Below are 57,671 nucleotides of genomic sequence, written 5' to 3'. Positions count from 1 at the left end.
GTTGCCACAACGCGGGGAACCCGCGCAAGGCACTTCTCTTCTCTACGAGACGCTACGCGAACGTCTGGAATGTCTTTAATTTTGAATTTTGTTAGCGCAGCGTAAAGCCTGCGGCATGGCTTCTCTACGAGAGGCTGCGCCAACGCTTAGAGCGAGTCTTCTCCCTTGGCGTTAGCCTCTCCCTTTGGGAGAAGGGGAGACGCTAAGAGCGATAGCGCCGGCGGCAAGCGAGTCATCGAGCGTCAAGAGCGTCATTTTGAATTTTGAATTGTTAATTCTTCTCTCGGTGTCCTCTGCGCCTCTGTGGTAGCCTAAATCTATTTTTTCTCTACAACAATGACTAACTCAGCACCAAGTCGTTTGGGTGAACTCGCCAACCTATTTTTTAAACTGGGCGTTATCGGCTTTGGCGGCCCGGTTGCCCATATTGCCATGATTGAAGATGAAGTGGTTAAGCGCCGTCAGTGGTTGACAAGGGAGCATTTTCTAGATTTGCTGGGGGCAACTAACCTAATTCCTGGCCCAAATTCCACAGAAATGGCTATTCATATAGGATACATTTATGCAGGATGGCTGGGGCTGATTGTGTCAGGCGTTTGTTTTGTCTTACCTGCGGTTCTAATTACTGGCGGGTTTGCTTGGGTTTATGTTGCCTACGGCACTCTACCCCAAGTCGCCCCCTTACTTTATGGCATTAAACCAGCAGTTTTAGCAATCATCATCAATGCCCTCTGGGGCTTGGCAAAAAAGGCTGTGAAAACTCGCCAATTACTAGTAATTGCTTTGGCTGTAGCATTACTGACATTATTATTGAAATTAAATGAAGTAGTTGCCCTATTAATTGGGGGATTGCTGGGTATGATTTGGTTACATTCTGGCGATCAAAACGATAAACCAGGAGATAAAGCCAATTTTTTAATTGCTAGTCTTAGCACAGGTGCAACTTTGAAGGCATCAGCGGCTATTGCTGCATTAGTCGCTACTGCATCTACTGCAACCAACGTTTCTTTATGGCAGTTGGGTTGGTTTTTTCTAAAAGTTGGTAGTGTTTTGTTTGGTGGTGGCTACCTTTTGGTGGCTTTTCTCCAAGGGGGATTAGTTCAAGAATACGGTTGGCTGACACAACAACAGTTACTAGATGCGATCGCAATTGGTCAATTTACTCCTGGCCCAGTACTTTCCACTGCTACCTTTATCGGTTATGTCATTGCCGGCATACCTGGCGCTATTGTAGCCACAATCGGGATTTTTCTACCTTCTTTTGTTTTTGTTGCTGCTCTAAATCCCCTAATCCCACGCTTACGGGCTTCTTCTTGGACTAGAGCCTTTTTGGATGCTGTGAATGTTAGTGCTGTAGCGTTAATGGTTGTTACTACTCTTCAACTGGGGGCAGCAACTTTAAAATTACCACAAGCCCCATTTGTAGATTTTCTCGCCCTGGCGATCGCTATCGTCTCAGCCATTTTAGCCATTCGCTTTCGCATCAATGCTGCATGGCTTGTCTTTGGTAGCGCTTTCATTGGATGGGGTGCTTCACTCTTGGGCTACATTCGATGAAATTGCAAGTATTGTAGAGCAGCTATTAGCTTGATTTTAAACACTTATTCGTTTAAGTGTATTTTTTGACTTCAGCTTTGTATCCTCTCTCTGCCTCGAATTTATAGAGATTTTGCTGATTTTACTGGCTGAAACAAGTCAAAAAATAGATAAATTAAATCTTGCTTTCAAACTATTTTCATGTGATAATCACCATTAACTCCGGTAAATACGTAAACTTACCGGAGTTTTGTTAGAGTTGAATAACTCAGCTTTTGAAAAGCTGTAAATATACCATTCTATAACTCTAGGGCTACTATCTATAAAAGTTTGCTACTTTGCTTTGTAGCACACATCTGTGCATACTTTAAATTTAAATTTAAAACATGACAGATAAGTTTTTCATGCCAATTTTTATATCTATATTCAATCATTTAATCATGCCAACTTGGAGCCGGTTGAAATCTTCCCAGTCCCCAATCCCTAGTCCCCATTACCCCTTATCCCCAGTCCCTATTTCAATGCGAAGTCTTTCGGTAATGTTTGCACTAGGTTCCTTTTTGGGTTTAGCGATCGCTACTACTACCAGCAACTCCCAAAATGCGACAGCCGCCCGCCCCATCGCAGCCAACTTCTCAAATGTGACACTGCGAATAGGTAAGCAAAAAGGAGGATGGGATTTACAACTCAAATTAGCTGGGCAAGATAAATTTCCCTACAAAGTTGAGTATAAAGAATTTACAGGGGGAAACTTTATCTTGCAGGGAATTAACGCCGGCGCCCTCGACTTGGGTGGTGCTAGTGAGATCCCGCCCATTTTTGCCATTGAGTCGAAAGCTGCAATCAAAATCATTGCTAGCAGGACGGGGCCAACTGTTGGCCAAGTTGTACTCGTACCAAAAAACTCCACAGCTAAGAAGTTCGCCGACCTCAAAGGAAAGACCATCAGCTATGTCAGAGCCACTACAGCCCATTACTTCTTAATTAAGATGTTAGAGCAAGAGGGTTTGACACTCAAGGATGTTGATGCCAAACCATTGACCATCCCTGATGGACTCTCTGCCTTCAGGAGAGGCGACCTAAGTGCATGGGCTACCTACGGTTATGCCATCCATCAAGCCAGGAAAGATGGGGCAAAAGTATTCCGATCAGCAAAGAATATTCTGAGTGGTAACTTTGTGATTGCAGCTGCCCCCAGTGCGATCGCCGATCCCGACAAAAAAGCAGCGATCGCAGACTTCCTTTGTCGGGTGAAGAAGGCGCAAAATTGGCAAGAATCCAATAGACATCTCCGAAAAAGAATGTAAAGACGTAGCAGTGCTACGTCTCTACAAGGGTTCTGGGTAACGCATCTTTAATTTCTGGAGATGTCTAATATAGATAAATGGTCTAAAACTTATGCTCAAAGTATAGGAGTTGATGAAAAAATTGTCCTCGAAGATGCCAAAGAGGGAGTAAAACAGCGGCGATCGCAATTACTGCCGATTTCTCAAAAAGCGATCGCTTCCCAACAAGATGTAGCTGATACCTTTTATCGTGCAGGCGTTATTCCATCGAAGGTTGATGTAAAACCGCTATGGGATGGAAGCTTCACCAATGCAATTAATCAATGTAAATGATCGAATTTTAGATTGATTAATTCAAAATCCTAAATTGAGTGACGGTCTTAAGTTCAACCAAGGAGTAACTAATTTGTCTATGAAGTTCCAGCCATTTGATCTCATCCCAACTTGGAGTCGGTCGAAATCTTCCCAGTCCCCAATCCCTAGTTCCCAATCCACAGTCCCTATTTCAATGCGAAGTCTTTCGGCAATGTTTGCACTGGGTTCCTTTTTGAGTTTAGCGATCGCCACTACTACCAGCAACTCCCAAAATGCTACAGCCGCTTACCCGATTGCGGCCAACTTGTCAAACGTAACCCTACGTGCTTCTAAGTTCAAAGGCGGTTGGGATTTGCAACTCAAGTTATCTGGGCAAGATAAATTTCCCTACAAAACTGAGTTCACAGAATTTACTGGCGGAAACTTTATCGTACAAGCAATCAATGCCAATGCTATTGATATTGGTAGTGCTAGCGAGATCCCACCGATTTTTGCAATTCAATCCCAAGGGGCGGTAAAAATCATTGCTTCCATTAAGGGGCCGACAGTGGGTCAAGTCGTACTCATACCACAAAATTCCAAAGCGAAGAAGTTTAGTGACCTTAAAGGTAAGAAAGTCGGCTATGTGAAAGCGACTACAGCCCATTACTTCTTAATTAAGATGTTGGCACAAGAGGGATTGACGCTTAAAGATGTGAATGCCGTACCGCTAACTATTCCTGACGGACTCTCTGCCTTCAGGAGAGGCGACTTAGATGCCTGGGCTACTTACGGTTACGCAATCCAGCAAGCGCAGAAAGACGGAGCGAAGGTACTCAAATCAGCGAAAAACATTCTCAGCGGCAATTTTACCATTGTCGCCGCGCCGAGTGCGATCGCCGATCCTAATAAAAAAGCGGCGATCGCAGACTTCCTCTGCCGCATTCAAAAATCGCAAGATTGGCAAGCATCGAATATAGAGGTGTGGTCAAAGAACTATGCAAAAGCAATTGGAGTGGATGAAACTTTTGTCCTTAAAGATGCCAAAGAGGGGCTAAAACAAAGGCCATCGAAAGTGCTGCCAATTTCCCAACAAGCGATCGCTTCTCAGCAAGATGTCGCCGACACCTTTTATCGTGCCGGAGTCATCCCTACGAAGGTTGACGTGAAACCATTATGGGATGGAAGCTTTACCAATGCGATTAATAAATGCAAATAATGAAGAGTGCTGAGTGCTGAGTTAAAAGACTACGCCACTTGCGGGTGGAGTATCAACCTTCTCTTGCATAAGAAGATTCCGCTATCGGGCGGGGCTTGTACCAAATACATAAGTGATGAGTAGTTTTTTTACTTACTATAAGCCGAGGGACCGAGTGTGGTCAATCAACGGTTTGACTGACAATCAAAAAGTTAACTTCAATTAAGGTGAAATATGTCCATTCAAGACACAGTAACTAGCTGGGAACAACTGTTAGAAATTGCCCAAAAAAATACCCCTGCTCGACGGGTGCGTAGACCAGGGCAATCTCCTTCTACTGCTCCTATCCCTAGCAGTCTCCATAAACTGCCACCAGATACAGAACCGTCAGTATTGCTCTACCGCGATACTAACTCTTGGTGTCCATTTTGCGAACGAGTTTGGTTTGCTCTCGAAGAAAAGGAAATTCCCTTTGCAACAGAGTTTATCGACTTAACTAACAAGCCTAAATGGTATACAGACTTAGTTCCTACAACCCTTGTCCCGGCTGCAAAAATTGAGGGAAAGTTAGTTTATGAATCCAAAGACATTCTCTTAGCCTTAGAAGAACAATTTGGGCCAACCTTGCTCCCTGAAGACCCAGAGGAAAACGCAGTTGCTAGGCAATGGCTTGAGGATGCTGAAACCAATGGTGTGAGAGATATCGCTTACAAATTTCTCAGACAAGCTCCTGAAGATCCGAATGAATTAGCCAGCTTACAGGCAGCTTTTGAAGCAAAATTAGACGAACTCGAACAACTTCTTGGAAAGTATGCTGGCCCCTACTTTTTGTCAACATTTAGCGTGGTAGATATTACCTACAGCCCTCATTTAGACCGTTTGGCGGCTAACTTACCCGTTTATCGGGGATATCACCTCAAAGGAAATCCCCGATATCCGCGGATCAACGCTTGGTTTGAAGCACTTAAGCAGCGTCCTGCCTATCAGCGCGTCAAATCGGATGATACCACCAACAATTTACTCCTGCGTCGCCGATGGGGTGTAACGCCAATCGGCAATCCTTTGCCCCCCGATCCAGCAGCTAGCCAAGAAATCCAATTTCGGGCAGAAGCGGCTGAGAGGTTGACTGATAACCGAGAAGTTGCTTTAGGAGATATCCTCAAAAACTCTGGGGTGCAAGCATTGGCAGTCAATGGCGACACAACAGCCGTTAAAGAAGCAGTTGATTTTCACCTGAGATTGCTGGCTGACTATCTCATCAACGGCAATGGTGCAGCATTACCGTGGGGACGCGTGGGTGGCAAAGACAATGCCGATCCAACTGCGGCCGCAATTGGAGCCATCACACTTGCCTATGTGAGAAATCGCATCTGTGCGCCACGGGATATGAGCGCTGGTGCTGCAACTGCATTCCGGGCAGCAGCAGATAAAGTGTTGGCATCTCTCTATTAGGGAACTCCAAGAAATAAATTACCCAATATTGTGGCGTGGGCATCTTGCCTGCCCAGTTTGTATGGCGGGCGAGACGACCACCCCACAAGAGTTAATTGGATATTTTTTGATTTGTCAGTCCCTTAGCATTATTAGCGATCGCTACTGACAAGCTAAAATTCTATTTAGCACGGTGGTAGTCTGGATAATTTTTAACTACCACCGATGATGCGATCGGGTTCATTTTCTATCTGTACCTGCCATTTCTGCGATCGCCAACTGAGAACTCAGCCCGACAACCATTTTTCACCCAAATACGATCATTCCGATAGCCCCAATTTCCTCTACAAGTGGCATCAGACAACTGCCTAACAAGCCTCACTCTTCCTCTACTACGTATTGAACAAGTATTTCTCTGATTATTACGACTTGAACAAGTGATTATCTCCTGAGCGGAAGCGGGAGCTGCAACGCCCAAAAGTGTACCTATACTAATGCTGGCAACCATAAAGGTGGCAGCAACAATGGGAAGACGCATAACCATATTCAATGTTAAACCTATTCAAAAACTAAAAAACAAAAACTATAGTAATTATAGCAAATGGCATTAATAGCCAAATTTCCAATCAATTAAATGCAAAGAATACTTGCATCATTAATAGTATTAATAGTATTAAATACAACAGGTTCTATCAAGAATATAACTACTACTTAAGGAGTAAAGCCAGGAACGTAAAAAGTCTAAAACCTATATACAGCATGTTTATAGTAGGCTTTTTCCACCTTAAATTTCGTTTTATAACTGAATCTAAGATCAATACATTTGGGCATTGATTTGAGCAAATTTATGTAAATAAAAAAAGGAGAGTATTGCTACTCTCCTAAGGTAATATGAGTGAAAATTTATTTTCTTAGTGATTCAAGCGAGCTTGACGTTCACGCAATTCACGAACATGTCGCTCACGAGCTTGACGTTCACGCAATTCACGAGTGCGTCGTTCACGAGCTTGGCGTTCACGCAATTCACGAGCGTGTTGTTCACGGATTTGGCGTTCACGTTGAATTCGATTGTTGTTAAAAGCTACAGTATCATGATTAAAACGATCGCGCTCAGATTTAAATTCAGCAGCATTAGCATTTTGAGAAAGAGCAGCAATTGAGGTAGCTGCTAATAAGCCTCCAAGTAGAATAGATTTTAAGCGGTTCATATATTTCTTAATCTGACTTGCATTACTTGATTTGTACATTCTCAATGTAATCGGCATAATCAGATATACGCCTGTGACAAAAGTCATATTTAAATAGTTACTTTTGTCACTAATACTAGGATTTATATTTAATTTTTAAAATTGGATAACGGTCGAGATTTCACTTAATATATGTTATACTCTCAGTATTCTTAGTAAGATTTAAATCTAATTCCTATTAGCACACCACAAAAAGGGTATGGAATTTAACGAGTCAAGGGTTTGCCTCGTTCCCAGCCGGAGGCTGGAAACGAGGTTTTAAAGGAGTTGCGGAATGTCAAATTATTTCACTAAATCCTTCACCTTATTGATAATACTCACTGGATCAATGCCTTGGTGTAAAAATTGTTCCCATAAACCGCCGCAACCTTCTTTATGAGTACCAAGATAAGCATAGTTGGGAGTAAACCCACGCTCTAATAGCCAGCTACCAAAACGGCTGCCCAATCCAGTTCGACGGTTAAAGGATTCTACAACCAGTACAAAAGGAGCATTACCAATTTTCACCATCATCTCTTCGTCAATAACGTTTAGGGTTGGTTTATTGATCAAACCTACGTCTAGCCCTTCTTGCTGGAGACGCTCGACAGCATCGAGGGCACGATACAGAGCTTCACCAAAGCTGATGATGTAGCCTTGGGTTCCTTCTCGAATTACCTCATCTTTGCCAGGGACAAATTTATAATCACTACCAAAAAAGTCATGACCGTTTTTGTCAAGAATTAATGGTACTTTAGAACGGGTAGAAAAAATAAACCGCAGTCCCGGATCAAAGAATACAGCTTCTACACAAGCTTTCATTTGATTAGCATCAGATGGAAAGTAAAGACGTGTTTCATAGCCATCATCTAAACCATTGTCAGCGAACATATTGTTCAAACCGAAGTGGCAGGTATTATCTGCCATATCATCGATACCTGCATGAGAAAAGTGACAAAGTACATTAGAGTAGTTCAACCGCGCCATCGTAATCTCTGAGATACACATTTCCAAGAAGGCGCTAAAGGTTGCGAAAATACCTTGCTTTCCTGCCTCCATCCCAAATCCGGCAGCAGCAGAAAAGTTACCCCGTTCCATGATGCCAGAGGAGATAAAAATTTCCGGGTAGGCATCGTGAATCTTCTTCAGACCACAAGAGCCTTCAAGATCGCTATCGATGACTCTGACTTTTTGCTTGCGTTCTGCTTCACTGATGCGACTTAAGACAGAAACTACCGCATCACCAAACACATTGCGGTTAGCATCCCATTTATTACTAGAGCCAAGAAAAGTGTAAGTGTGCTTCGGTTTTTGAATGCTCTTAATGTATTCAACAGCAGTAGTTTGTTGGTGTGATTCGAGATATTGAATTGCTAACTCTACGGAAATCACATCATGACCGTGAGTCGAACCTTCTAACCCTTTAATACCAGGACACATGGGGCGTTTATTGATGATGGCAACTGGCCCAGGAGTTGCTACAGCTTCGCAAATCCGACGGTATAAATCGTCTAAGTCTTCTCCATCTCCTTCGAGTATCTTCAATCCATGCCCTTCTAAGGTTTTGGCGACTGTAAAACCGGGTAAATATTTTGAAGGATGTCCCGCGATTGTCACGTCATTATCATCAATGATTAGCTTCACATTAAGATATTGAGCAACAGCCAAGCGGGCAGCTTCCGCATCATTCCCTTCTTGCTGGGAACCATCAGAACCAAGACAGAAAACAATCTTACCTGGATTGGCGATCGCTACGCCGTTGACATAGGGCCATATATGTCCTAGTCGTCCAGAGCTAAATTTTACACCAGGAGTTAACCCTAATTCCGGGTGTCCTGGTAAGCCGGAGTGGGCTTCACGATAGTGTAGGAGTTGCTCACTTGGTAAGTCACCGTGCAAAGCTGCCATCAAATACTGAGTTGCAACTCGATGTCCAGCTTCATCAAAGAAAATTGGCACAAATTGATCCGATGCTGCCCGAAATAAGGCATCAAGTATGACCACCTCTGGTACTGTGTCATAAGGCCCTCCAGTGTGACCACCCACCCCTCTAGCAGCTCCGGTGGCTGTAAAAAAGACGATCGCATCACGGCAGAGTTGAATATTTGTTTTTAGGCTCTCTCGTTCCTCCACGGTAAGAGTTGTCTTGGCTGGGTTAAGAACTAAAGGCTTGTAAGCACTCAAATCAATGGGAAATTGAATCTTCGTAACAGTCACGTCGCTTCGCTCCGAATTCAAAAGTCAAAATTCAAAATTCAAAATTAATGATCCCCATAAATAAATAGTGTTGCTGAATCGAGGTGTGAACTTGGATGTAGAGACGTTGCAATGCAACGTCTCTACAAGGATTTTGAAATAACGCAAAATTATTTTTCATACAGCAATCAGCAACACCAAATAAATTTAGGGGCTTGTATCCTTTTCGTTTTCGGTCATTGAAAATGCAGCTAAGATTGTTAAATCCCGCTTGCGTGAATATGCTTGAATTTATTTAAAGACGATCAGAAATATGCAGAAACCTGCATGTCTATGAGTATAAACTCACAAACGTGCAATTTCAAGATCAAATATGCAACTTCAGGAAAATCAACTATGCTGACTGCGGAGCGCCGACAATTCATCTTGGAAATTCTGCGACGTGACAAGAAGGTACTATCGTCGGAACTCAGCGCTGTTCTAAAGGTTTCTGAGGATACGATTCGTCGGGATCTGCGAGAACTAGCTGAATCTGGTCTTTTGCAGCGCGTTCATGGGGGGGCACTTCTGGTTTCTCCAGCTGTTGCGAGTTATGCCGATCGCCAAAAGCAAGCACCGAAAGAAAAAGAAGCGATCGCTCGTGCAGCTGCCAAATTAGTTTGTACTGGACAGGTGGTGATTTTAGATGGAGGCACAACAACACTCCAAGTAGCCCGTCATTTGCCCTTGGATTTGCAAGCGACAATTGTCACCAATAGCCCTCCCATTGCGATCGCCTTGGCAGAACATCCCCATATTGAAGTTGTCATGTTGGGTGGACAACTCTACAAAAAAGCCTTGGTAAACGTTGGTGCTACAACAGTTGAGGCATTACGAATGATTCGTGCAGATTTGTGCATGTTGGGGGTGTGTAGTCTACATCCAGAATTTGGGATTAGTGTAGCGAACTTGGATGAAGCCCATGTCAAACGAGCGATGATTGCTGGAGCCGCGGAAGTAGTTGGATTAGCCACAGAGGAGAAGTTAGACACTGCTGCACCTTATGTTGTGCAGTCGATTCATGCACTAACTTATCTTGTAACTGCACCGACTGTATCCGATAGGCTGCTAACTTCTTACAAAGCTTTAGGTTTGACGATCATTCGTGATGAGTCGGCTTGAGAGGGCGGGGCAGGGAGCAGGAGGTAAAGCCGACCTACTTATTATCGTTAATTAAAGGGTTTAAGAACCTGCAATCTACATGTAGCATCCATTTCAGTCGGGGTTTGTCTTGAGAAATCGCTCCACTTGGGATGCATCCCAAGACCGCGTTTCTCGCTAAATCCCCGTCTGAAATTTCTTTAATTTTGAATTTTGTTAGCGCAGCGTAAAGCCTTCTCTACGAGACGCTGCGCGAACGGCATGGCTTCTCTACGAGACGCTGCGCGAACGCTTAGAGCGAGTCATCGAGCGTCATTTTGAATTTTGAATTGTTCAGGTGTCATTTTGTCCAGATACTTTGGTCGGTGATGGAACGCACTTCGATCTGTGCAGGCAAGATTTGGTCTTTGTAGGAACGATCAGCCACGGTTTGTAGTGCGCGGATATCGTCATCACTCACCGGGCGCAGTTCTCGTGCGGAGCGCTGGGTAATGGATTTTGAGGTGTTTAGTGGCAAGCGTGACAGTTTCGCGTAAACTTGAGCATAGCCATCTGGATTGGCGATCGCCCAGTCGCTAGCTTTGTTCAGCCGCTTTAAAAAATCTGCGATCGCCGCCCGCTTACCAGGATCGGCTAAAGCCTTGTCGCTTGCGGTAATTAACGATAATCCACTGTTGATACCCTGACCGTCGCGCAGCACCCGCCCACCATTTTGTTGCGCCACATAAAAGTAGGGATCGAAGGTCGCCCACACTTCGATACTCTTGGATGAGAAGGCCGCAGATGCATCAGTTGGTAGCACAAATTTGACCGTTACATCACTGCGTTTCAGACCAACCTCTTCAAGGGCACCATAAAGCTGGTACTGCGAAACACTCCCCCGCGCCGAGGATACTACTACAGTCTTACCCTTCAGGTCAGCCACGCCTTTGATGGGAGAATCGGCATGAACGATGATGCCAAGTCCTTCGCCCTTGCTAACTTTGGTTGCAAGGATCTTAAGCGGCGTTTTACCTACGGCTGCGGCCAGAACAGGAAGATCGCCGGCGGGCGCGGTATCCACTGCACCCACACGCAGCGCTTCAAATAAAGGTGCTGCACCCTGGAAGCTTGCCCATTTGTATTTATACGGCACACCTTCAAGTGCATTGGCGGCTTCCACAAGCGCCCGCGTACCACCAACTTGATCGCCTAGCACGACGGTAACTTGTGACAGATCAACATTTGTTGCTTTTTGCGGACTGGCTAGCTCCCCACATCCATAGAGTCCTAGCAAGGGGAGAAATGCAACCGACAGGATGAGTACCTTATTGATATGGTTGAATCGCATCATGTGTAAGTGGGGAGTGAGGAAAAGATCAATTTCATGCTTGGCGGTGTACAAAGTTCATCGGGACTACTGGTCTGTCCCATTAATTCTGATAGGTGAATCAAATTTCAATTTCTCTTCTTTACCTCTTAACTTTGCGCTCTTTGCGTCCTTCTCTAACGAGACGCTGCGCGAATGCGGTTCGTTCTTTTTTCCCTCAAATTTAATGGGACAGACCACTACTTTCTACCTCGCTATTGCAAAACTTAATTACGAATTACGAATTACGCATTACGCATTATTCTAAGATTCCTGTTTTGTATGCTGGCCCCAAGGTTCACGAGCGAAGATCCGGCGTACCATTGGCTCAAAGAAAGTCAGGGGCAGAGTATCATAGTTTGGATCAAATGATTCTTGATCCCACTTATGGCAGAATTCAGCAGTGGGGTCAAAGTAAGGATGACCTCGAAACTTTTCTCTAGCATGGCGATCGCGTCCTGTATGATGCCAGAAATAATAGCCTTGGAAAATCCCATGATGTTCAATTATCCAATGGGTAGATGGAGTCACATAAGGTTTGAGGATGGCTGCTCCTAGCTCTGCGTGATTTACAGGTGCTAATAAATCACCAATATCATGCAGCAATGCAGCCACTACAACTTCTTCTTCTGCCTCATCCCGAAAAGCGCGTGTTGCCGTTTGTAACGAATGCTGATAGCGATCGATCAAATTTCCTGGATAACTCTCTTGTAAGCCAACTAAAAGTGTTAGGGCGCGATCGGCAACCTGATTTAACAAAGGCTTAGAGTGTTCCCGTAACAAAAGATAATCCTCTTTTGTTCCATCTGCCATTCGTGTATAAGTGGCAATAGGTCTTTTTGTAGATGAGTCTGACATTACATACTCCCGACGTGAATCTCAAAATTCTCTGTTTATCCAAACATGAGTTATTCTTTCAATACTTTGGCAATTTACAAGTATTTGCATCTCCCCAGTCCCCAGTCTCCAATCCCCATTCCCTACTACGCTGGGTACTGATGCCCAATGATGGGATGAGTTTGATAAGGCTCTTCAAGAAACTTGCGCTCTTCATCAGAAAGTTTCAAATCTACAGCCTCAACTGCATCTTTGAGATGTTCTATCTTGCTTGCACCAACAATCGGAGATGTCACACCTGGTTGATGTAATACCCAAGCTAAAGCAATTTGTGTTGGTTTCACACCGCGTTTTTGCGCTAATTCGACGACGCGATCGACTACTTGAAAATCAGAATCTCGATAGTAGCGACTATGACCCAATTCGTCGGTTTTTGCTCTTATTGTCTCACCATAGCCTTCCTTAGTGCGATTCCCAGCCAAAAAGCCTCGCGCTAAAGGACTCCAGGGAATAATCCCAATCCCTTGGTCTAAAGACAGAGGTATTATTTCTCTCTCTTCTTCTCGATAAACCAAGTTGTAATGGTTTTGGATAGAAACAAAGCGTGTCCAGCCGTGTTTATCAGCAGTATAAAGAGCTTTAACAAACTGCCAAGCGTAAACACTTGAGATTCCCAAGTAGCGAACTTTACCTGATTTCACTACATCATGAAGTGCTTCTAAGGTTTCTTCAATTGGTGTCTCATAGTCCCAACGGTGAATCTGGTATAAATCTACGTAATCTGTTTGTAGCCGCCGTAAGGAAGCGTCAATGCTATCAAAAATATGCTTTCGAGATAGTCCTCGGTCATTGGGCCCATCACCGACTTTATTGTAGACTTTGGTAGCAATTACAACTTTATCTCTTTTCGCAAAGTCTTTTAATGCCCGACCTAAGATTTCTTCGCTCACACCCAATGAGTATGTATCAGCGGTGTCAAAGAAATTAATTCCCAATTCCAAAGCCAGTTTAATAAATGGGCGACTTTCTTCTTCTTCTAATACCCATTCATGCCATTTGCGAGAGCCAAAGGTCATAGCACCTAAAGCTAGGCGCGATACTTTCAGTCCAGTTTTGCCGAGATTTACGTATGTCATAATTTTTTAGGGATTAAGTATGGGGTATTGGGGATTGGGGATTGGGGATTGGGGATTGGGCATGGGACATGGGACATGGGACATTTACTGGTTCCCAGCCTGGAGGCTGGGAACCGATTCTTGGAGGCTCCGCCTCCAGTGGGCTGACCAGAGGCAGCAGCCCTCTCAGAATTCGTTCCCAGCCTGGAGGCTGGGAACGAGGCGCAGTACCCAGTACCCAGTACCCAGTCCCCAATCCTGTTACGCTGGGTACTGATGCCCAATGATGGGATGAGGCTGATAAAGCTCTTCTAGAAATTTGCGCTCTTCATCAGAAAGTTTTAAATCCACAGCTTCAACTGCTTCTTTAAAATGCTCTATCTTAGTTGCCCCAACAATTGGGGCTGTCAGTCCTGGTTGATGCAATAGCCAAGCTAGGGCAATTTGCGCTGGTTTGACACCGCGTTTTTGAGCCAACTCAGCGACGCGAGCAACTATTTGAAAATCTGACTCTTGATACTGGCGGTTTCCCTCTGAATCTTCGACTTTTGACCGTACTGTTTGACCGCCTTCTTGAGTGCGATTTCCAGCCAAAAAGCCTCGTGCTAAAGGACTCCAGGGAATAATCCCAATGCCTTGGTCTAGAGATAGAGGTATAATTTCACGTTCTTCTTCGCGGTAAATCAAGTTGTAGTGGTTTTGGATAGAAACAAAGCGAGTCCAACCGTGTATGTCAGCCGTGTAAAGAGCTTTAGCAAATTGCCAAGCATAAACACTAGAGATTCCCAAATAACGCACTTTACCTGATTTAACTACGTCATCAAGTGCTTCTAGAGTTTCCTCAATTGGTGTTTCATAATCCCAACGGTGAATCTGGTACAAATCTACGTAATCTGTTTGTAACCGCCGCAAGGAAGCATCTATACCATCAAAAATATGTTTGCGAGATAGTCCTCTGTCATTAGGGCCTTCACCAGCTTTACCGAAGACTTTTGTCGCAATTACAACTTGATCTCTTTTGGCAAAGTCTTTGAGTGCCCGTCCTAAAATTTCTTCACTGATGCCTTGTGAATAAACATCAGCTGTGTCAAAGAAGTTAATTCCCAATTCCAAAGCCAGTTTGATAAAGGGGCGGCTTTCTTCTTCTTCTAATGTCCATTCTCGTAGTTTACGAGAACCAAAGCTCATAGTACCAAGGGCAATACGTGATACTTTTAATCCACTTTTTCCGAGATTTATGTATGTCATAAGTTTTTAGGGGTTGGGGCATTGGGAATGGGGCATAGGGCATAGGGCATTGGGAAAAACTCTGCTCCCCTATTCCCTTGCTTCTTCCCCATTCCCTAGTAACAGATATTGCTATGAACGACTGGCGGAGGCGGTTGGGTACTGATGTCCTAATATGGGATGTGGTGTGTAAGGTTCTTCCAGGAATTTACGCTCTTCATCGGAAAGCTGCAAATCTACAGCCTCAACTGCTTCTTTGAGATGCTCTATTTTGCTAGCCCCAACTATCGGAGCCGTTACGCCTGGTTGATGCAATAGCCAAGCTAGGGCAATTTGTGTTGGTTTCACGCCGCGTTTTTGCGCTAATTCGACGACGCGATCGACTATTTGAAAATCTGAATCTTGATAGTAGAGATTGTGGGCGAATTCGTCGGTTTTTGCTCGCACGGTTTGACCATAGTCTTGTTTACTACGATTTCCAGCGAGGAAACCACGCGCTAGGGGACTCCAAGGAATGATCCCAATTCCTTGATCTAGAGATAAAGGTATGATCTCTCTCTCTTCTTCTCGATAAACTAAGTTGTAGTGATTTTGAATAGATACAAAGCGACTCCAACCGTGTATGTCAGCCGTGTAGAGGGCTTTGGCGAATTGCCATGCGTAAACACTTGAGATTCCTAAGTAACGAACTTTACCTGATTTCACTACATCATGTAGCGCCTCTAGGGTTTCTTCTATGGGCGTTTCGTAGTCCCAACGGTGAATTTGATACAAATCGACATAATCTGTTTGTAAGCGCCGTAATGAGGCATCAATACCATCAAAAATATGCTTACGAGATAGCCCGCGATCGTTGGGGCCATCACCGATTTTATTGTAGACTTTGGTAGCAATAACTACTTGATCTCTTTTAGCAAAGTCTTTGAGCGCCCGTCCCAGAATTTCTTCACTGGCACCTAAGGAGTAAACATCAGCGGTGTCAAAGAAGTTAATGCCCAATTCCAAAGCTAGTTTAATAAATGGGCGACTTTCTTCTTCTTCTAGTACCCATTCGCGCCATTTTCGAGAACCATAAGTCATAGTACCCAGAGTCAAGCGTGATACTTTTAATCCACTTTTTCCAAGATTTACGTATGTCGTCATACTGTTTGCTCTACTTTTTGATAACGTTGTGATAGTTCTAATGCAACTTGAGCAGCTTGATGTGCTTCATCAGTGCGTCCTAGCTGGCTGTAGGTATTAGCTAATTCCCGTTGAATCACGGGAATGTTGCTACGGGCAGCATTGCGCTTTTCCAGAACATTTAAGGTTTTGTGATATTGCCGATCGCGAATCAGTGCATCAAGATGAATTTGCTCAAATAAATCTCGTTGAGCATGAGATCCGCCTGTGGAGTATAAATCGGGTAATACAGGCTCTAATTCAGCGATCGCATTTTCCCAATCCCCACGAGCATGAGCAATCATCCCCCTAGCAGCTGGAACTCCTACCTCTATCCAAGTTGGCCGCGCATAGGGTAAGACGTTCTCTCCATGAGTTTGCATACTCTCTAACATCTCTGCCGCCCAGTCATCTTTACCGCCCCGTACCAATGCATAGATATATTGCAAATCCAAAAAGGCTAGGGTATGTTCGTGTATTCGTGGTTGCAGGTAAGCAGCAAGTTCTTGCCAGCGCGAACCGACATTTACACCGCGTAACTCTAGCCGTAACAACAAGGCGATCGCGTTAATTTGTTCGCGTCCATTGTCTTTTTTGGCACGTCCCCAAATGCGCGTGTCATATATCTCTAGTACTTTGGCAAAATTCTCAATATCCAAGTAGTAAAGGGATGTGTGCCACCAAAGATGTCCATAAAAAGCCGAGCTACCATATTCCCAAGTGTCGCTAAGACTTTCCATTAAGCTAATTCCTTCTTCTAAGCGTCCTTGAGTTTCTAATACATGAGCAACGGCGTGGTGTGCCCAACGGTTATCTCGTTTCAGAGCGATCGCTTGTTGCCCATATTCTTCTGCTTCTGCTAAACGATGGCACTCTTCTAGCCCAAAGGCCAACATCCCGTACATATAAGGGTTGTCACGATTGGCGGCGAAAACTTTTTCGGCAATCAGTAGCATTCCCTGACTATTACCGGAATTTCGATAGTGGTATTGGGCTAGATGTACCGAGGCTAAATCGCGGGGAAAGGCAATGGCGATTGCTTCATGATGAGCGATCGCTTGAGCAATGTCTCGGTTTGCCCATGCTTCAATTGCCGCAACGTAAAGTTTTTCGCGATCGTTCGCTCTTTTTAGGTGAGATTTCGCCAGATTGAGATAAGATTTAGCCTTGGTTAAGGCAACAGAGCCACCAGCAAATAGATAAAAGGCGGCAACTTGAGCGTTGGCGATCGCACAAGTCGGATCTGCTTCAATTGCTTTGAGAATCACTTGGGCATCGTTACCAACACCCAATAATTGATCCACAAAGCCATTGATGGCATCTACCGCTGCTGATGAGTCGGTAGTAATTTCGAGTTCAGATGCATCTTTTACCATTGATTTTCCCAGAGCATTGCACAGCAACAAGCATGACTTTGCAAAAGCTAGGCTATAAACTACTGTATCTCAATCGTGTTACTGGGGTTAATAATTGGGATTAATTTTTTTTCAGAAGTTATAGCAGTTATCAATTGCGTGAAATACAGACACTTGCCCCAGGAATGTCAGCAGATGCAGTCCTTGAGCGATCGCCCTTGCCCAGCAGATGCGAGGATGGTTTGAAACCTTGGCTATAGCTTGGAAAATCCCGTAAAGTGCTACCACCACCACCTTCAGCAACGGGGATTTGCAATGCACCCCAATACGGTTTGGTTAAGGTTTTTTGATTAAAATTCTAAATTCCAAAGACGCGATAAATCGCCGTCTCTACAATAGACATCTCCAGAAAAGATTTAGATACCACACAATTATACGCAGACCTAACCCCCCTTCCCCCCAACGCTAGTAGGGAAGGGGGGTTTTAAAGCCTCTCTCCGCTTCGGGGAGAGGTTTGGAGAGGGGTCTTTTTCTTTTCTGGAGATGTCTAATAATCTAGGACTTACGCAAAACTACACGCTGTAGGGGCAATACCCTGCGGTAAGCCTTCAACTACATGAATTGCCCCTACCTAAAAATAAGGGTTTTAGCTATTGTTTGACCCATGTTCCGCTCCGCTCCACGGCTCTTTGCTGGGGTCATTTCCCCCCGCTCCCTGCCCCCTGCCTCTTCGTTGAATCATGATTTTTCTTTGTGATAAATAGTATTGATTCCAATTTCCTTAGAAAAATCCTCGCGGTGGTAGTGGTGTGCCGTTGATTTCGTAGTCGCCAATGGCACGAGCCTTAAAATGGCTGGGATTATGGGATGCTAGAGTCCGGGCGTTGCGCCAATGACGATCTAAGTTAGAGCTTTTTTTAGTTGTGGAAGCCCCGCCAACTTCAAATAGTAAGGTGGCTGAACGTAGTGCCAAGTCATCAACAATTAATTTTGCTTTGGATGCAGCCAGTGAAGCTGCTAGGGCTGCTGCTAATTGAGCCTCTTCACCTTGAGTTTTAGCAACAGCGAGGCGATCAAGACCATCGGCGGCAGCCAGTACAATTGCTTCAGCCGCAAAGGCGTTGGCGGAGATTTGCCCGATGGTTTGCTGCAATAGGGGGTCATCTGCTGCTTGCTCGGCTACAGCATGGTAGAAGGTTCTGGGGCGTTTGTGAATCAGCGCTGTCGCATCGCGCAACACGCTGCGAATAATCCCCGCGTTCACCGCCGTCAGGAACAATTGCGGGACGATGTTGTAGGGTAAATTGTCTTTGTCTGTATCCTTTTCAAAAATGACTTCATCTGCTTCCACACGGACATTTGTAAACTTAGTTGTTCCCGTGCCGGTCAACCGTTGCCCAAAGCCGTCCCAGTCGTCCACAAGCTCAACCCCTTCGCGGTTGCTGGGAATAATCCCCGTTGCTGGGATGTCTTCTGGTGTGAGCAGACGCACATAAAGAAAGTCTGCGTAAAGGCTACCAGTGCTGTAATATTTCGTTCCGTTGAGACGGTAGCCGTTACCATCGGGTGTTAATTTGGTATTGACGACTCCGCCACCACCGGCTTTTTTCAGTTCTAGTTCATTGGCAGCGCTACCGAAGATTGCGCCATCAACGGCGGCTTTAAGCCAGCGCCGATTTCTGGCGGTGCGTTCGGAACGCAAAATTCGCTCTGTGATAGAGAAATGATTCCGCACAATGTGAGCAACATTCGCGTCAGCATCCCCCAATCGAATAGCAACCTCGAACAATTCTCGTGCGTTTCTACCAGCGCCACCTTCAGCAAAGGGGATTCGCAATGCACCCAACCTGGAACGCCGGATTAATTCCACCACATCATAGGGCAGAATGCGATCGCGATCGCGCTCACTTGCCCCAACAGCGATAAAATCCAAAAGCTGCTGGAATTCTGGCGAATTGGCTGTGATAGGAGCCGAAAACTTAATTTGGGGTTCTAGAACTTTCTCTACAATTTGGGTCATGGTTTTTCTCTCTCGAATATCTGATGTTGAAATGTTCTTAGAAAAATCCTCGTGTCGGTAGTGGTGTACCGTTGATTTCGTAGTCGCCAATGGCACGAGCCTTAAAATGGCTGGGATTATGGGATGATAAGGTGCGGGCGTTGCGCCAATGACGATCTAAGTTAGAGCTTTTTTTCGTTGTGGAAGCTCCGCCAACTTCAAAGAGCAAGGTAGCTGAACGTAGTGCCAAGTCATCAACAATCAATTTGGCCTTAGCTGCACTCAGAGAAGTTGCCAAAGCTACTGCTAATTCAGCCTCTTCACCTTGAGCTTTGGCAGCAGTCAGGCGATCGAGTCCATCAGCAGCAGCCAGCACAATTGCTTCTGCGGCAAAGGCGTTGGCAGAGATTTGACCGATAGTTTGCTGTAATAGCGGGTCATCTGCTGCTTGCTCGGCTACGGCATGGTAGAAGGTTCTGGGGCGTTTATGAATGAGGTTTGTTGCATCACGCAGCACGCTACGAATAATCCCTGCATTCACCGCAGTTAAGACTAATTGCGGAACAATGTTGTAGGGTAGTTTATCTGCATCTGGGTCTGTATCAAGAATTACCTCATCTGCGGCAACGTGAACATTGGTGAACGTAGTTGTTCCTGTGCCGGTCAAGCGTTGCCCGAAGCCGTCCCAGTCGTCTACAAGGTCAATACCCTCGCGTTTCGTTGGTATAATTACTGTAGCAGTCGTATCATCAGGTGTTAGTACACGCACGAAAATTAAGTCTGCAAAAATACTCCCAGTGCTGTAATACTTGGTTCCATTCAGACGATAGCCATCACCATCGGGTGTTAATTTCGTATTTGCCACTGCGCCGCTACCAGCTCGCTTCACTTCTAGTTCAGTTAAGGCGAGTCCAATAATCGCGCCATCAGCAACGGCTTTGAGCCAACGACGATTTCTGTCACTGGGTTGAGCGCGTAAAAGCCGCTCTGTAACGGAAAAATGATTCCGCACAATATGAGCCACATTTGGATCAGCATCTCCCAGGCGAATCACGACCTCAAACCATTCCCGTGCAGTGCTACCAGCGCCACCATCAGCAACAGGGATTCGCAATGCACCTAATCTGGAACGCCGGATTAAGTCGATAACATCAAAAGGCAGGATGCGATCGCGATCGCGCTCACTTGCTCCCAGAGCGATAAAATCGAACAGGCTTTGCAATTCTGACGAGTTGGGCGTGACAGGAGTCGAGAACTGAAACGTGGAATCTATAACTTTTTCTTCGATTTGAGTCATTGTTTTTAGTTATTGGGAATTGGGCATTGGGGACTATGTAAAATCCAAAATCCAAAATCTAAAATCTAAAATTCATTGGCTTACACTGAGCAATTTCGGTAGTTGCTTGACGGGAGTATCGAGTAAGTAAGCCAGAACTTCTCTACGCCAGCCGTCGTAAACAGCGTTAATACCATCCACTCCGGTAATACCCTTGGCTTTATGAGCAGTATCCCAATGGTCTATGAGATAGTTGGTGCGTCGTTGCTGAATCTCCTCATCTCGCTCTAGCAATTGGGCTGCAAGTTCAGCTTGCTCATTCGGTGATGCTTTGTCGTAGAGTTGCTTCCACCAGTCAATGACTGCTAACCGATGCGCCGCTTCATCGGGTAGTATTCTGTCTACAAAATAGGTGGCAGTGTAGGGGTCACTAATTCGACCCACCCGACTTTGCAGCAGGAATGGCCCGACAACATGAAGTTCATAATGCACTTGAAAAGCAGCAAATCCCAACCAATCGCGCACAGCAGAGTCGCCCATAAACTCCCAATGTTGCTGTACCTGTTGCTGGATCTCATTGATGGGGTCATAGCCTAACAACTCCTGTACTCGGAGGCGGCTATTGAGGGAGTGTGCGCCATCATCCCCCAATTGCCGACTTAAAGATAGTTGCCAGTGCGGATCGTTAATTAATTGTGCGATCGCCTTGGCAATCACCTGTACAATAAACAAATCGTGGGCGGCTCCAGCAATGCGGAAGCGGGCAAAATTTTCCTTTTCTTCTTGTGTTTCGGGCGGACGAGTCTCTACTTTTTCCAAGTTGAGTAAATAAGGCGCGTGTTGGGCTGCTAGCTTGTTCAGAATTTCAGTTTCGTATTCTTCAGTCCACACGGGTTTGCTTAGACTTGCAACCATTGGTTTTCTCCTGATTTAATCATTGAAAAGTGTCAAAGCTTGAGTTTTTCACGCCTAAATAGGCTTTGTGGGCGATTTAATCCGAAGCGATCTCTCAAGGTCTTTCCTGTATACTCATGCCGAAAAATTCCCCGCTTTCTGAGAATTGGGACTACGTGATCAACAAAAATCTCCAAGCCTGAAGGTAAAACATCTGGCATTAAATTAAAACCATCAACAGCCCCAGCTAAAAACCACTCCTCAATTGAGTCTGCTATTTGCTCAGGTGTCCCAGCGATAAAACGATGTCCTTTGCTGAATCGTTTAGCTAACTCGCCGACAGTGAGATGTTCACGACGAGCCAAACCAATTATGGCGTTGCTAAACCCTCCCACGCCGTCCACTGGCTGATATGTACCATCAAGTATGAAGTCAGGGAATGGTTTATCTGGGTTTAAGTCATAGACTACAGATCCCAGATGACCAGCTAAAGCGGCTAACCTTTCTTCTGTCCCTGTCAACTCAAGATGCTCTCTGTGCCGCTTTTTAGTCTCTTCTTCTGTGCTACCAATCACAGTTGACAGTCCAGGTAATACCTTAATTGCGTCAGCAGGTCGCCCATGTTTAACCGTGCGTCTTCTGAGATCGGTTGTAAACTCAATTGCATCAGGGAGTGATAAGAGTGATGCAAAGACCCCATCTGCATAACGAGCAGCTAATTCTAAGCCTCCAGGCGATCCGCCAGCTTGAAATAAGATTGGCTGTCCTTGGGGAGAACGTGGTAGATTAAGCGGGCCATCAACATGAAAGTGCTGGCCATGATGATTAATCGCATAAATCCGTTCTGAATCAGCAAAGCGTCCGCTAAGTTGGTCGCCTATAAGGGCATCATCGTCCCAACTGTCCCATAATTTCCGCACGACTTCGACAAATTCTGCGGCTCTTTCATAACGTAATGACTTGGGTAAATGGGGCGCGTCACTATAGTTTTTAGCTGCGTTAGCGTTACGAGTGGTGACTATATTCCAACCCACCCGCCCATTGCTCAGATGATCCAGAGAACCAAAGCGACGGGCAATATTATACGGCTCTTCAAATGACGTAGATGCTGTACCAATCAACCCAATATGTTCTGTAACTGACGCTAAAGCAGCAAGTAAAACGGTAGGATCAAAACCGATTGCTGGGCCTGACTCAGGTGATGTAAATAAAGATGGGCTGTCTGCGAGAAAAATAGCGTCCAGGGTTCCCCGTTCTGCTACTTCAGCAATGTGCTGCCATTGATTAAAATCATAGTAGCCAAAGGGAGATGCTTGGGGACTCCGCCAAGCACCAGGATGATTACCAGCAGGCAGAGCATTCAGACCAAAATGTAATGTACGATTACTCATAATTTATTAGAATGCAGGTGCGATAGTCCCTTGATAGGTGTTAGCAATAAAATCTTTTACTTTAGGATGAACAACTAATTGATCGAGTTTTTTAATGTTGGGATCATTTTCTTTTGACCGCAAAGTTGTTAACCCTGCTGTATATTTTCTTTCGAGATTAGTTGGGTCTATAAAGATAGGATCTAGCTTAATTCGGGCATTTGCCAATGTAGTTGCATATAGCGAAACAACATCTAAATCATCCAGCGCTCTAGCTAGGGAACCTCCATCTGCTCCCTGAATTTTCAAGTTTTTCGGATTTTCGGTGATATCTTTAATGGTGAACAAATCACCGGAATTATCCTTAAGCTTGATCAAGCCTGCAACTCTGAGTAATCTTAAACCACGGTCTTGATTGATGGGGTCATTGGCAATCCCAACCAACGCACCCTGAGGAAGTTCATCGGCTGATTTGATTTTCAATCGTTTTGAATAGAGTGCAAATATATAGGAAAAAATGCGCGGATGCATAACTAAATCTAGATTAAGTCTCTTGGCGATGTTTTCCATAAACGCTTGATGCTGACCAAGATAAGCGTCAATTTCTCCACTTTTAAGCGCATTGTTGGCAAGAATACCATCGCTAAACTTGATTAGATCAACCTTTAAGTTTTGACTCGGTGCTAACTCTTTTTGCACATACTTCAGAATATCTTCCGGGACAAGCTGGGTAATTCCCACTTTGACGGTACTGAGTTGTTGAGATGAATTTTGATTTTGTGTACAACTAGCAATAAGAGTGGATGCGATCGCACTTCCTGTTCCTAAAATAAAATATCGGCGATGTATTGCTTTTGAACGAATCACTTTGTGTTTTACTCCTCATCGATACTTTTCTGCTTTAAAATACTGGTACTACTGCATTTTGATACGTATTTTTGATAAATTCTTTGACTTTGGGATCGATTATCAGTTGATTCAGCTTTTGAATTTTGGGGTCATTTTCTTTACCCTGCAATGTCACTAAACCCAGAGCATATCTTTTATCGTTGGTTGATTCTTGGACGATGGGACGCAAATCAAGCTGTTTTGCTTGGATCAGCAGACTCCCTAAAAATGCGCCCACAACGACATCATCCAATCCTCTGACAATAGCTGGCCCTTCTAATTCTTTGAATTGCAAATTTTTGGAGTTTTCTACTATGTCTTTAACACTGAACAGATTACCCGATGTATCTTTCAATTTGACCAATTTTTGAGATTGCAAAAACTTCAGGGTACGATCCTGATTACTAGCATCACTCTGGATGGCGATTGTTGCACCATTAGGAATTTCACTCAGTGATTTAATCTTTTTAGAATAAATTCCGATTGGCGTTAAATAAGTTTGATTTAGCATCACCAGATTGAGGTTGAGTCTTTTCGCAGAATCTTCCATAAACAGACGATGCTGAAAATAGTTGGCATCAATTTCGCCACTCTTTAAGGCGTTATTCACCTGTACCCAATCGCCAAATTTAACAGTTTGAATCTCTAAACCTTGACTGGATGCTAATTCTTTTTGAATAAATTTGAGAATATCTTCAGCAATTACAGACCAAACACCAACTTTAATTATGTTGTTTTGTTGTGATACTGATACATTCTGACTAGTTGGCGTACTGGTCGATTGATTTTGACTAGAGGAACAACTAGCAAAAAGAACGGAGGCGATTGCAGAAGTTGTAGCTAAAATAAAATAACGACGGTTTATTCTTGTTGAAAGAATCATATTAATTCACAATTCACAACTAAAGACACTTTCAGACGAGGCTTAAATCCCCGTCTGAAATTGCTCACCTAACGCATCATCGCTAATCATGAATTTGCAAAGGTATTGAGCAAAATGTATAGTTTATTGACAAAGAGCTTGTATCTTATCTGTGTTTCAATTACTATTATTGCATTAATCTACTGTAAGTCAATCGGCAATAAGTATTTTACAAATGTACTGCAATTGGCATAGTCACGTACAGAAGGCATCTATAAATGATGTCTTCTGGACTTTACTATCGGATTCCTATCTGATTTTTGAAATCTACTTAGTAGAGTTAGTATGATCAAACTTACAACTAAGCTCTAAGTGTAGATGATTTTTTCAAGAATCAAAGAGGATTCCCATACCAGAAATTAGGTGTTGAACTTAGTCTCAACAGATAACCTTTGTGTATAAGTCTTGAGTCCAAATTCTCAACAACCAAAAGAGCATCACCTATGAGTTTAAACAGCCAAGTTATTGATAAACCGACCTCTCAAGATTTGCCATACGTAGAGGCCAAGCTCAATTACCTAGTCCCGATGGTGGAAAAACCTGTCAACTATACTTATGAGCCACCATCAGGTACACCTCGCTCCAATACCGCCTATCAAACACACAAACTGCGAATTTACAATGCTCGTTCCATCTCAAAAGATATCTTGCTAGACCAAGAAGGATTTGCATTTACCGAGCATAATACCAATGTTCGCAACTTTTATGACGAAGACGAAATACGTCAAGTTTACTACCCAGAAGCAGAGCAATTATTAAAAGAGGTAACAGGTGGAACTAAAGTAGTGATATTCGATCACACTCTGCGTAATGCCGATTTAAGCAACCCTGGTGAAAATAAAATTAGAGAACCTGGCAAGCGCGTACACAATGACTTTACAGCTAAATCTGGCTATACAAGGGCACGCTGGGAGTTAGAAAAAAGAGGCATAGATAATGATGAGATTGAGGCACTATTAAAACAACGATTTGCCATCATCAATGTATGGCGGGGAATAGCTGACACAATTCAAGAATCACCATTAGCACTGACTGATGCACGTACTATTGCACCACCAGAACTTGTAGCGGGTGATTTAGTATATCGCGATCGCATTGGTGAAACTTACGCAGTCACATACAATCCAGAACATAAATGGTACTACTTCCCTCAAATGCGGCGAAATGAAGTCATATTTATTAAATGTTTTGACTCCGCAGAAAATGGGCCTGCACGTTTTTCTGCCCATTCAGCCTTTGACGATCCTACTAGTTCGGTAGATGCGCCTGCAAGACAAAGTATTGAGTTGCGAACATTCGTCTTTTATCCTGCATAGATGAGTTAGGGAGCATCCCGTTTTGGCAGATCGCTCTGCGAAGACAGCGCACGCTACGCGAACTAGAAGTCTGGGGCTATACAAACGAATGGCACTAAGAAAAGCCCAAAAGCTTGTGTAGCCTCGTTCCCAGCCTCCAGGCTAGGAACCAGTCAGGGCAAGGGCTGTATCTTAACTTAGTGCCATTCGGCTATACAAACTAAACCCGCGCAGGCGGGTTTCAGAGAGTCCGCGTAGGCGGACTTTGTTTGTGTAGCCGCGATTTCCAATCGCCCGGTGTTTCTATATTTTTTCACCTTCGTAAGCAAGAGCTTGATCGCCTGCTTGGGCGAATCTCTGAGCGAGTTCAATAAGCTGTTGTCGCTCTTGATCGTTAGCAATCCCAGCCGGAGGAGGCATGAGTTTTTCTTTGATTTGGCGCACCGTTTCATGTCGTAAGGTGAGAGCCTGATTCGGATAATTCAGTATTAATATAGGATTCTGCTTGGCGGCGTTGTCTGGACTGTGGCAGACAACACAAGCATTTTCCCTCAGCTTGACCTCCAATGCCCGATAAGCAGCATCAACTTTAGTCACGTATGGGTTCGTTGGAGAAAATAAATGTGTATATAGTGTCACATAAGGCTGCTTCTTGCCATTAGCGTCATTCCAAACCCATTTACCATCCCAGGCATAATTTATCTTTGGACGCTTTGGATCAACTACCGCTGAACGTAGCGAACCGATCAGCTTCTTTTGTTCTAGAAAGAAAAGTAATTCCGTAGTTTGCTGATAAGAATCCCATTTTTTTGATGAGTGCCAGAACGGATAAGGAAAATCTCCAATATCAAGCTGATTCCGAAACTGAGTGGAAAGGTGGATGACAATCAGATTATTTATCTGTTCAACCTTGGGTTCACCTTTAAACATAAAGGTAGAGAGGTAAGTACGTCGCCATACCAAGGGATCAAATTCGGTTTTCTGATTATCTTTGAGATTATAGTTACCAACTTTGTTTTGAGCGCCCCATAAAAAGGGTACGTTCATAGTTTCGCGCAAGATTGTTAGCTTTGCGAGTTTGTCAGCGCACGAGTTGAAGGCAGCTAAATTTTTAGGATCAGAGACGACGGGACAAGCCGCAATAATTTCTTTGCCGACTTTTTGAGCTAGTTTTATGTCTGGCGATGCTTCTTGTGCTGATACTGTATTCTTGGTGTTGAATGCTGGGGTTGTAGAGATAAAGAGGGCGATCGCTACCACTATGCTCAATAACACAAACTGCGTAGGCGCAGCCTGCCGCAAGTATCGCGAATAAAATTTCCGAAGATTGGGCATTGGGGAATTCTTCAACTCAATAAGATGCAAACTAATGGTAGAGACGCGACGTTGCACTTTTGCTCTACGGGCGCGTCTCTAAGTCTGCCTTTCTAAACAGTGAAAGTTTTAAATCGTGACTTTTGTACCATCAAATTTGGTAAAGGTGAAACCTTCAAATTTTTCGCGGAAAGTTAGTTTCTCGTCTTTCAGGATACCAATGGCGATCGCTTCGCCAAGAGCTAACGATGCTGCTGCATCTGTGCGCCAGTGAATCCCCGCACTATCACGACCTAAGCCAATATTCGCCGCCAGTTTGTTCAATTCGCCGCCCACTGTCAATGGTGGCCCTTGATATGGAATCAACTTGCTGGGATCTTTGGGATCGGGCACTACCGGATTGGGAATCACATAATTCTCATCAAATAGCGCCTTCAAGATCGTGACGCTAGCACCAGCTGACACTGAAGCGCCTCCTGGATAAGAAGAGTGCAACGGTGCCCCTTCGGGGAAGGCTTGTGGTAGTAAATAGGATTTGTTTTTGCTAAAGAAGCGATCGAGTGCTTCTGACTGGAAAACTTCAGAGTTAATCGGATAGTTGGTTTTCTTCACCTTGTTGTTGTGAACTAATCCACCATAAGCCTCGGCTCGTAGACGACGATGTACATAATACTTTTGCCAATAAGCTGCTCTAATTGCATGTGGACTAACCCAACCGATCAGAGATTGTGAATACCCTGGGCCAAATGTTCCAGAACCACTAGATTGTGTCTTTGACTTGTTGTAAGGATTGCCAGCATTGTAAGGTGAACCAACACCGCCAGCTAAGGGATTATCACTGACTGGCTTGGCGAGTAGAATCAAAGCTGCATTTGTATAGACTGGTGGCGGCGTGTGGGCAATCTCTGACTGGTCGCGCCCGTTGATAAAGTAGCGACGGGTTGAGTCAAACTTAATCGTTCGACCAGGATCGCCACCATTTTGTACTAGCAACCACTCGTCATAGTTAGTTTGGAAACTATTTTCGGGAATAGCTAGAGGAACACGGTTAAGTTGAGCATAACTATGGGTTCCAGCGGGTATTGGACGCAGTAAAAACTGGGAGACATAAGGGCCCACATCTACCCCTGGTAGGGTGTGATAAATCGTTTTACCAGAGGCATCAACGTAAATCGCGGTGCCTCGAAACAGCAGTTCGGGTGTAACCCGTCCGTTTTGTTTAGGCCCTTTAAATGCTGATAACCTATTCAGATCCTTAACAGCCGCCAAAATCAGTGGGTTAGTTGTATCATTACGGAATTCGCTAAAAGGTACATCCTGCAAGAGTTGTTGCCAAGCAATTTCCAGGAATTCAGCCCCCTGTTCTGCACTATCCAGGGTGGGTGGTACTGGAATCGCCAATTGGGAAGTATTCACCCCACTCAAGCTAATTGCTAATGGGGTGAGCGGTTGTACTAACTTCCGTTTGCCACCCAGAATGATTTTTTCATACTCGTTGGGATCGCCAGAGTTCAGCGCATTAATAAAAGATTGATAAGCCTTCAGATCCACTTCGCCCAACTGGTTATGGGGCAATCCTCGTGTATCCGTGGCAATTTTGTTGGCGTACTTCGCCTCATCTCCATTGGTGGGATGGGGAGGAATCGGAATTTCCCGATTAACCTTAGCTGCTGTTGTACGTACTTGAAAGGCTTTCTCGCGTAAGTCGCTATAGTTTGGCTTGACAGCAGGTTCCTGGGCCTGGACGATATTTTCTCCTTTCTTCGAGGAAAAGGATGAGCTAAAAACCCCAGCGACAACACTAGCTGCACTAAATAAGCCGGCGCGGCCGAGAAATGAGCGTCTGCTGGCGCGACCAAGGGATAATCTTCTACTACCTGCGTTAGTTTGAAATTGCTTAGTTTGTCTTATTTCACTATCAGCCTGAGCATTTTTTTCAGAATCTTGATGAGAATTGGGATCTGCTTGCATCTAAGTTGTTCTCCACTGGCAAAAAATAATTCAAAAATCCAGCCATGAGTAAATACATGAGCGGCTAAAAGTTAGAATGACTTTGAGCCACGCACGGAATACCCACCTCTATAAAAAGATGGCAATCTCACTGAATTTGTGATGAAATCTGGGATTGTTCTACTAGCAAGTAACTTGCATTGGAGATTGTTCTCCTGACAATTATCTAAGTATTTAATGCTAATACTCAAACTCTCATCGTATGGTTATTACACTTCCGTAGTCTGAATAAGTCCGATAGCTTGTTGCCAAGATTCAAGAGTCGCTATATGAGCTGCACTTTCTTCCAGTCAGACTGCAAAGCCCGATAAGTCTATCGATTTACCGTATTTTTGATGTTAAATCAGACTTTCTCACAAACGGTGATCAAAATCAAGAGGTTTTTACAATAAACTTACCAAGAGCCTGAAAGTCCTGGAGGAGTTACGGCAGAACAAGATGAGGAGTGGGGGAAGAAGTTTTCATTCTCTCGTTCTGGCCAAACCTTCCGTGGGGTCTAACTTGCAAAGACCTTGTTTTTTGCTGCTAGCTGTGTGATACTTTCGTTTGAATCATAAAATAACATAAATCTCTTAAACAAAACAAAAAATAATCATGACATTCAAGAGATTTAGAATGTGGATTTTATTAATAGGAAATCCCACCGCACTCGATCAAAACTTGCAAGTGATTTCTCACCCGCTAGGTTTACAATTGCTGTTAACTGGTCAAATTGATGCACATTTTACAACGCCACCTTTTCAGTTTCAGGAAGTTGAAAAAGGTGGTGGGGTAATTATTAAAAGCTCTGATATTTTTGGCAAGACTAGCGCAGCTAGTGTATTTATGACTGAAAAATTCTACAATCAATATCCTGAGTTTGGTAAAGCTTTGTATACCGCAATTGCCAATACTACTAAACTCGTGAATGAAAAACCTGATGAAGCAGCCAAAATTCTCTCATAAATAGATGGCGGAAAACGTTTCACAGGAACAATATAAAAAGTGGCTTACGAATAAAGCAGTGGCTTATGGAATTGAGCCAAGAGGCTTCCTGTAATATGGAGCATTTATGCATGAAATTGGCATATTAAATAAGCAGCCAAAATCAATTGATGAATTAATTTTACCGCCGCTTAAAGGTGCTGGGGGAGATTAACTTAATGATTAATTTAGAGTCTTTGATAATAGCAGAAAATGTACACACTAGCTACCGCAAAGGTAAGCATATCAACACTAATAACTTTGTCGAAGTTGCTGTTTATCTAGAAAGTTTACTCGGCAATTATTCCCGATGTGAGGCTTTTAGAGTATGAAATTTGTGAGTCGAACAACAGCAAATTCCGATAAATTTGAGAAGTTATATGCCGATCTCAAAGCTAGTAGTACTTTCAGGCGCGGAGTAATTTTTTGTAGCTTATTGATTTTTTGGCAATTGTATGTATGGATTGCCCAAGTTCCTGCCTTGCTGATTCCTGGCCCAATAGCAGTTTTAGAAGTACTGTGGCACGACTTATTGAGTCAAAAACTGCTGCAAGCAACACTCAGTACTTTGTCTGTGTTATGTATCGGTATGGTCTTGGGTGTGATTGTGGGTACGGCTTTAGCAGCTTTCGCCAAAGTTTCTCGTTTTGGTCAAGATTTGCTAATTGTGATGAGTTCGATGCTGAATCCTTTACCTGCGATCGCTATTTTACCCCTAGTGATGATTTGGTTTGGGTTCACTTCTGTTTCTATTATCATAGTTACTGCCCATGCGACAACTTGGCCAATTGCCCTGAATACAGAAATGGGACTCAGTACTATCAACCCAACGGTTCTTATGGTGGGGAAAAACCTTGGTCTAGATGGTTTCAAATTGATTCGAGAAATTATGCTTCCTGCTGCATTACCTCACATCTTAACAGGCTTAAGAACTGCTTGGGCTTTTGGTTGGCGTACCGTGATTGCCGCTGAATTAATATTTGGTTCAGGAGGTGCTACCAGCGGTTTAGGATGGCAGATTAATAACAGTCGCTACTTCCTACAAACCGATCGCGTATTTGCTGGATTAGTGGTAATTGCAATTTTGGGTTTAGCTGTCAATTATCTTTTTCGATTAATTGAAATCAACACAGTGCAGAAATGGGGTATGAAACGTAATTAAACAGTTGCCTCTACAAAACATTTAATCACAACGAACTTAGTACAAATTTGCATAAGTCCGTAAATTTTTTAAACGCAGAGGAACACAGAGGTACGCAGAGTTTTGCTACAGTTAATTCGCTATGAATTAATGAAATGTTGTACTTAGTACACGTCACCGTAAAAGAGGTTCGGAAATATGAGGGTTGATGTTGGGTTTCACTACATTCCACCCAACCTACGAATGATTTAATTCTATACTCTTTTTTGGGTGGGCTGTAATTAGCCTTTATTTGACTGTGGAAATAACCCCAACTGGGCGTAAATTGGATCTACTATTTTTCCTATTTTTGGCAGTTGTCTACTAAAGAAATATGCTCCGAAAATACAACAGATACCACCAAACATTAAAGCATTACTAACACCAAAATACCCTGCCAATGCTCCAAAGAATAAATTACCAAAAGGCAGTATTCCTAAAAAACCAGTTGTGAAGATACTAGTTACTCTACCTCTTTTATCTTCTTCAAGCAGAATCGATTGCATAAAGTTACTAATTGAAGCCAAAGTGAGACTATTATTCATGCCGATGATAAACATGAATATTAGACAAATATTTAAATTAGTCGACCGGGAAAAAATTATTAACCCTAAACCTAAAATTGCTGTAGAACTTGCGATGATTGTTCCTAATCCGATGATATTTTTTCTGGAAATGAGATAAACACCTGAAATTATAGAACCAAGTGCCGAAGCTGTCATCAGATAACCCATAGTTTCTGCGTTACCTTTCAAAACTTCTTGAGCAAAAATTGGTACTAAATTCACATGAGTCATTCCCATAAAACAGACAATAATTTGTAATATCAATAAGTATTTAATTGGCAAGAATTTGTATGCATAAACAAACCCTTCTTTGAGGTTGTTCCAAATTTGAGAATTCTGATTAGATGACTTATGTATAACTGGGTTTACTTTGACAGTTAAGATTGCAGATACAAAGGGTAGATAACTAATACTATCTACGAGAAAACAGGAAGCTGCACCAGACCTGGCAATCAGTAAACCCCCAATCATCGGACTAACGAACTTCGCCGTGTTAATCAAGAATGAATGGGAAGCCATTGCACTATAAGTATCTGATTTTTTATCCAAAAGTCTGGGAATAATTACCTGACGTGCTGGTAAATCAAAAGCTTTTACCGTTCCCTGAAGCGTACCAATGAGAATAATCCATACAACGTTGATATTACCACTAAGAGTTAGAAAGGTTAGGGTAGAAGAGAGCAAAATAGATACTAACTGAGTAGTTAATAATACATATCGTAAGTTCCAACGATCTAACAAAACTCCCACTAAAGGAGTAATAACTAAGCCCGTTGCTTGATTTGTAAATCCAGCTACACCAACTAATACAGCCGAATTAGTTAATTGATAAACTAGCCATACTAAAGCAATTTGAGTCATCCAAGACCCAAAAAAAGATAAACTTTCGCCAATAACAAAACAAGCAAAGTTTACCGACTTAAGCGCAGGTGGAAGTTCAAAAGAAACAAGCTTGAGCTTTTCTTTTTGGAAGTGTTCTCTATTACTTGGTATCATAATTCTTTCCCTGATTAAAAGTTCTTGCAGCCCTGTTTTGTCAGAATAGACTTCACTTGAAAATCTGAGTTGGTAGTTTGTATTCAGCGATTTATCGCTCAATTTCAAGGGCTAAAGCCGCTTACTAAGTACACGTCACCGTAAAATGGGTTCGGAAAAATTGAGGGTTGATGTTGGATTTCACTGCGTACCCCTACGGGGATCTTGCTACCACCCAACCTACGAATGATTAAATTCCATACTCTTTTTGTAGTGGGCTGTATTTAGCTAGGAACTTTTGTAATACCTCAAAATTAATGAGACAGACTACCATAGCCTAAAAGTTTTCATCCTACTTCGTTGTATTTACGTAGCGTCGCTTTGCATTCACTCTGTTCATGCTTTTTCCTTTATTTGGATAAGATAATTTGCACAGACAAGGACACTAATAGAGACATTGCATTGCAACGTCTCTATTAATTTTTCTGATGAAGTTTTAGCAAACCTGCATATTACCAGCCCTGAATGAGTATTAGCAATACTTAATGTTCGTAAACCAGAAAGTTTGTATGCTTACTATTAGAACAAAAAATAGCGAGACTACGATTAGAGTATGTATCATATCATGTCTGGTCGAATATGTAAGTATGTTGTAACTGGCTTTGATATCAGCGTTGAATTAGTCGCCTGGATTTTGCCCGATACAGTCTCCTAATTGCTTACCTGGTTTCTCGTTCCCATTGTTGCTATGGGAACAAGGAAAGCCTTTGCAAGGTGACTCATAAAATCTTTTGTTTTTCTCAGCACTCTCAGCGTCTCTGCGGCTTAGAAGCAATTTATATAACCGCAGAGGCACAGAGAACACAGAGAGAAGAGCTTTTCAGATGATGTGAAAAGTAAGAATTTAGTATGGATGAAATTACAGCCAAGCGCGATCGTATTGAACAGGCCAGAGTTTATCGTGTCCTAGTTGTTTGGCTGCCAGATGTGGCCAGTAAGGATTGCGGAGGAGTTCACGTCCTAACAGCACTATATCAGCTACTTCTGTACGAATAATTTCGTCAGCTTGTTCAGGGGATGTAATTAAGCCCACGGCTCCTGTATGAATATTAGCTTCGCGGCGGATGCGTTCGGCAAACTGAGTCTGATAACCAGGTTTAATTGGTATATGAACACCTGGTATAGTACCCCCTGAGGAAGTATCGATAAGATCGACTCCTAGAGATTTGAGTTTGTCGCTTAAAGCGATACTTTGCTCGATGTCCCAGCCATTGTCTACCCAATCGGTGGCGGAGATGCGTACCCAGAGTGGATGTGTCTGGGGCCAAACTTCTCGGACTGCTTGAACTACTTCTCTGAGGAGACGAGTCCGGTTTTCAAAGCTACCACCATAATCATCTTGACGGTGGTTAGAAAGGGGTGAGAGAAATTGGTGTAGTAGATAACCGTGGGCGGCATGGATTTCCACTACTTTGAAACCAGCTTGGAGAGAACGTTTGGCAGCTTGGGCAAAGGCATCAATAACTTCTTGAATTCCCTCAAGGCTGAGGGCTTCTGGAACTGGGCTATCTTGGCTAAAAGCGATCGCACTACTCGAAATTACAGGTCGCCAACCTTCCTGAGATTCATCTAGTGCTTTTCCTCCTTTGCTCGGTTTGGCAGTGCTGGCCTTTCTACCTGCATGAGCAAGTTGAATACCTGCAACAGCACCAAAGTTATGAATTAATGCCACAGTCTTAGCTAAACTTTCTATATGTGAATCTGACCAAATTCCCAAATCTTGCGGGCTAATGCGTCCACGCGGCTCCACAGCTGCCGCTTCTGTGATCACTATACCAGCACCGCCAACTGCGCGAGAGGCTAGATGAATAAAGTGCCAATCATTAGCATATCCATTTGTACTGGAATATTGACACATTGGTGAAACGGCGATGCGGTTGCGAAAGGTAACTTCACGAATTTTGAATGGTTCAAACAGATGTGCCATTGATATTGATTCCTTCTCTTGCTAGGTAAAAGGGATTGGGGATTGGGGATTGGGGATTGGGGATTAGGGACTGGGGATTGTGGGCTGGGATTTTACTCGTAAGAATTATGTAAGGGACTTTGACTCGAATGGCACTAAGTTAAGACACAGCCCTTGGAGTGACTGGTTCCCAGCCTGGAGGCTGGGAACCGATTTTGGGAGGCTCCGCCTCCAGTGGCTTGACCAGAGGCAGCAGCCCTCTGGGAATACGTTCCCATTCTTCAGACTGGGAACGAGGTGACACAAGCCTTTCGGCTTTTCTTAGTCCCATTCGATTTTGATCCCTCCCAAGTTTTGAATAATTTCCCAGTACCCAGTCCTCAATCCCCAATCCCCAATCCCCAGTCTCCACAACCAGTTAAACTGCTGTAGATTTTCTCTTCCGTACACTGAAATGAACGATAAACGCCACTGTCAACAAAAATAATCCCAAGGCGCAAACGCCGTTCCATTGCCACAATCCCCAGACATAAGTACCAAGAAAAGAGCCGAGTGCGCCGCCAGTGTAGTTTGTCACCATGTATACCGTATTCAAACGGCTCTCAGCATTTGGAACTAAGTTGTAGACGCGGATTTGATTTGAAACATAACCAGTGTGCATTCCCAAGTCAAGAACAAGCACCCCTAATATAAGACCGATCAAATGAGTTCCACCAGCTATCCAAAGGATGACAAAAGCTGATAGAGATAGCGTAACAGCTACGCCAATTAACATTCTGGGACCGCGCTTATCTGCTACTCGTCCAACAATTGGGGTGGTAAAAACGCCGATTAAGCCAACTAAGCCAAATAAACCTGCAACTCGACTGTCGTAATTATACGCGGGAGATTCTAGTAGAAAAACTAGAGTTACCCACGCAGCATTAAAGGCTGCAAATACTAGTGCAACATTCAGCGCCGCTTCACGTAATACAGGCTGCTCACGAACTAGTTGCACAAGACTCTGCATTAGTTGCTGGTATGACAGGGTAGATGAAGGCTTACTTACAGGTATCCGCCCTTGGATCACAAAAGCTAAGATAAGCATCACACCTGCTGAGATGCCATATACGGCTCGCCAACCCAGATATTCCCCAATTATCCCACTGACTGAACGGGCGAGAAGAACGCTGAGGATCATACCACTGAGTAGGGTTCCAATAACTTTACCCCGCTCTGAAGGGTGTGTTAGTTGGGCGACTAGTGGAATAACTAGATGTGCTACTATACTACAGAAACCAAGTACGAAACTTGATACAGAAAGCCAAGCGATATTAGGTGCTGTAGCTTCCACGACTAAGATACCAGCCAGCAAACCTAGCATAGTAACAATTAACCAACGGCGTTCCATACGATCGCCCAAAGGAACTAATAACAGTAGTCCGACTGCATAGCCAGTTTGGGTAAGAGTGGGAATAAATCCCACTTGTTGGACAGAGATATTCAAGCTACGTCCCATATCAGCTAGTAGCGGCTGATTGTAATAGACATTGGCCACTGCTAAACCACAAGCGATCGCTAAAGTTAAAACAGTACTCCGCTGCGTCAGCGAATTGCTATCAGTGGTTAGAGCAGTATGCTCATTAGAACTCATTATGATGCACCAAAATATTGAACAGTAGCTTAAATACTTGTTGAATGACTAGAATCATCATCAAGATTTGGATGAATAGGCTTTTTCTCAGGTTTTTGGGTCTGTAATTCCCAAATATCGCGTTTTCCTAGCTCTTGATCCGCTAATAACTGTAGATGTTCTGGTAATTTCGTTGTTTGCCAAATTGACCAAATTTCTCCACAAAGCAATTCTTTTTCTATTTGTCCAAAAAACATGATTTTACTCTCCAGTAATGCTCAAGTTTAAGTTTCGTAACTCCTAATTTTGGAAAGATGAAGTAACAAATTTGTCATTTTTTATCGAACAGAATTCAGAATGAATAATCGGCGTTTTTGCACTCACACCAAATTGAGAATTTGGTTAGCTTACTTCCCGCAGGGTATCCCCGACTGATAGCGAGTCGGCGTACTCTTGCAGGGAAGCAGGCTACACATAGCGTCTCCAGCTTTGCTCCTGACTTCTGAATTCTTCTTCATTCTTTCGCCACCTTTAAAATACAGGTACTATTCGTCCCTGATACTGCTTGTTAATAAAATCTCTAACTTGTGGATCGTTAAGTAACTTATTTAGCTTCTGAATTTTTGGCTCATTTTCTCGACCCTGTAATGTAACTAATGCCAAAGCATATTTTTTATCTTTAGCTGTCTCCTGTCCCATAGATTGCGGTGTAATTCCTGCTAGAGCAACGGTTTGAGCCGAAGAAACAATGAAGTCTACATCATTAATAGCTCGAACTACCTGGACTCCTTCTACTTCCTTAATTCGCAATTTTTTCGGATTTTCAGCAATATCTCTTTGAGTTACAAATTCTTTGGTATTTTCTTTAAGTTTTATTAAGCCATTGCTTGCCAGTAACCTCAATCCTCGGTCATTATTAATTACATCATTGGCAATTGTGACAGTAGCATTTTGAGGAACCTCATTCACAGATTTAAGGTTTTTTGAGAAAAGACCCAGTGTGCTTAAGGAAACTAGATTTAATGGAACTAAATTGATTTTGAGTTCCTTGACTGCATTATTCATGAAAGGTCTATGTTGGAAAAAATTGGCATCAATTACTTTGTCTCTTAAAGCCGTATTTGGTTGTATCCAGTCATTAAAATTAACAACTTTTACTTCTAATCCTTCTTGAGGTGCTAGCTTAGTATTTACAAACTTCAAAATATCTTCAGATATAATCCCCGTCACCCCAACTTGAATGACTTCTTTTTGTGCCGTTGCTTGGGCTGTATTTGAAGTTACTTGAGCTTGTTGTTGGCTACAGCTAGCAAAGAGTATAGAAGCAGTAAATGAGCCGAAAGCTGTGATAAAAAATCGGCGGTTAATTTTTGGATGTTGTATGTTCATAAGCAATATTCTTGGTGATTCAAGATCGGAAGTGAACTAACCGCTTTCTCTAAAAGATGCGGAAGACGCAGAGAGAAGATTGAAAAGTTTACGATACTCGGCACTCAGCACTCTTCATGAATCCTGGCAAAATGGCGATTTATCGTTTTCTTGTTCGCTGCGCCAGTAAATCGCCTAAAAACTGTACGATTTGCACTAGGGCAATCAGAACCACAATGGTGGAAATCATCACACCAACATCGAATCGTTGGTAGCCGTATTGAATTGCCAAATTACCTAAGCCGCCACCACCAACGGCCCCAGCCATTGCGGAAGAGTTCAGTAGACTCACAACGAGAATTGTCATACCCAATAGCAGGGATGGGAAAGCCTCTGGAATCAATACTTTAAGAACGATTTGCCAATGGTTACAACCCATTGCTTGGGCGGCTTCTATTAGTCCTTTATCAACTTCCAGAATGCTGGTTTCAGCGATGCGGCCGAAAAATGGGATGGCGGCGAGGGTTAGGGGAACTAGCGCGGCTGTACTACCGATGGAAGTACCGACGATCAATCGCGTTATTGGTGTCAAGACGACTAACAAAATAATAAAGGGAAACGATCGCCCGGTATTGACGATCGCACCCAACACTTTATGTACCTGTGGAAAATCTAGCAGGTTCCCTGGGGCTGTCATCACCAAGATTAAGCCCAAAGGCAAACCTAAAAGTATCGCTACTACCGCTGATATACTCACCATGTAAAAGGTTTCACCAGTAGCCAGCCATAAACTTTGTAGCAATTCTTGCCCTTGCATCAATAAACCTCCACTTCAAACTCTGATTTGGGTAAATATTTCAAGGCTTGGGTTACTTTTGATCCTTCTAGTTGGATGTGAAATTGACTAACGCGGCGATTGCATACTACGATAAATCAATAGAGTTAGCGTTGTATTGACTATAAGATTTGCATAGATGAAGATAAAAAACAAGGGTAGGGGCTTATGGATGTAGGCCTCTAGGAACTTCCAATTGAAGGAGGCAGGGGGCAGGGAGCATGGGGGATAGAAAAGAATTGGGATTCGACCCCTCCCTGTTCGAGAACCACTTAGTAGAAGTGGGGGAATCAAACCCATGTTCAGCAACGCTTGTCGGCAGGGGGTAGGGGTCATTTCCCCCTGCTCCTTTTCCCCCTGCCCCCTGCCTCTTGTTGAAAATGGTATAACTCGTCAGAGTCGCAATCCTGCCTGTTTTAGTAGTGGGAGAACGCGTTTGCCGAAGAAATCGAGATCGGGTTCAAAATCGTAGAAGGCGAGTTGGAAGCCATCAACACCAGCTTCTTTGAGTTGCAGAAGTTGGTCGGTAATCTGCTCAGGGGAGCCGATTAGTTGGACGTTACCGCCGATCGCACTACCAACACCATGCCGCAGATTGCCCTTTTGATGCCCCTTCCAGGCGTGTGCATCGCTGGTGAACCGAGAACGTCCAGCGATCGATTCGCGATCGGCGTGGTCGATAATTGCTTGAGCATATTCTTCCGCCTCTCGTTCAGTTTCGCGGACGACAATTAGCGGATTTAGGAGAGTGCGTACTTGTCGGCCATTGTCGATCGCAGATTGTTTGACACGGGCAGTGTGAGCGGGTAGGGACGATAAAGCGCTTTCGATGTCGCCACCACCTGGGCTAGTGATGAACACGATATCAGAGTGGCGACCTGCAAAATTGATACCTGCATCGGAGCCAGTGGCGTTGACCAAAATCGGCCGACCATAAAGCGATCGCGGGCTAATATAAGCATCCTTAAACTGCCAAGAAGCCTGACTCTGATAAGAAAAGTTTTCGGTTTCAGACCAGAGTCTTTCCAGGACGGAAACAAATTCATCAGCGAGTTCATAGCGGCGATCGTGTTCGATCTGGCTCCAGCCGAACAATTCATGCTCATAAGCCCGGTGTCCAGTGACGACATTGATACCCCATCGACCTTTGGAAATGTGGTCAAGGGTTGCGCCAAATTTGGCAAGATGGATCGGATGCCACGGCCCGTAGAGGACGTGAATCGTCGAGATTAGCAAGATGCGTGAGGTAATACTGGCAAGGGATGCAGTGGTGATGAAAGCATCTAAACCTGCTTCCGTCCGTGTCGGGCCTTGTCCACCTTTAGGCTGCCAGGTAGAATAGCCGAAAACGAGGTCAAAACCGAGTTCCTCAGCCTTTTGGGTCAGCTTGGCATTATAGTCAAACGACCAGTCGGTAGTGCGCGGTAAGGCTGACGAACTCCAACCACCATGATGAATAGGTAAGAATAATCCGAGCAAAACGGGCTGTCGTAAAGCTTGCGACAACGGGCTATCAGGATAATCTGCTGGACTAGCCGCCGTGGCACGTGTTTTAAGCAAAGTAGTATCAATTGCATTCATAAGTTTGATTGGGGATTGGGGAGGGGAATAATAACTTCTAACTCAGCACTTAGCACTCAGCACTCAATGCACTTCTACCTCAAACTCTGATTCGTGTAGATATTTCAAGGCTTGCGTGATCTTTGCTCCCTCTAGTTCGATGTGAAATTGACCAACGCGGCGATCGCCTACGGTTTCGACGCTACCGCTGAGGATATTGATATCAACATCAAAACGACGTGCTAAAGTGGCGAAGATTGGTTGTTTGGCTTGTTCTCCGGCAAAGGCGATCGTTGCTAGCACTGCGCCAGGACGTGCTAAATGTCCATTGCGACGCGGGAAAACTTCTTGGGCGAGAAGTGATTCTGGCTTGGCGATTAAATCACTGACTCGCCCCTGTTCTACAACCTTGCCAGCATTGAGTACGGCTACACTGTCGCAGATTTGCTTAACTACGCCCATTTCATGGGTAATCAGCAAAATTGTTAGCCCCATACGCTTATTGAGATCGCGCAATAGTTCCAAAATCGATCGCGTCGTTTGAGGATCAAGTGCTGAAGTCGCTTCATCAGAAAGCAATACTTTTGGTTCACCAGCTAGCGCCCTAGCAATACCAACCCGTTGCTTTTGACCGCCCGAAAGTTGTGCTGGATAAGCATTAGCTTTACCTGCCAAACCAACCAGTGAGATTAATTCTTCAACTTTTGCCCGTTGCTTTAGTTTGCTGTAACCAATCACTTCCAAAGGAAAAGCGATATTTTCCGCCACAGTTCTGCAACTGAGTAAGTTGAAGTGCTGAAAAATCATCCCAATTCGTTGACGACTTTGACGCAACCTGACACCGGAGAGTTTGGTGATTTCCTGTCCATCGACTGTGACGTAACCCGATGTAGGCTTTTCTAATTGATTAACACAACGAATTAAGGTACTTTTACCTGCACCACTCTGTCCTAAAACCCCAAAAATCTCACCTGGTTTGACTTCAAAGCTAACGCCATCCAATGCTACGATCTCTTGATTTCCTTGGTGATAAACTTTGCGTACATCAGTAAATGTGATCATCTTAATAATTACTCCAATAAAAGGATATATGTCTTGTTTGATAAAGTAAATAAACTTGAATTGACTTTTTTTGCTAAGGAATAGGAATCACTGCACCTTGATACTTTTCTTTAATAAAATCCTTGACTTTTTGATCCCGGAGCAATTTGTAAAGTTTCTGAATTTTAGGGTCATTTTCTTGCCCCTCCAAAGTAGTAAGAGTAACCGCATAGAGTGGGTTTTTAGCTGATTCCAACGCCAAAGCATCTTTATCTGTTCGCATTCCTCCTGCTAGAACTGTTGCACCTGTCATCACACCTAAATCGACATCAGGAAGAGAGGGTAACAACTGACCAGATATAACTTCTTTGATTTGCAAATTTTTGGGATTCTCGACAATATCCTTAATACTTACTAAAACCCCAGGATTATTTTTCAGCTTGATTAACTTAGCTTCTTCTAGTACCTTCAACGCCCGATGAGCATTGTTGATATCGCCAGGAATAATCACTAACCCATTTTTAGGAACCTCAGCTAAAGATTTATGCCGTTTGGAATAAATGCCAACTGGATTCAAATGAATTGGAGGGTTTAAGGCTACCATTTTGATATTATGTTGCTTGCCAAAGTCCTCCATGAAAGGAACGTGCTGAAAGTAATTAGCATCTATTTGTTTATCCCTCAGTGCGAAGTTGTCTTGCACACTGTCACTAAAGGTAACGATTTCGATGTTTAGTCCTGCTGCTGGTGCTAAATTCTTTTTGACAAATTCTAAAATTTCTCCGGCTGGGACAGGTGAAACTCCAACTTTTATTTTCTCTTCTTGTGTAGTTACAACTGTATTAGTAGTTGTTTTTGCTGATGTATTGACTGCGGTATTAGAGGCAGAATTGGGTGAACTACAGCTAGCAAATAATGTTGATGCTGTAAATGATATAGCAGTTATTACAAAGAAGCGGCGGTTAATTTTGATTAAAGAAATTTTCATGCGATCGCCTTTGTATAGTGTTGGAGGAGCTAAAAGGATTAACTTGCTTTTTGAACTCCAAAATTCCATCTAAAAACTCACATCATTAGGGAATTGGCAGCACAGCACCTTTGTATTTCTCTTTAATAAAATCCTTAACTTTTTGATCTCGGAGTAATTTATAGACTTTTTGAATTCTGGGGTCGTTTTCTTTTCCTTGTAACGTAGTCAGAGTAACTGCATAAATTGGGTTTCGAGCAGATTCCAAAGCTAAGGCATCTTTATCAGTTCGCATCCCTGCTTGGACAACCCAGTTACCTGTTATTGCTGCTAAATCCACATCAGGTAGTGAGGGAATTGCCTGCGCTCCTGGTATTTCTTTGATTGTGAGTTTTTTGGGATTTTCAACAATGTCTTTGACACTTGCGACTCCTTTAAGATTGTCTTTTAGCTTGATTAATTTAGCGCTTTCTAGCACTCTCAAGGCTCGGTTAGCGTTGCTAGCATCATCAGGAATAGTGACAAGTCCATTTTGCGGGACTTCAGCTAAAGATTTGTGGCGCTTGGAATAAACTCCGACTGGATTTAAGTGAATTGGAGGATTAAAAGCAACCATTTTGATATTGTGCTGCTTGCCATAGTCTTCCATAAAGGGGACGTGCTGAAAGTAATTAGCATCGATTTGTCCATCCCTAAGCGCTGAGTTATTTTGGACAAAATCATTGAAAGTAACAATTTCAATATCTAATCCTGCCTCCGGTGCTAAATTCTTTTTGACAAATTCTAAAATTTCTCCTGCTGGTACTGGTGTAACTCCAATTTTGACTTTCTCTTTCGTTGCCGTAGTGACAGTATTAGCTGCTGGTGTTGCTGCCGGATTTGGTGCGGGATTAGAAGCAGAATTAGGTGAGCTACAGCTAGTAAATACTGTGGATGCTGCAAATGATGTAACCGCGATTAAAAAGAAGCGGCGGTTAATTTTGATTAAAGTAATTTTCATGCGATCGCCTCTTTTTTGTTAATTAAGAAAGAAGAATTCAGGAATCAGGAGTCAGAATGCGCTAAACGCCCCGCTACCGCTAACAGAATGAAATTATGTGCAACTTATGGAAAGCTCAGAGTTAGGGAGTCCGCGAGAATATTGATTCTGACTCCTGAATTCTGACTACTGAATTCATTTTTGCTTTACCATTTCTGGTCAGGAACCCAGTTGAAATTTTTATCTTTGACATCGATTTTCTTGGGAATAACTTTTAATTCGTAGAATGCATCTGCCATATTTTGTAAGCCCGTCAGAACTTCATTGTCTACAGGTAAAACCTGTCTAGTTCCACCACGTCCCTCGACGATTTCCATTGTCTGCAAATCAACTTTATAGAGTTTTGAAAGCAGTTTGGCAGAATCTTTGTTGTTATTCTTAGCCCAAACACCAGCCTTTTCTAGCTCTTGCAAAATGACTTTGAGAATGTCTGGATGATCGCGTACAAAATCTGGAGAGGCAAAATAGAAACCTGGGCTTTCTACAATGGCTTTGTCACCAAATACTGTAGTGTTATCTGCCAATAGACGAGTCCGCAGCTTGCGCTCAGTTTCAGCAGTGTAAGGGTCCCAAATTACCCAGGCATCAAAATCGCCACGTTGAAAAGCGGGTAAAGCTTCTGCTGGTGTAAGAAAAACAGGTTGAATGTCACTGTATTTCAAACCCGCTTTCTCTAAAGCGCGGACAATCATATATTGCGAACTCGCTCCTTTCGCAAAAGCAACTTTTTTGCCTTTGAGATCAGCAAGAGTTTTGATCGGTGAATTTTCTAGCACCAAAATAGCTGAACTTCTGGGGCTACTTGTACTCGCAGCCACCCGCACAAATTGTTTATCAGCCGCTTGAGCAAATACACTTCCGGTACCACCACCACCACCGAAAACGATCGCACCTACTCCCATCCCTTCAAGTAAAGGTGCAGTAGAGGAAAATTCATTCCAGGTTACAGAAATCCCTTGAGGTTGTAAGCGTTTCTCTAGCGCTCCTTGGGCTTTGATAATATTGAGTAGAGACATCCCTTTTTGATGCCCCATTTTCAGCACTGTTAGCTGACTCTTCTGTGGTTCCTGTTTCTGCGGACTGGCAGAATTAGCCGCATTATTCGGGGTGCAGGATGCGATCGCAAAACTCAAACCTAAACCAATTACAAATAATAGCACCAACGAGCGCATTCCAGGTTGCTGAACAAGCTTTAACAACCTCCTCTGATTTATCCAAACTAAAAACTGATTCACCAGTCGATTTAACATCTTTTATTCCTTGTTATTACATTCAAATTTCTTTACTTCCCCAACTGCAATTCAGTTTCAGGGAATAGATTATAGTTTTCTTGCCTATAACCTATTCCCTTCTTAGGATTTACCACTTCTGGTCAGGAATCCAGTTGAAATTTTTATCTTTGACATCAATTTTCTTGGGAATAACTTTTAGCTTATAGAACGCATCTGCCATACGTTGTAACCCTGAGAGTGATTCGTCATTCACCGGTACTACTTCTCTAGTTCCAGCACGTTCTTCAACAGTTTGCATTGTTGTCAAATCAATCTTGTACACCTTAGAAAGCAGTTTGGCAGAATCATTAGTGTTCTTATTAGACCAATCAGCCGCCTTTTCCATCTCTTGCAAAATGATTTTTAAAAGGTCTGGATGGTCGCGTACAAAGTCTTGAGAAGCGTAATAAAAACCTGGACTTTCGATTGCAGCTTTGTCACCAAAGATAGTGCCATTGTCTGCAATTGAACGAGTGCGAATTTTTTGCTCGGCTTGAGCGGTATAGGGGTCCCAAATTAACCAGGCATCGATATCACCACGTTCAAATGCAGGTAAAGCTTCTGCTGGTGTGAGAAAAACAGGTTTAATGTCGTTATATGTTAAACCTACTTTTTCTAAAGCCCGTACTATGATGTAATGCTGACCGGAGCCTTTAGCAAAAGCAACTTTTTTACCTTTAAGATCGGCAACGGTTTTGATGGGTGAATTTTCCTTGACTAAAATTGGTGAACCCTTTGTACCACTACTGAGTGATGCAGCTACGCGCACAAATGGTTTATCGCCTGCTTGAGCAAAGACGCTTCCTGTACCACCACCAGCACCAAAGACTATTGCACCTGCACCCATTCCATCAAGTAGGGGTGCTGTAGAAGAAAATTCATTCCAGGTGACAGAAATACCCTGAGGTTTTAAACGTTTTTCTAGGGTTCCTTGTGCTTTGAGAATATTTAGTAGTGCTACCCCTTTTTGATGCCCCATTTTAAGAACTGTTAGCTGACTTTTTTGGGGTTCTTGTTTCGGTGCAGTGACAGAGTTAGCGGCATTATTTGGGGTGCAGGATGCGATCGCAATGCTCAAGCCTAAACCAATTACAAATAGTAGAGCAAAAGCTTGTATACCAGGTTGTTTCGTAAACTTCAATAAGCTTCTCTGATTTATCCAAGCTAAAAACTGATTCACAAGTCGATTTAACATCCTTCCTCCTTCGCGTTACAAAAAAAATTGATTGGCATCCAAACAAGGGAATAATTTGTTATAAATAATTAAGAAGCACGAGCCTCAAATTAGAGAAAATCACTATATTGAAAATCTATCTACGAATATTTTTTCTGAAAGAATAAATTGAAACTTCAGAAAAAGTTTGATTGCAATTATTTAGTTGAGTGATAATACAATTAATCTGCCTAACGGCGTAGTGTTCGTGATAACTAAATTTGATAATATAAAAAATATTTTTATAAAGAATATTAAAATAATTCGTAATTCGTAATTAAGTTTTGTGATGGGGATTTGGCTTAGGCATCAAAACGCGCTGCTTGATAGAAGCAGGGGACTTAAACCCCCTAAGTTTGTTAAGTTTTAAATTTTCTTTGCCTTATTAGTTAACAGCAAAATTCATAACTATTAGTGGAATAGTTATGCTTCTAAAAAAAAATAATAAAAAGAGTATATAGCGTTTCCCGATCTCGTAAGTACACCCGTAGGGGCACGGCAGTGCCCATTGGTGTCAACTTAATGCGAAACCGATCTTCCGCGGGAATTAAAATTCCCGGCTCATAGCTAAAGTCATCTGAAGATGACTAAATATTACCAAAAATCTCCAGTCTACTGAAGTAGACTTAAGCTATTAGCCAGGGAATTTATTCCCTGGCGGGCGACTCCCCTTCCAGCAACAAAAGTTTTCCGTTTTCCTCTTAATCGTTCCTTTTATTTGCTTATTGACTAATAGAAGTGAGTTGAGGATTAGGAATATCAAGTAGGTAAGAAATTACCTCTTTGCGCCAAGCATCGTATACTGGCTCAATGCCTTTGGTATTAGCACCATTGAAATTTTCAGCATCTTGCCAGCGCTGTTTAATATAAGGAGCGCGACGTTGCTGAATTTCTTCGTCGAGTTCTAATAACTGTGCGGCGATTTCCGATTTTTCAGTCGGCGAGGCTTGCTCAAACTTTTTGCGCCACCAATTAGCGATCGTAATCCGATGAACCGCTTCATCATCATTGAAATGCTCTTTACTCTTCTGGGCTAATTCCTCGTCACCGATTGTGGATGTCAGTTTATTGAACCAAACTTGGGGCAAGATGTAATGCTCATAGTGTAGTTCCCAGGCAACAAAACCTAGCCAATTGCGATAGGGCACATCTCCTAAAAACTCCCAATGGCGTTCAGCTTCCTTGCGGATATCGTCAATAGGATCGCGTCCAGTGAGGGCAATAATACGTTCCCGAAAGGCGATCGCATGGGCCCCATCATCACCAATTTGTCTGCTCAAAATTAAATGCAAATCAGGGTCAGAAATCAACAAAATTGCCTTACTAGCAGCTTGCACAATAGACAAGTCGTGTCCACCTGTTGCAGCCCAATACTGATAAAAACCTGCTTTTTCTTCTTCTGTTTCTGGGGGACGGCTAGCGTGTTCACGAGTCAGGGGAACGTGAGGCGCGTGCTTGCTAATCAATTTTTCTAGAGTTTCTTGTTCAAACTCTACATTCCAAGTCCGAGTTAGAGTTGCAGTCATAAAGTTTCTTTTTGGGAATTGTGTATAGGGCATTGAAAAGAGGCAGAGGGGCAGGGGGCGGAGGGGAAAATTCTTCTCCCTGCTCCCTTGCTTCTTTCCCAGTCTCTAATCGTTAACACTCACAAGTTTGGGCAGTTTGGAGATAGGAATATCCAAGAAGTAAGAGAGTACTTCTCGCCGCCAGGCATCATAAATGACTGGCAAATCATCAACTTCAATGCCAATAGCGCGGTTAGCTAGTTGCCAATGATCTTTAAGATAGGTACTGCGGCGGCGTTGACCCTCTTCATCTGCTTCTAGGACTTGTGCGACTAAATCCTCTTTCTCAGATGGTGAGGCTTTGTCAAATTTACGTTGCCACCAATCCACAACTCCTAGACGGTGAACTGCTTCATCTGGCAAGATTCTCTCAGCAGCAAACTTTGCTGATTCTGGGTCATTGATTTTGCTAATCCGGCTGTTGAGCAAGAGCAAAGATACGATATGGAGTTCGTAGTGCAATTCAAAAGACAAGAAACCTTGCCAGTTACGAATGGGTAAATCTCCTTGGTAGTCCCAATGCTTTTGTACTTGCTTTTGGATATCATCTATAGGGTCATATCCAGATATAGCTTGCGCTCTGAGACGAGTATTTTGGGCGTGTGCGCCGTCATCTCCCAGTTGTCGGCTCAAAAACAGCTGTAATTCTGGGTCGGGAATTTGGTCTATTACTTTGGCACAAACTTGGACAATGAATAAATCATGGGCTGCACCAGCAACACGATATTGGTAGAAATTCTGTTTTTCTTCTGGTGTTACTGGTGGTCTGGGATCTTCCTGACGTGTTTTGGGAAGATGAGGAGCGTGCTTGTCAATCAGTTTGTTGAAAATTTCAACTTCTAATTCAGTTGTCCAAGCTGGACGTGTGAAGATTGCTGTCATATTTTTTTGGGTAATGGGGATTGGGGATTGGGGATTGGGGATTAGCAAATCTTCCTAGTGCGTGTTTTCAAAGTATTAGATTTACTCGATCTTCTTTAAAAAAGCTTGCTCTGAGCCTTTTTAAGGAGAATGGAGAATTTAGAGGATTTTCAAACGTTAGGAGGCTAAACGAGTAGTTTGAAAATACGTCCCAGTTCCTAGTCCCCAATCCCCAGTCCCCAGTCCCTTGTTTAATCGTTAATACTCACGAGTTTTGGTAGTTTGGAAACAGGAATATCGAAGAAGTAAGATAGTACCTCTTGTCGCCAAGTGTCGTAAATTACATCTCCTCCTTCAATTTCAAAACCAAGGGCACGGCGGGTAATCTGTCCATGCTCTTTAAGGTAGGGATTGCGGCGGCGTTGAACTTCTTCGTCTGCTTCTATTACTTGTGCGGCTAAATCAGCTTTTTCAGTTGGTGAGGCTTTGTCAAATTTACGATGCCACCACTGCGCGACCCCTGCACGGTGGTATGTTTCATCGGGAATGATTCTCTCTGTGGCAAAAGTTGACGAGATTGGATCGTATAATCTTGACAGCCGCCGATTTAATACGCCAGGGGCAACAATATGATGTTCATAATGTAGTTCCCAGGCTAACCAACCTAACCAATCACGTATGGGCAAGTCTCCCAAATAGTCCCAATGCTTTTGTACTTGCTTTTGAATATCATCTATGGGGTCGTGGCCAAATAATACTTCTATACGCCGACGGGTATTTTCAGCGTGTGCGCCATCATCACCAAGTTGCCGACTTAAAAATAGCTGCAATTCGGGGTCGGGAATTTTATCAATGATGTTGGCGACAACTTGCACAATAAAGAGATCGTGAGCTGCTCCACCAACGCGGAAGGGGTAGAAATTATCTATTTCTTCTTTTGTAGCGATCGCTCTTTGTTCATACAACCGCTTTTTCGGTATATGCGGAGCGTGCTTATCAATTAGTTTATCAATAGTTTCAGTTTCAAATTCAATTGTCCAAGCCGGACGTGTGAGAATTGCTGTCATTGGTTTTTCCTGTGTGTGAGTTTGAAATGAGACAAGTTACTCAGGGTTCTCTGGTTGAGCAATCATCCAATCCTTGAGGGGATTGGGTACTGAGGATTGAGTATTTGGAAAACTTTCCCCAGTCCCTAATCCCCAATCCCTCGCCTTAATTCGACTGGGAATTAGATGAGTTGCTCCAAGGAAGAATTCTGCCTTGGGGGTCGCTGGGCAAATTGTTACGACCCATAAATATTTTGGCTGACTGTTCTCTGACACCTGCTGGAGTACCTCCGGGATTCCAACCAAGGGTTTCTCGGTATCCGCCCAACAATCCTGCTTTTATGAGAGTTTCTTCATCAACTTGCACAGACTCATCTGCCTGTGGAGCAACGAACAATGCGTCTACTGGACAATACAGTTCGCACATAAAGCAGGTTTGACAGTCGCTTTTACGAGCAATTCTTGGTGGCCCGTCTGGCACTTTATCAAAGACGTTGGTGGGACAAGCCGAAACGCAGATATTGCATTTAATACATCGAGATTCGCTAACTAGTTCAATCACAGTGCTACTAACTCCCTCTCTTTAGCGCTAGTTTCGAGTTTTTGAGGCTTTACCCACACTTGATCTAAACCACCACTTAGCAAACGGTGGTATTGATTTGGATCTTGCTCAGGATAGTCTAAGTGTTTGTGCATACCGCGACTTTCTTTGCGTTCCAGGGCGCTAGAGTACATCCACCGAGCTGTTGCTACCATTGCAGTGGCTTCTCTAGCTTGAACAGCTTGATCTTCTGACACTCCTTGACTATTGCGAATTTCTTTCCAGAGGTGATTTAGGCGACCAAGAGATTCTGTCAATCCTTGCTCTGTACGGAATAGATTGCGATCGTAAGGGAATACTTCTGCTTGGACTGCTCGAATCACTTCTGAGGCAGCAAAGCTGCTACTACTGGCGTTATTGGCAGACACTCCAGCTTCTCCAAGTCCGCGGACGGTGCGTTGATTGGCTTGAGTCCCCAGCTGGCGGGTGTAGTTGGCTGCTGCTTCACCTGCCCAATATCCTGAAGAGGTTGCCCAGGCGGCGTTATGACTACCACCACCGGTAAAGCCACCACAAATCAATTCTCGCGTTGCGGCATCACCAGCAGCATAGAGTCCGGGTACGGTGCTAGCACAGGTATAATCGGTAATCCGAATGCCGCCTGTACCGCGTACTGTTCCCTCTAGACGCAGAGTCACGGGAAAATGTTGGGTGAAGGGGTCAATACCCATGCGGTCAAAGGGTAATAAGAAGTTGTGTTGGACAGTCCGCAACATCGCCTGAATTTCGGGAGTTGCTTTGTCTAGGCAAGCATAAACAGGTTGGGTAAGCAGGGTACGGGCAATGATTGATCGCCCTTTTTGAGAACCTGCCCCTTCAATTTCTGTACCATCTTGGTAATAGAAGGTTGCCCAACGGTAGTAAGCGCCTTTGGTAACGGAAGAAAAAGCTGGTGATAGGGCGTAAGCATTGGAAAATTCCATTCCTGACATTTCTGCACCTGCTTCAGCTGCCATTAAGTAACCATCGCCTGTGAGAACGTTACAACCTAAAGCTTTACTGAGGAAGGCACAACCACCAGTAGCAATTACTACGGCTCCGGCTCGGACTGTCCAGCGATCGCCAGTCTGGCGACAAATACCTTTAGCACCTGCCACTACACCTTCTGTATCTACCAGCAATTCTAAAGCTGGACTGTGGTCAAGTATTTTCACCCCTGCTCTGGTAATCTTTTTCCGCATCAAGCGCATATAATCATGAGCTTGTTGTAGCGATCGCCGATGGGGACGCCCTTCATCATCTACAGGAAAAGGATAGCCCCAATCTGACAGTTTATTCAGGTTTGTATAAGTCTGATCTAATACACGTTCCATCCAAGGACGCTCGGAGAGGAAACCCCCTAGAGCTTCCCGACTCGCCATTGCTGCTTCCCGTTGTTCTGGGTCAGGTGGAACATACCAAACACCAGTACCAGAGGGTGCTGTTGCTCCACTCGTACCGCAGTAGCCTTTATCTACGAGTATCACTCTTACCCCTTGAGCCGCAGCATTCCAAGCCGCCCAAGTTGCTGATGGGCCACCACCTATAACTAAAACATCAGTCTCTAAATTCAGTTGTGATGTAGTACTATTGCCTGACTCAGATTGATATACACTCACGATTACACCTCCTATACTTATTGAATTGGGAATGGGGCATTGGGCATTGGTTATTGATTCTTCTTCCTCATCTCCCCAGTCCCCAATCCCCAGTCCCTATCCTGCCACCAGTTCTAACGATGCCTCCGGCGGGCTACGCCTACGCACTCGTGGCATTACCTCTTCGGAAAAATGCCTCATTTCAGTCGCGAACGGCTGAAATTGCAGCATAAATGTGCCAATTCCCACTCTGTTAAATTCGGCAATGCGACTAGCCACGGTGTCATAGCTACCAACTAAGCCAGCTGCGGTGCCACCGTTACTTCCTACGCCAGGGTACTTGGCTAAGTTCTTGAACATCACGACTTCGGAATCGACTCCTTTGAGCAACTCTGAGCGATCGTCTTGTGCTGCTACCATTGCCCGCAAGTTGTGATATTCTTCTTGGGCTTCTTCATCTGTGGGTCGAGCAATCACAAATGCGGACATCGCAAAGCCCAGTGGTTTGGGGCGATCGCGCGGCTGTTTTGCAACTTGAGCAATGGTTTCTCGGATCACTTCTATAGGACGGCCATTGAGAAAAAATACATCTGCCTCTTTTGCCGCTAATGCCTGCGCTGGTTCTGACTCACCTCCCACATACACACGTGGATGAGGATTAGCTACGGGAGGAGGATTGAAACTGAGGTCACTAATCTGAAAATAATCTCCTTGAAAGTTAACTCTTTCTCCACTCCACAGCGCCTTGACTACTCTGATCCACTCATTGGAATAGCGGTAACGCTCATCGTGGGGAAGAAAAGATATGCCTGATTTCTCCATTTCTGGCTTAAACCAAGCACTTACTAAATTGATTGCAAAACGCCCACCACTTATCGCATCAATGCCTAATGCCATTTTCGCTAAGATTGCTGGATGAAAAAGTAAAGGCTTCACAGCGGCAATAATTTCGATAGAATTTGTGGCTTCGGCAAGGGCTGCTGCTGCTGTCCAAGTTTCCAGCTGATCTAGTTGTTGATTTCTGGGATTAATGATGTGTTCTGCGATCAAAGTTGTAGTAAACCCGCACCGTTCAGCCAACTGGATAAGATCCTTAGCTCGTGAATAACTGGCATCACGAGGTTCAAGAGGATGGTTCATTACGCCGCAGTTGCCGTAAACGGGAATCCAAATCCCGTAGCGTGGCTCAGACATAGCTTTCAAGAACCCTTGTAATGGACGCTAAAAGTTTACTTGGCACTAAATTTTGAGTTTATCGGATAACCCACCTAATTTACTGTGAATCTACGGTAAACCGACTAATATGCCGTAGTATACAGTTATGAGATTTGCATAGATTGTGCTAAAAAACAAGAGGTTATTAAAATTTATTGACATTACTCCTTCAGAAAGTTCAGTTTGTGGCGAAAACTTTCTCAAAAAAATAAAGGACAAGTACGATTCTTGTCCCCAAGGCTTAAAATAACAGATTTTGCGTCGAAATAAGTCAGACAAAAGGGACTAAGTATTGGGTATTAAGAAAACTCTTTCCCAATCCCCAGTTCCGAATCAAATTAATTCTCTGTACCCAGAGGCCCGTAAAATTGAAAGCGTCCAATGCCGAGAGATTGGCCAGCAGTTTTATCACCAGAGGGAAAAGCCTTAACGTCAAATAAATAGACGCCATCATTAAAAGGATTCTCGTAAGTTTGCAGACCAATAGTAACGGTCTTACCTGGTGCTACGGGAGTATCAAAAGTTACTGTGATAATCTGCTGTTTGTCGTTACCTTTTACAGTTTTGAGTGCCAGCTTTGAACCTTGTTGATTGCGTGTGCCTTCAAAGGCAAAAGTATCCTTTTGATTGAATTGAATATCTTCACTCCCCTGAATCTGGTTAAAAGTAACCTGCTGCAAGGGTTCCCCGGCTGTCGCTGGCACTTCCACAGTGAAATAGTACGTCGTATTGGGAATACTTGTATCGCGGTATGGAGTGCTGGCACTAACTAAACGCGGTGGTTCGGCAAAGGCAATCGTGCCATTGCTTAAGGTAACTGCATCGGCTACCGAATGAGGTAGTAAATATAGTCCAGTGCTGACAACAAATAGAGTACTAAAAAAACGATTTACGTACTTCATGATTTATATTTTTACCTCAATGTTTTTTATCTAAGACTCAATAATTTCAGTCTTGCTTCAAATACCCATAGTCAAGCCTGAGTAGACCAATTATTACAGTCTCTAAAGTTAGTAAGTTAATTAAGCTTACCGACTATTTATTATGCGGTTTTGCTGTAATTCTAACACGTGCTTTCAAGTTGTCCAGGAATAAAAATGGATATTGAAATTTAAATTTAACTGGTGATTTTGAGCTAATTATTATTAGTAAATTCCCTCAAAAATCGATGATTTTACCGGACTTTCATTATAATCAGACACTCGTATATCGATATGTTTGCCGTAGTTTAACTAACTTAATACACTCATAGATCGATATAGTTACCGTAGGATAAATAGCAAATTATTTGAAAAATTGATAATTTTATACAGGAGTAAATTTATCAATTGAATTATATATCAATAAATTTACTGAACTTATAATTAGTGAATTATGTTAAAGGAGAAAGTGAATTACTACAGTAGTCTATCAATAAATAATTGATGGATAAATAAATTCCTTGTAGAGACGGTGATTTATCGTAAATTAAAGGGTTTAAGAACCTGCAATCTACATGTAGCACCCATTTCAGTCGGGGTTTGTCTTGAGAAATCGCTCCACTTGGGCAAAGCTCAAGACCGCGTTTCTCGCTAAATCCCCCGTTAGCGCTAGCGTAAAGCCTTCTCTACGAGAGGCTGCGCCAACGGCATGGCAACGCTATGAGCGACGGAGGAGCGTCAGTTGCCACAACGCGGGGAACCCGCGCAAGGCACTTCTCTTCTCTACGAGACGCTACGCGAACGTCTGAAATTTCTTTAATTTTGAATTTTGTTAGCGTAGCGTAAAGCCTTCTCTTCGAGAGGCTTTGCCAACGGCATGGCTTCTCTACGAGACGCTGCGCGAACGCTTAGAGCGAGTCTGCGTACCCTTACAGGGAAGCAAGCTACGCTTTTAGCGTCTCGTAGAGAGCGTCATTTTGAATTTTGAATTGTTAACGCGTCTTTATAATGATTTATCGGATCTTTGCGGTCTACAATTTCCATCAAAAAACCTTAACCAAACCGTATTGATAGCAATTCTCGTTTACGTGAGGTACACCCGTAGGGTCTGCCGTGCCCCATTGGTGTCAACTTAAGCAAAAATAGACCTGCGGCAGCAAAAGCATGTACCAGCACCGCCGATTGCAGAAATAGAGCAAGAAAGTGTATACACCGTAGCCTTTATAAGGAGAGGGATTGAGGGTGAGGTAAACCAGGGAAATATATTGTATGTTATTTAATTCTGATTCCTAACCATGTACAGCAGATTTCAACTTAGTGCGAAACTTGCAACAAGATAAATGTATTCTTCCTCTATACCCATGAAGTATTGTAGATATCGTTAGTCTGCAATCTTTGGCTCTGGATTTTCAAAAAAATGTTACGACTTTATCATTTATTACTAGGTTCTATTTTGCTGGTGTCAATACCGCTGGGAGCAAAATTTGTTCTCCCTCAATTTTCTCCACCCAAAGTGGTAAAACCCCTTGCCGTTGCAAAACTTCCCAATTCTAATGAGGGAAATATCTGGCAGAAAATCTTAGTAAATAATGCTGCTCCAACTAACTGGCAAGTTGCTCCTTGTGAGGGAAATGCACCCTTGCTGTGTATCTCCTCTGGCGGGAAACGTTTGGGTACAGTTGAGATTAACGTTTACCCACTAGCTAACAATGAGGACTTCCGAAAGAAACTTGTAGCAGCTGGTATTCCAACTGGTTCTCAAGTTGACTACCAAAGTTCCAAATACCAAACCCAGGTATTAGCAGCACTCAAAGCTTGGGTTGCAGATCACTACGCCGCCTTTGCAAAAGATCGTCAGGGTAAATATGGAAAAGAGATTACCTTCTCAACCTATCCACCCCAACCAGTACCTATTGGCAAGCTTCAGGGAATCCGCTATGGGTTCGCTGTAATTAAGCAACAAGGTGGAGTACAAGAGCAACATATCGGTCATGTTGCCTTTGATGGGACTAAACTTTATGTAATTACTACTGCATTTGACACAGATACGCAAACAGGTAAGTTTGAGAACCTGGAAAACTTGGCTATTTTTCAACCTTACTTGTATGCGATCGCCGCAGATTTGCGTTTACCTTAATAGGGATTGGGGATTGGGGATTGGGTATTGGGTAAAATTTTCTTCTTCCCCAGTTCCCAGTTCCCAGTCACCAGTCATCAGTCCCCAGTCCCCAGTCCCCAATCCACCTAAATCTCAGCTACCGCCCGTTCAATTAAGCGATGCGCTAAAGTTTGCGTACCAGTGTGTTCATAATAATTTGTTGATACATCCAGGAACGCCGCTAGGTAATCTAACTTGTCATCGGCAATATCGACAAAACTTTGCAAATTGTGGACAACCTTTTGTGGCGTTAAATTATTGGCGGAGACTAACCCACTCATCCAACCTTTAACTGAGTCAAAGCTTTCGCCGATAAAGTTGAGTTTACTACCAGCATTGCTTCCTGGAATCACATCTTTGATGCTTTGGAAAGTTGAGTTTTGCTCTAACTCTTGGGGATTTGTTTGATTAAGTCCAGATATCGCTTTACTGATGAAGTCTGGGCCCAGAGGTATCAAACCATCAACGCAAACTAATGCCACCATGCGGATGAGTGACTCACCACTATACTCTCCTAAAGAGGCGACAAAATCCCCAATACTATCTCCAGGAATGCCGTTAATTTGACAGAAAGCTACCAACTCAGCCACTAATTTTAACGTCAAATCAATAGTTTGGGCTTTATCAGGTTTAGGAGTAACAGAATTTAAAAAACCCAACAGAGGAATTTTCTCGCCAACTTTGTTAGCTAAGGCTGCTGCGCCCAGTGCTTTATCTGTAGAATCAACAGTTTGATATAACCACAAAGCTGTTTGGTATCCTTGAGATTTGTCATTGAATAGATAAATCGCTCGTTCGCCAATTTGCTGAATTAGATCCTCGTCGTCTTCGCCAGTAACACTTTTAATAGTGTTGACAAAGCCGACTGTATTTCGCCACTCTCCAGGAGCAACAAAATCTAGGGATTTTAACATAGAAACAGTCAAGCCGCCTGTTGGCAATTGATCAACTAAATCAACAATCGATTTACTCACAACAATCTCCTTATTTAGGGTTTATTATCTTTAATGTCAGTAATTTGGCTCATTTCAGGTTAGCCAGACCACTAAGATTAAACTTCTCTAACCAATCTGCGCGATCGCTAGCTTTAAATGATGAATCGCGAGAAAGTGCTTTTACTTGGTACTTACCTACCAAAATTGCAGTTTGCGTTTTACCAACTTCTATTGCCGGATAACCACCAATTTTTTTGGTACTCTTTGAGAACTTTGCTGCGGCATTAGGTGTACTGGTGGTATCAGAAATAGACAGTAATGCTAGCTCTTTACCGCCTTTTTTCAACTTCGCTTCCGAAAAACCTTTTTTCTCTTGGGTATAGACGCGCTGGTAGCCATCACCTGCATCAGGGAAAAATTTATTAAATTCGCTACCCTGAGTTGCGTTCTTAGCAACTGCAAGACCCTTTTTTTGTTGAGTGCTTTCTTTTTGCACTTGGTCAAAACGTCCAGGTGTCTTTGGAGTACAGGCCGTTGTCAGTATCATTACCGACAGCAACAAAGCGGCTACTACCCTACGCCCACGGTGTAAAATCATTCTTGGCTTCTCCTTATAGTTGAGCTTTGAGGCAATTATCTGCGCTGCTAGCAATTATTACCCGTAAAATTTACTTTTTGATAATTATTGCCTAAGTTCTCAACTATAGCGGTTTAATTTTGTACTTCAAAAAAGTGTCTAGTGTCAGACTTAACATAGCAATTAACCCAACGCAAAAACGCCCCCCCTTTCGGGAGAGCGTCTTTCAATTTAGTAAAACTAGAGAATTAACCGTTGATAGCAGGAGCGGTAAGAGCTACAGGAGCAACATCACCAGCAGCCAAATCTAGAGGGAAGTTGTGAGCGTTACGCTCGTGCATT

The 57,671-nt window shown here is 43.4% G+C and carries 53 protein-coding genes and 1 pseudogene; 13 read left to right on the top strand and 41 right to left on the bottom strand.

Annotated features, from left to right (window positions below; translation table 11 throughout):
* The first annotated feature begins 336 nt into the window (after positions 1-336).
* The 5 genes from chrA to V7L07_RS13745 all read left to right on the top strand — a co-directional run bounded on the left by chrA (position 337) and on the right by V7L07_RS13745 (position 5,766).
* The gene (chrA, locus tag V7L07_RS13765; protein WP_335058616.1) at positions 337-1,557 is read left to right on the top strand and encodes a chromate efflux transporter; all 1,221 of its coding nucleotides are present in this window, start codon (positions 337-339) and stop codon (positions 1,555-1,557) included.
* Positions 1,558-1,976: 419 nt separating this feature from the next.
* Complete coding sequence (locus tag V7L07_RS13760; RefSeq protein WP_335058614.1) at positions 1,977-2,843, top strand: ABC transporter substrate-binding protein; 867 nt, start codon at positions 1,977-1,979, stop codon at positions 2,841-2,843.
* 60 nt (positions 2,844-2,903) lie between these two features.
* The gene (locus tag V7L07_RS13755; protein ID WP_335058612.1) at positions 2,904-3,155 is read left to right on the top strand and encodes a hypothetical protein; all 252 of its coding nucleotides are present in this window, start codon (positions 2,904-2,906) and stop codon (positions 3,153-3,155) included.
* A gap of 79 nt (positions 3,156-3,234) precedes the next feature.
* Positions 3,235-4,335 carry an ABC transporter substrate-binding protein gene (locus tag V7L07_RS13750; RefSeq protein WP_335058701.1) on the top strand — a complete coding sequence of 367 codons (1,101 nt, stop codon included), beginning with the start codon at positions 3,235-3,237 and terminating at the stop codon, positions 4,333-4,335.
* A 213-nt stretch (positions 4,336-4,548) separates the two neighbouring features.
* Positions 4,549-5,766, top strand: coding sequence for a glutathione S-transferase family protein (locus tag V7L07_RS13745; RefSeq protein WP_335058610.1), 1,218 nt, complete (start codon positions 4,549-4,551; stop codon positions 5,764-5,766).
* A 226-nt stretch (positions 5,767-5,992) separates the two neighbouring features.
* Here V7L07_RS13745 and V7L07_RS33485 read toward each other — a convergent pair whose 3' ends face one another.
* From V7L07_RS33485 to V7L07_RS13735, 3 genes are all read right to left on the bottom strand, one after another.
* On the bottom strand, positions 5,993-6,253 hold the full coding sequence (locus tag V7L07_RS33485; RefSeq protein WP_442936056.1) for a DUF3011 domain-containing protein: 261 nt from the start codon (positions 6,251-6,253) through the stop codon (positions 5,993-5,995).
* A gap of 403 nt (positions 6,254-6,656) precedes the next feature.
* Positions 6,657-7,040 carry a hypothetical protein gene (locus V7L07_RS13740; RefSeq protein WP_335058607.1) on the bottom strand — a complete coding sequence of 128 codons (384 nt, stop codon included), beginning with the start codon at positions 7,038-7,040 and terminating at the stop codon, positions 6,657-6,659.
* Positions 7,041-7,274: 234 nt separating this feature from the next.
* A complete protein-coding gene (locus V7L07_RS13735; RefSeq protein WP_335058605.1) occupies positions 7,275-9,188 on the bottom strand; it encodes a transketolase C-terminal domain-containing protein in 1,914 nt (637 codons plus the stop codon).
* 375 nt (positions 9,189-9,563) lie between these two features.
* Here V7L07_RS13735 and V7L07_RS13730 point away from each other — a divergent pair, with 375 nt between their 5' ends.
* Positions 9,564-10,328, top strand: coding sequence for a DeoR/GlpR family DNA-binding transcription regulator (locus V7L07_RS13730; RefSeq protein ID WP_335058603.1), 765 nt, complete (start codon positions 9,564-9,566; stop codon positions 10,326-10,328).
* Positions 10,329-10,647: 319 nt separating this feature from the next.
* On the opposite strand, the gene V7L07_RS13725 is transcribed toward V7L07_RS13730, so the two are convergent.
* The 3 genes from V7L07_RS13725 to V7L07_RS13715 all read right to left on the bottom strand — a co-directional run bounded on the left by V7L07_RS13725 (position 10,648) and on the right by V7L07_RS13715 (position 13,628).
* Positions 10,648-11,691, bottom strand: a complete 1,044-nt coding sequence (locus tag V7L07_RS13725) for an ABC transporter substrate-binding protein (RefSeq protein WP_335058601.1) — start codon at positions 11,689-11,691, stop codon at positions 10,648-10,650.
* A gap of 228 nt (positions 11,692-11,919) precedes the next feature.
* The gene (locus V7L07_RS13720; protein WP_335058599.1) at positions 11,920-12,513 is read right to left on the bottom strand and encodes an HD domain-containing protein; all 594 of its coding nucleotides are present in this window, start codon (positions 12,511-12,513) and stop codon (positions 11,920-11,922) included.
* A 125-nt stretch (positions 12,514-12,638) separates the two neighbouring features.
* The gene (locus V7L07_RS13715) at positions 12,639-13,628 is read right to left on the bottom strand and encodes an aldo/keto reductase (RefSeq protein WP_335058597.1); all 990 of its coding nucleotides are present in this window, start codon (positions 13,626-13,628) and stop codon (positions 12,639-12,641) included.
* A gap of 41 nt (positions 13,629-13,669) precedes the next feature.
* Here V7L07_RS13715 and V7L07_RS13710 point away from each other — a divergent pair, with 41 nt between their 5' ends.
* The gene (locus V7L07_RS13710) at positions 13,670-13,894 is read left to right on the top strand and encodes a hypothetical protein (RefSeq protein WP_335058595.1); all 225 of its coding nucleotides are present in this window, start codon (positions 13,670-13,672) and stop codon (positions 13,892-13,894) included.
* Here V7L07_RS13710 and V7L07_RS13705 read toward each other — a convergent pair.
* From V7L07_RS13705 to V7L07_RS13660, 10 genes are all read right to left on the bottom strand, one after another.
* On the bottom strand, positions 13,869-14,855 hold the full coding sequence (locus V7L07_RS13705) for an aldo/keto reductase (RefSeq protein ID WP_292843933.1): 987 nt from the start codon (positions 14,853-14,855) through the stop codon (positions 13,869-13,871). The two genes, V7L07_RS13710 and V7L07_RS13705, sit on opposite strands and share 26 nt — an antisense overlap.
* A 111-nt stretch (positions 14,856-14,966) precedes the next feature.
* Complete coding sequence (locus V7L07_RS13700) at positions 14,967-15,977, bottom strand: aldo/keto reductase (protein WP_335058593.1); 1,011 nt, start codon at positions 15,975-15,977, stop codon at positions 14,967-14,969.
* Positions 15,974-17,371 carry a tetratricopeptide repeat protein gene (locus V7L07_RS13695; RefSeq protein WP_335058591.1) on the bottom strand — a complete coding sequence of 466 codons (1,398 nt, stop codon included), beginning with the start codon at positions 17,369-17,371 and terminating at the stop codon, positions 15,974-15,976. The genes V7L07_RS13700 and V7L07_RS13695 overlap by 4 nt, the downstream gene beginning before the upstream one ends.
* A gap of 130 nt (positions 17,372-17,501) precedes the next feature.
* A complete protein-coding gene (locus tag V7L07_RS13690) occupies positions 17,502-17,666 on the bottom strand; it encodes a hypothetical protein (RefSeq protein WP_335058589.1) in 165 nt (54 codons plus the stop codon).
* Between the two features lie 465 nt (positions 17,667-18,131).
* A complete protein-coding gene (locus V7L07_RS13685; RefSeq protein ID WP_335058587.1) occupies positions 18,132-19,370 on the bottom strand; it encodes an acyl-CoA dehydrogenase family protein in 1,239 nt (412 codons plus the stop codon).
* A gap of 37 nt (positions 19,371-19,407) precedes the next feature.
* Positions 19,408-20,646, bottom strand: coding sequence for an acyl-CoA dehydrogenase family protein (locus V7L07_RS13680; protein ID WP_335058585.1), 1,239 nt, complete (start codon positions 20,644-20,646; stop codon positions 19,408-19,410).
* Positions 20,647-20,718: 72 nt separating this feature from the next.
* The gene (locus V7L07_RS13675; RefSeq protein ID WP_335058583.1) at positions 20,719-21,540 is read right to left on the bottom strand and encodes a hypothetical protein; all 822 of its coding nucleotides are present in this window, start codon (positions 21,538-21,540) and stop codon (positions 20,719-20,721) included.
* 32 nt (positions 21,541-21,572) lie between these two features.
* Positions 21,573-22,910 carry an LLM class flavin-dependent oxidoreductase gene (locus tag V7L07_RS13670; RefSeq protein ID WP_335058581.1) on the bottom strand — a complete coding sequence of 446 codons (1,338 nt, stop codon included), beginning with the start codon at positions 22,908-22,910 and terminating at the stop codon, positions 21,573-21,575.
* 6 nt (positions 22,911-22,916) lie between these two features.
* Positions 22,917-23,756, bottom strand: coding sequence for a MetQ/NlpA family ABC transporter substrate-binding protein (locus V7L07_RS13665; protein WP_335058579.1), 840 nt, complete (start codon positions 23,754-23,756; stop codon positions 22,917-22,919).
* Positions 23,757-23,790: 34 nt separating this feature from the next.
* Positions 23,791-24,660 (bottom strand): MetQ/NlpA family ABC transporter substrate-binding protein, encoded by an 870-nt coding sequence (locus V7L07_RS13660; RefSeq protein ID WP_335058577.1) that lies wholly within the window; start codon positions 24,658-24,660, stop codon positions 23,791-23,793.
* A gap of 482 nt (positions 24,661-25,142) precedes the next feature.
* Between V7L07_RS13660 and V7L07_RS13655 the strand changes: the two genes are divergently transcribed.
* Positions 25,143-26,015 (top strand): CmcJ/NvfI family oxidoreductase, encoded by an 873-nt coding sequence (locus V7L07_RS13655; protein WP_335058575.1) that lies wholly within the window; start codon positions 25,143-25,145, stop codon positions 26,013-26,015.
* Positions 26,016-26,297: 282 nt separating this feature from the next.
* Here V7L07_RS13655 and V7L07_RS13650 read toward each other — a convergent pair whose 3' ends face one another.
* Positions 26,298-27,329, bottom strand: a complete 1,032-nt coding sequence (locus V7L07_RS13650) for a hypothetical protein (protein WP_335058573.1) — start codon at positions 27,327-27,329, stop codon at positions 26,298-26,300.
* 108 nt (positions 27,330-27,437) lie between these two features.
* Positions 27,438-29,279 carry a vanadium-dependent haloperoxidase gene (locus V7L07_RS13645; RefSeq protein WP_335058571.1) on the bottom strand — a complete coding sequence of 614 codons (1,842 nt, stop codon included), beginning with the start codon at positions 29,277-29,279 and terminating at the stop codon, positions 27,438-27,440.
* Between the two features lie 654 nt (positions 29,280-29,933).
* Here V7L07_RS13645 and V7L07_RS13640 point away from each other — a divergent pair.
* The 3 genes from V7L07_RS13640 to V7L07_RS13630 all read left to right on the top strand — a co-directional run bounded on the left by V7L07_RS13640 (position 29,934) and on the right by V7L07_RS13630 (position 31,443).
* Entirely contained in the window at positions 29,934-30,263 is a 330-nt protein-coding gene (locus V7L07_RS13640; protein WP_335058569.1) for an ABC transporter substrate-binding protein, read from the top strand.
* Between the two features lie 197 nt (positions 30,264-30,460).
* Complete coding sequence (locus tag V7L07_RS13635; RefSeq protein WP_335058567.1) at positions 30,461-30,613, top strand: hypothetical protein; 153 nt, start codon at positions 30,461-30,463, stop codon at positions 30,611-30,613.
* Positions 30,614-30,618: 5 nt separating this feature from the next.
* Positions 30,619-31,443: an ABC transporter permease gene (locus tag V7L07_RS13630; RefSeq protein ID WP_335058565.1), complete on the top strand. Its 825-nt coding sequence runs from the start codon at positions 30,619-30,621 to the stop codon at positions 31,441-31,443.
* Between the two features lie 260 nt (positions 31,444-31,703).
* Here V7L07_RS13630 and V7L07_RS13625 read toward each other — a convergent pair whose 3' ends face one another.
* From V7L07_RS13625 to V7L07_RS13580, 10 genes are all read right to left on the bottom strand, one after another.
* Positions 31,704-33,125, bottom strand: coding sequence for an MFS transporter (locus V7L07_RS13625; RefSeq protein ID WP_335058563.1), 1,422 nt, complete (start codon positions 33,123-33,125; stop codon positions 31,704-31,706).
* Positions 33,126-33,921: 796 nt separating this feature from the next.
* Positions 33,922-34,989 carry an NADPH dehydrogenase NamA gene (gene namA, locus V7L07_RS13620; protein ID WP_335058561.1) on the bottom strand — a complete coding sequence of 356 codons (1,068 nt, stop codon included), beginning with the start codon at positions 34,987-34,989 and terminating at the stop codon, positions 33,922-33,924.
* A 139-nt stretch (positions 34,990-35,128) separates the two neighbouring features.
* On the bottom strand, positions 35,129-35,299 hold the full coding sequence (locus tag V7L07_RS13615; protein WP_335058559.1) for a hypothetical protein: 171 nt from the start codon (positions 35,297-35,299) through the stop codon (positions 35,129-35,131).
* Between the two features lie 87 nt (positions 35,300-35,386).
* The gene (locus V7L07_RS13610) at positions 35,387-36,601 is read right to left on the bottom strand and encodes an MFS transporter (protein WP_335058557.1); all 1,215 of its coding nucleotides are present in this window, start codon (positions 36,599-36,601) and stop codon (positions 35,387-35,389) included.
* A gap of 29 nt (positions 36,602-36,630) precedes the next feature.
* Positions 36,631-36,837, bottom strand: a complete 207-nt coding sequence (locus V7L07_RS13605) for a hypothetical protein (protein WP_335058555.1) — start codon at positions 36,835-36,837, stop codon at positions 36,631-36,633.
* 274 nt (positions 36,838-37,111) lie between these two features.
* Positions 37,112-37,969, bottom strand: coding sequence for a MetQ/NlpA family ABC transporter substrate-binding protein (locus tag V7L07_RS13600; protein ID WP_335058553.1), 858 nt, complete (start codon positions 37,967-37,969; stop codon positions 37,112-37,114).
* A 139-nt stretch (positions 37,970-38,108) separates the two neighbouring features.
* A complete protein-coding gene (locus V7L07_RS13595) occupies positions 38,109-38,765 on the bottom strand; it encodes a methionine ABC transporter permease (RefSeq protein ID WP_334763821.1) in 657 nt (218 codons plus the stop codon).
* A gap of 411 nt (positions 38,766-39,176) precedes the next feature.
* Complete coding sequence (locus V7L07_RS13590) at positions 39,177-40,364, bottom strand: LLM class flavin-dependent oxidoreductase (protein ID WP_335058551.1); 1,188 nt, start codon at positions 40,362-40,364, stop codon at positions 39,177-39,179.
* Between the two features lie 63 nt (positions 40,365-40,427).
* Positions 40,428-41,405, bottom strand: coding sequence for a methionine ABC transporter ATP-binding protein (locus V7L07_RS13585; protein WP_335058549.1), 978 nt, complete (start codon positions 41,403-41,405; stop codon positions 40,428-40,430).
* A 73-nt stretch (positions 41,406-41,478) separates the two neighbouring features.
* On the bottom strand, positions 41,479-42,162 hold the full coding sequence (locus V7L07_RS13580; protein ID WP_335058699.1) for a MetQ/NlpA family ABC transporter substrate-binding protein: 684 nt from the start codon (positions 42,160-42,162) through the stop codon (positions 41,479-41,481).
* On the opposite strand from V7L07_RS13580, the gene V7L07_RS13575 reads away from it, so the two are divergent.
* Positions 42,113-42,445 (top strand): hypothetical protein, encoded by a 333-nt coding sequence (locus V7L07_RS13575; protein ID WP_335058705.1) that lies wholly within the window; start codon positions 42,113-42,115, stop codon positions 42,443-42,445. The two genes, V7L07_RS13580 and V7L07_RS13575, sit on opposite strands and share 50 nt — an antisense overlap.
* A gap of 12 nt (positions 42,446-42,457) precedes the next feature.
* On the opposite strand, the gene V7L07_RS13570 is transcribed toward V7L07_RS13575, so the two are convergent.
* The 10 genes from V7L07_RS13570 to V7L07_RS13525 all read right to left on the bottom strand — a co-directional run bounded on the left by V7L07_RS13570 (position 42,458) and on the right by V7L07_RS13525 (position 53,641).
* Complete coding sequence (locus tag V7L07_RS13570) at positions 42,458-43,351, bottom strand: MetQ/NlpA family ABC transporter substrate-binding protein (protein WP_335058547.1); 894 nt, start codon at positions 43,349-43,351, stop codon at positions 42,458-42,460.
* A gap of 185 nt (positions 43,352-43,536) precedes the next feature.
* On the bottom strand, positions 43,537-44,640 hold the full coding sequence (locus tag V7L07_RS13565) for an aliphatic sulfonate ABC transporter substrate-binding protein (RefSeq protein ID WP_335058545.1): 1,104 nt from the start codon (positions 44,638-44,640) through the stop codon (positions 43,537-43,539).
* Positions 44,641-44,749: 109 nt separating this feature from the next.
* Entirely contained in the window at positions 44,750-45,856 is a 1,107-nt protein-coding gene (locus V7L07_RS13560; RefSeq protein WP_335058543.1) for an aliphatic sulfonate ABC transporter substrate-binding protein, read from the bottom strand.
* A 740-nt stretch (positions 45,857-46,596) separates the two neighbouring features.
* Positions 46,597-47,400 carry a hypothetical protein gene (locus V7L07_RS13555; RefSeq protein ID WP_335058541.1) on the bottom strand — a complete coding sequence of 268 codons (804 nt, stop codon included), beginning with the start codon at positions 47,398-47,400 and terminating at the stop codon, positions 46,597-46,599.
* A gap of 105 nt (positions 47,401-47,505) precedes the next feature.
* Positions 47,506-48,321, bottom strand: coding sequence for a hypothetical protein (locus V7L07_RS13550; RefSeq protein WP_335058539.1), 816 nt, complete (start codon positions 48,319-48,321; stop codon positions 47,506-47,508).
* A gap of 230 nt (positions 48,322-48,551) precedes the next feature.
* The gene (locus V7L07_RS13545; RefSeq protein WP_335058537.1) at positions 48,552-49,367 is read right to left on the bottom strand and encodes a hypothetical protein; all 816 of its coding nucleotides are present in this window, start codon (positions 49,365-49,367) and stop codon (positions 48,552-48,554) included.
* 145 nt (positions 49,368-49,512) lie between these two features.
* The gene (locus tag V7L07_RS13540) at positions 49,513-49,908 is read right to left on the bottom strand and encodes a 4Fe-4S dicluster domain-containing protein (protein WP_292848577.1); all 396 of its coding nucleotides are present in this window, start codon (positions 49,906-49,908) and stop codon (positions 49,513-49,515) included.
* Entirely contained in the window at positions 49,905-51,545 is a 1,641-nt protein-coding gene (locus V7L07_RS13535; protein ID WP_335058535.1) for an FAD-binding protein, read from the bottom strand. The genes V7L07_RS13540 and V7L07_RS13535 overlap by 4 nt, the downstream gene beginning before the upstream one ends.
* Before the next feature lie 96 nt (positions 51,546-51,641).
* Positions 51,642-52,718 carry an LLM class flavin-dependent oxidoreductase gene (locus tag V7L07_RS13530; RefSeq protein ID WP_335058533.1) on the bottom strand — a complete coding sequence of 359 codons (1,077 nt, stop codon included), beginning with the start codon at positions 52,716-52,718 and terminating at the stop codon, positions 51,642-51,644.
* 359 nt (positions 52,719-53,077) lie between these two features.
* Positions 53,078-53,641 (bottom strand): DUF2808 domain-containing protein, encoded by a 564-nt coding sequence (locus V7L07_RS13525; RefSeq protein ID WP_335058531.1) that lies wholly within the window; start codon positions 53,639-53,641, stop codon positions 53,078-53,080.
* A 1,435-nt stretch (positions 53,642-55,076) separates the two neighbouring features.
* Between V7L07_RS13525 and V7L07_RS13520 the strand changes: the two genes are divergently transcribed.
* Entirely contained in the window at positions 55,077-55,796 is a 720-nt protein-coding gene (locus tag V7L07_RS13520; protein ID WP_335058529.1) for a hypothetical protein, read from the top strand.
* A 107-nt stretch (positions 55,797-55,903) separates the two neighbouring features.
* Here the strand turns inward: V7L07_RS13520 and V7L07_RS13515 are convergent, their stop codons facing one another.
* The 3 genes and pseudogenes from V7L07_RS13515 to V7L07_RS13505 all read right to left on the bottom strand — a co-directional run.
* On the bottom strand, positions 55,904-56,791 hold the full coding sequence (locus V7L07_RS13515) for a hypothetical protein (protein ID WP_335058527.1): 888 nt from the start codon (positions 56,789-56,791) through the stop codon (positions 55,904-55,906).
* A 49-nt stretch (positions 56,792-56,840) separates the two neighbouring features.
* Positions 56,841-57,350: a hypothetical protein gene (locus V7L07_RS13510; protein ID WP_335058526.1), complete on the bottom strand. Its 510-nt coding sequence runs from the start codon at positions 57,348-57,350 to the stop codon at positions 56,841-56,843.
* Positions 57,351-57,577: 227 nt separating this feature from the next.
* Positions 57,578-57,671: pseudogene (locus tag V7L07_RS13505) on the bottom strand (photosystem II protein D1); the annotation flags it as partial.

The organism is Nostoc sp. (genome assembly GCF_036916985.1).
In the GTDB taxonomy this organism is placed as follows: Bacteria; Cyanobacteriota; Cyanobacteriia; order Cyanobacteriales; family Nostocaceae; genus Nostoc.
This window is presented reverse-complemented; position numbering and strand designations above follow the sequence as displayed.

Excerpts from the sequence above, each read along its gene's own strand:
- V7L07_RS13585 (WP_335058549.1), bottom strand. The coding sequence starts at position 41,405 with ATGATCACATTTACTGATGTACGCAAAGTTTATCACCAAGGAAATCAA.
- V7L07_RS13590 (WP_335058551.1), bottom strand. The coding sequence starts at position 40,364 with ATGAATGCAATTGATACTACTTTGCTTAAAACACGTGCCACGGCGGCT.
- V7L07_RS13760 (WP_335058614.1), top strand. The coding sequence starts at position 1,977 with ATGCCAACTTGGAGCCGGTTGAAATCTTCCCAGTCCCCAATCCCTAGT.
- V7L07_RS13730 (WP_335058603.1), top strand. The coding sequence starts at position 9,564 with ATGCTGACTGCGGAGCGCCGACAATTCATCTTGGAAATTCTGCGACGT.
- V7L07_RS13635 (WP_335058567.1), top strand. The coding sequence starts at position 30,461 with ATGATTAATTTAGAGTCTTTGATAATAGCAGAAAATGTACACACTAGC.
- V7L07_RS13720 (WP_335058599.1), bottom strand. The coding sequence starts at position 12,513 with ATGTCAGACTCATCTACAAAAAGACCTATTGCCACTTATACACGAATG.
- V7L07_RS13655 (WP_335058575.1), top strand. The coding sequence starts at position 25,143 with ATGAGTTTAAACAGCCAAGTTATTGATAAACCGACCTCTCAAGATTTG.
- V7L07_RS13650 (WP_335058573.1), bottom strand. The coding sequence starts at position 27,329 with ATGCCCAATCTTCGGAAATTTTATTCGCGATACTTGCGGCAGGCTGCG.
- V7L07_RS13545 (WP_335058537.1), bottom strand. The coding sequence starts at position 49,367 with ATGACAGCAATTCTCACACGTCCGGCTTGGACAATTGAATTTGAAACT.
- V7L07_RS13550 (WP_335058539.1), bottom strand. The coding sequence starts at position 48,321 with ATGACAGCAATCTTCACACGTCCAGCTTGGACAACTGAATTAGAAGTT.
- V7L07_RS13600 (WP_335058553.1), bottom strand. The coding sequence starts at position 37,969 with ATGAACATACAACATCCAAAAATTAACCGCCGATTTTTTATCACAGCT.
- V7L07_RS13660 (WP_335058577.1), bottom strand. The coding sequence starts at position 24,660 with ATGATTCTTTCAACAAGAATAAACCGTCGTTATTTTATTTTAGCTACA.
- V7L07_RS13560 (WP_335058543.1), bottom strand. The coding sequence starts at position 45,856 with ATGTTAAATCGACTTGTGAATCAGTTTTTAGCTTGGATAAATCAGAGA.
- V7L07_RS13565 (WP_335058545.1), bottom strand. The coding sequence starts at position 44,640 with ATGTTAAATCGACTGGTGAATCAGTTTTTAGTTTGGATAAATCAGAGG.
- V7L07_RS13670 (WP_335058581.1), bottom strand. The coding sequence starts at position 22,910 with ATGAGTAATCGTACATTACATTTTGGTCTGAATGCTCTGCCTGCTGGT.
- namA (WP_335058561.1), bottom strand. The coding sequence starts at position 34,989 with ATGGCACATCTGTTTGAACCATTCAAAATTCGTGAAGTTACCTTTCGC.
- V7L07_RS13745 (WP_335058610.1), top strand. The coding sequence starts at position 4,549 with ATGTCCATTCAAGACACAGTAACTAGCTGGGAACAACTGTTAGAAATT.
- V7L07_RS13525 (WP_335058531.1), bottom strand. The coding sequence starts at position 53,641 with ATGAAGTACGTAAATCGTTTTTTTAGTACTCTATTTGTTGTCAGCACT.
- V7L07_RS13605 (WP_335058555.1), bottom strand. The coding sequence starts at position 36,837 with ATGTTTTTTGGACAAATAGAAAAAGAATTGCTTTGTGGAGAAATTTGG.
- V7L07_RS13700 (WP_335058593.1), bottom strand. The coding sequence starts at position 15,977 with ATGACGACATACGTAAATCTTGGAAAAAGTGGATTAAAAGTATCACGC.
- V7L07_RS13520 (WP_335058529.1), top strand. The coding sequence starts at position 55,077 with ATGTTACGACTTTATCATTTATTACTAGGTTCTATTTTGCTGGTGTCA.
- V7L07_RS13705 (WP_292843933.1), bottom strand. The coding sequence starts at position 14,855 with ATGACATACATAAATCTCGGAAAAAGTGGATTAAAAGTATCACGTATT.
- V7L07_RS13575 (WP_335058705.1), top strand. The coding sequence starts at position 42,113 with ATGTTTAGTCCTGCTGCTGGTGCTAAATTCTTTTTGACAAATTCTAAA.
- V7L07_RS33485 (WP_442936056.1), bottom strand. The coding sequence starts at position 6,253 with ATGGTTGCCAGCATTAGTATAGGTACACTTTTGGGCGTTGCAGCTCCC.
- V7L07_RS13570 (WP_335058547.1), bottom strand. The coding sequence starts at position 43,351 with ATGAAAATTACTTTAATCAAAATTAACCGCCGCTTCTTTTTAATCGCG.
- chrA (WP_335058616.1), top strand. The coding sequence starts at position 337 with ATGACTAACTCAGCACCAAGTCGTTTGGGTGAACTCGCCAACCTATTT.
- V7L07_RS13740 (WP_335058607.1), bottom strand. The coding sequence starts at position 7,040 with ATGACTTTTGTCACAGGCGTATATCTGATTATGCCGATTACATTGAGA.
- V7L07_RS13695 (WP_335058591.1), bottom strand. The coding sequence starts at position 17,371 with ATGGTAAAAGATGCATCTGAACTCGAAATTACTACCGACTCATCAGCA.
- V7L07_RS13530 (WP_335058533.1), bottom strand. The coding sequence starts at position 52,718 with ATGTCTGAGCCACGCTACGGGATTTGGATTCCCGTTTACGGCAACTGC.
- V7L07_RS13610 (WP_335058557.1), bottom strand. The coding sequence starts at position 36,601 with ATGAGTTCTAATGAGCATACTGCTCTAACCACTGATAGCAATTCGCTG.
- V7L07_RS13595 (WP_334763821.1), bottom strand. The coding sequence starts at position 38,765 with ATGCAAGGGCAAGAATTGCTACAAAGTTTATGGCTGGCTACTGGTGAA.
- V7L07_RS13555 (WP_335058541.1), bottom strand. The coding sequence starts at position 47,400 with ATGACTGCAACTCTAACTCGGACTTGGAATGTAGAGTTTGAACAAGAA.
- V7L07_RS13640 (WP_335058569.1), top strand. The coding sequence starts at position 29,934 with ATGTGGATTTTATTAATAGGAAATCCCACCGCACTCGATCAAAACTTG.
- V7L07_RS13510 (WP_335058526.1), bottom strand. The coding sequence starts at position 57,350 with ATGATTTTACACCGTGGGCGTAGGGTAGTAGCCGCTTTGTTGCTGTCG.
- V7L07_RS13685 (WP_335058587.1), bottom strand. The coding sequence starts at position 19,370 with ATGACCCAAATTGTAGAGAAAGTTCTAGAACCCCAAATTAAGTTTTCG.
- V7L07_RS13645 (WP_335058571.1), bottom strand. The coding sequence starts at position 29,279 with ATGCAAGCAGATCCCAATTCTCATCAAGATTCTGAAAAAAATGCTCAG.
- V7L07_RS13715 (WP_335058597.1), bottom strand. The coding sequence starts at position 13,628 with ATGACATACGTAAATCTCGGCAAAACTGGACTGAAAGTATCGCGCCTA.
- V7L07_RS13615 (WP_335058559.1), bottom strand. The coding sequence starts at position 35,299 with ATGGGACTAAGAAAAGCCGAAAGGCTTGTGTCACCTCGTTCCCAGTCT.
- V7L07_RS13750 (WP_335058701.1), top strand. The coding sequence starts at position 3,235 with ATGAAGTTCCAGCCATTTGATCTCATCCCAACTTGGAGTCGGTCGAAA.
- V7L07_RS13680 (WP_335058585.1), bottom strand. The coding sequence starts at position 20,646 with ATGACTCAAATCGAAGAAAAAGTTATAGATTCCACGTTTCAGTTCTCG.
- V7L07_RS13755 (WP_335058612.1), top strand. The coding sequence starts at position 2,904 with ATGTCTAATATAGATAAATGGTCTAAAACTTATGCTCAAAGTATAGGA.
- V7L07_RS13675 (WP_335058583.1), bottom strand. The coding sequence starts at position 21,540 with ATGGTTGCAAGTCTAAGCAAACCCGTGTGGACTGAAGAATACGAAACT.